Here is a 55,077-nt window from a genome sequence, read left to right as displayed (position 1 = left end):
TCGCGGAGACCGGCGCCGAGCACATCCGCGCGGACACCGACTTCGGGAACGTCCCGATGGCGAAGAGTTTCGAGCGCCTCGGGTACCGGATCTTCGCGATCCGCCGAGTGCTCTCGTTCCCGGAGAACTGACCCGCGAACTCGTGACGTGCGGGGCCTGAATCCCTATGCTCCCTGACATGTCAGGAGGGTTGGGGGCCTGCGATGCGTGACATCGCACTGATCCTGCACGTCTTCGCCGGTTTTGTCGCCGTACCGTTCGGCCCGTTGGCGATCGTGCTCACGCTGCGCCGCCGCGGGCTGAACTGGGCCGGCGAGGTCTACCACTGGGCGATCGCGCTGGTCTGCCTGACCGCGCTCGTGATGGTCCCGTACGACTGGGCCCGGCTCTGGTACTTCTGGCCGATCACGATCGCCTCGTACCTGTTCGTCTACTTCGGCCAACGCGCCGCCGAGGCCCCGGGCGGCCTCTGGTACCGCGGCGTCCTGCGCGGCTACGGCGGCGGTTGGGTAGCCCTCTGGACCGCCATCGCCATCGTCGCGCTCCCCGAAACCCCCTGGACCTGGGCAATCCCGGTAGTCGTCGGCCTGGCCCTCATCGAATGGCTCTGCCTACACCCCGCACCAGGCTGGACCCGCCAAACCCAACCCGACGGCTGAGATCCGGTCGGTGGAGAATGGGTGGGTGGGCGAGTTCGAGAGGTTTGTGCGGGGGTTGCCTGCGGATGAGGTCGAGCGTGGGCGGCGGTTGTTTCGGGCGGTCCGGGTTGAGCGTGGGGAGTTGTTTGTGCGGGCGGGGGACCCGCCGAACCGGGTGGCGTTGGTCGAGCGCGGGTTGTTCCGGCTGTTCGGTACTGATGAGGCAGGGAACGAGCGGACCCTCGCCTTCCGTGCCGAAGGGGAACTGGTGTGCGCGTACAGCGCCGCGCTTCGCCAGGAGCCGTCGCGGATCGCGATCGAGGCGCTGGAGCCCTCCGACCTACTGGTCGCGGAGCGGCCGGCGTACGACGTACTCGTCGCCGAAAGTCCGGGCTGGCGGCAGTTGGTCGCGGACCTGACCGAGGCGCTCTACCTGCGGCTGGACCAGCGGCAGCGCGAACTGCTGCTCGACGACGCGAGCACCCGCTACCAGCGCTTTGTCGCCGACCACGGGGCGCTCGCGTCGCGGCTCACCCAGCGGCACATCGCTGCGTACGTCGGGGTGACACCGGAGGCGCTCAGCCGGATCCGGCGGCGATTGATCTCGATCAACGACAGCGGCTCCGGGCGGATCTACCGTCCTGGACATGACGACGATGCGCGCGATGGCAGCCGACCGGGTGGGGCCCGGAGCAACTCTCCGGCCGCAGGACCTGCAGGTGCGGGAGCCGGGTGACGGCGAGGTCCTGATCAAGGTGAAGGCGGCGGCGGTGAACCCCGCCGACCTCGGCATGCTGGCCGGAAGATACCGCTGGTACGACGAGCTCCGGCTTCCGCTCGTCCCGGGGTACGACGTGGCCGGCGTGGTCGAGGCGGGGGACTGGGAGCCCGGCGCCGCGGTCGTCGCCAGTACCGGGCACTCGCGGACCCAGGTCGGCGGGTACGCCGAGTACGTGACGCTGCCGGCGTCGTACGTCGCTCCCAAGCCGGCCAACCTCGACTGGTCCGAGGCGGCCACTCTTCCGCTCGCGGCGCTCACCGCGCATCAGGCGCTGGAGCTTCTCGATCTGCACCCGGGCCAATCGCTGCTGGTGAACGGCCCACGGGGTGCGGTCGGCCGGTTCGCCGCTGAGCTCGCCCGCGCCGCCGGCATCACCGTGCTCGAACCCGGCGTCCCCGTGGACGGGGCCGGCGTTGTCGGGGTGGGCGGTGACGTGGTTTCGGTGGATGCGGCGTTGGATGTCGTGGGCGGAGAGCGGGCGCGGCAGACGTTCGCGACCGTGCGGGACGGCGGCTCCTATGTCACCGTCGTACCCGAGTTCTGGGTGCCCGGCGGCCAGTTCACCCCGGACCGCGGCATCACCCCGCAGCTGGTTCGTGCCGAGCCGAGCGGTGCCCGGCTGACGACGATCAGCCGGGCGGCCGAAGCCGGTGATCTCACCGCGACGGTCGGCAAGACCCTGCCACTCACCGACGCACAGCAGGCGCTCGACCTGCTCGCCTCCCGTGGTGTCAGCGGCAAGATCGTCCTGCTCCCGTAGGGCCTCAGGCCTGGCTGGCCAGTTCCTCGGGGGTGGCCCTGCGGACGACCAGGCGGGTCCAGGCGCCGACGTAGATGCGGTCGTCCGGGTTCAGCTCCTGGCGTTGGCCGGGGATGATCGGGGTTTCCGGGAGCGGGCCGGCGGCGGAGGCGACGTACGTGCCGTTGGAGGACTGGAGGTCCTCGACCCACCAGCGCTGACCGTCCGTGGTCAGCTGGGCCTGGCGGCGGCTGACGCCGGTGTCGTCACCGCAGTCGACCTCGGGGGAGATGCCGCGGCTGCGCGACGGGCGGCCGATCAGCAGGCTCTTCTCCACCAGCGGGATCACGGCCGGCAGTCCGGGCGACGGACACGGGTCGTCGCTCTGCTGTACGGCGTACCAGTCCGGGTCGACCCATCGTTCAACGACCCACTCCGCGGTCATCGCAGGCGCAGGCGGGGCAGGCGGCGCCGGGGCCGTACCTTGCAGATCCAGCGAAGAGGCCGGCCGCGGCATGGTCCCAGTCGTGAAGTCGTACCCACAGTTCTCACAGAACAACGCGTCCGCCGCTGCCGGCTCCGAACAGTTCGGACACAACTGCCCGGCAGGAGGAGCCGGATCGGGTTGCGGAGCCGGCCCTGGGGCCGGGACGGCGGGAGCCGGCACCGCTGATCCGGCGGGCGTCGCGGCGGCGCCGATCGGGAGGCCGCAGACGTCGCAGTAGTCGGTCGAGGTGGAAGGGTGTCCGCTGGGACAGTTCACGGTCATTTGCGTACCCGGGTCGTCTTGGTGGAGGCCGTGTCGAGTGCCATCTCGTCGGCTTTCTCGACGGTGCGCTTGAGCCGCACCGTACCCGTTTCCTGGTCATCGATGTCGACAACCTTCCGGAGCCGGGTGGTCGCCTCCTCGTTGCCGGTCGCGGCGGCGAGCTGCACCGCGCGGCCGAGCTTGGTCGTCGCGGTCGCCGTGTCACCGGCAGCCTTCGCGGCCAGGCCGTCCTGGATCGCCTGCGCCAGCTCGGTCTGACCGGTGTAGTGCGCGACCTCCGGACTGATCCGCGTGGTGAGCGCATCGTCGGCGGACCACAACGCCTTCACCAGACCCTGCGCGACCGTGTCGTTGCCGAGCACGAGCTGTACCCGCGCGGCCAGCTGCTCCTGCCCGACCGCCTTCGCGGCCAGCCGGATCGCCACGTGGTAGTCCCGGGACTCGTCACCCCACGACCCGGTCGGGTACGACCCGGTCAGCGGGTTGACCGCCGTCCGCCGCGACGTCAGGTCCTCGACCGTCGGCGCGACCTGCCGGACGAACAGCACCTCCGCGCCCTGCGGCGCCCAGACCCGCAGGTCGGCCTGCGCGACACCGCGGCTCATCGCGTTCTGGATGATCTTCGCGAACTCCGCGGCCAGCTGGTCCGGCGCCGGGATGATGTCGACGGTACCGAGCAGCGCCTGCGCGATCCGCCGTACCTCGTCCACCTGCCAGGCCACGCCGACGCCGCGGGTGTCGCACTGGAACTGGCCGGTGACCGACTCGATCGCCTGGGTCAGCGCCTCCGGTGTCTCGTGCTGGTTCTCGCCGTCGGTCAGCAGGATCGCGTGCTTCTGCGACAGCGAAGGCACCGTCGCGAACACCCGCGACGCCAGCCGCAGCCAGGTTCCCATCGCGGTACCGCCGTCGGCGTAGAACCGGGAGACGGCGTCCTTGGCGGCCTGCCGGGTGTACGGGTCCATCTTGACCATCACCGGCTCCGCCGACGGCGGGAACGCGAGCTGCGCGCGGTCGTTGCCGGAGATGACCGCGAACCAGACCCCGTCGAGGATCTGGTCGAGCGCGGTCTGCGCGGCGTACGCGGCGGCCTGGACGCCGTCGCGGCCCATCGAGCCGGAGGTGTCGACGATGATGATCTCGCCCGCATCGCCGCTCCCGGTCTGCCCGGCGGCGCCGGCGCCGGTGCAGGTCACCGTGACGATGGCGTGTACGTCGGTCCCGCCGTCCGGCAGGAACTCGTTCTGGTAGACGGTGGCGGTGAAGTCGGCCATCTCGGGTTCCTCCTCAAACTCGCGCGAGCGCGACGGTGATGTTGTCCTGGCCGCCCTGGGCGTTGGCCCAGTCGACCAGGGCGGAAGCGGTGGCCTTCGGCTCGCCCGCGTGCTCCGCAGCTGTCTGACGTACGAGGTCGGCCAGCGGTGCCGCCTCGGAGCAGTAGTTCCACAGGCCGTCGGAGCAGACCAGGAGCCAGCCCGGGCCGGAGACCTCGAGGGTGGTGGTCCGCGGCGTGTGGTCCGGCGCGTCCTTGCCCAGCCAGCGGGTGATCGCGTGCGCGTGCGGCCCGGACTCGGCCTCGTCGCGGGACACCCCGCTCGCGATCAGCTCGGCGGCCCACGAGTCGTCGGTGGTCAGCGCGAGCGGATCACCCGCGTCCGGGAACCAGTACGCACGGCTGTCACCGACATTGCCCGCGACGAGCAGCCCCTGCTCCAGCACCGCTGCCACGAACGTGCAGGACGCAGGGTTCGGGCTGTCGGGGCTGGTGCTGTCGAGTACGGCGTCACTCGCCGCATCGGCCGCCGCCCGGAGCCGCGCGGCGATCGCCCCGGCCCGGGACGACTCGGTACCGAGCCCCTGCGCGTGACCGGCCGCCAGTACCTCGACCGCCGCCCGGGCGGCCGCCAGCGACGCGACGTCGGAGTCGAGCGAGGAGCTGACGCCGTCGCAGACCACGAGCAGCGCGCGGCTGCCCGGCTCGGCGTCCGCGCCGAGCGCCATCGCGTCCTCGTTGCGGCTGTGCCGGATGCCGCGGTCGCAGACGCCCGCCACCCACGGAGCGGGCTGCTCCACGAAGTGGTCGCGGGGCTTGGCGGCCTTGGTGCCGCAGGTCTCGCAGTACCCGTCGGCGCCAACGGTGCCGCCGCAGGAGGCGCAGGGACCGACGTACTCGGTCTCGGGAGTGCTGACCGCCGTGATCTCCACGGTCGGCTCGGTGTCCGTGTCCAAGGCAGGAGTCGCAGGTGCGGCCGGCTTCAGCGCGGCGCCGCACGCCTCGCAGAACAGGTCGGCCTCGGCCACCGGCCCGCCGCAGCTGGGGCAGGTCGTGTCGGTCGTACTCGTCATCGCAGCGTCCATCCTCGAACCTCGTTGGCCTGGTCGACCAGGGCGATCCGTTCCGGCCGGGTCTGGGCCTGGTCGGCCAGCAACCGGTAGGTGGCCTCGAGCCCGTCCCGCAGGGAGGTCTCGGTGGCTGCCCGTCCGTCGATCCGCAGGGCCTCCTGCGGACCGGTCTGCTGGACCTCGGTCAGCGCGGTCCGGAACACGTTCGCGGCCAGGTTGGCCCGGTCCACCGGGTCGATGGTCAGCGTCGCGATGCTGTTCATCGCCTCGGCGAGCGCGGGAAGGCCACGCCCCGATCCTGCCAGGAGTCCGGCTCGCTGGCGACGAGCACGCACGTACTCGCCGCTGGTTCGCAGTACCAGGTCGAGCGCGGTGAGCGCTCCGTCCAGGTCGTTGCGCTGGGTCCGGATGTTCGCCAGACCGAACGCGGAGGGCGCGATGTAGTTCGCGTCGGTCCGCGCGCAGGACAGATAGAGGCCCTCGGCAACGTCGAACTCGCCGCTGTGCTCACAGGCGATCGCCAGCGCGAGTTTCGGTGCCAGCTCGCCCGGGACCTGGCCGTACACGGCGTTGAAGGCCGACTGCGCGTTGCGGAAGTCGCCGCGGGCGAGAGCGACCAGCCCGGACATCCAGACCGCCCGCCACTCCCACGGATCCGCGCTGAGCAGGTCGTTCACCGCGGTGTCGACCATGTCGTACCGCTCCGGCCCGACCTCCAGCGCGGCCTCGGACACCTCGAGCAGGGTCTGCGCGGACTGCTCGGGCGCGTCGACGAGCAGTTCCAGCCGTTTGGCCGGGTCCGGCACGCTGACGGTCTTCAGCCAGCCGGCCATCTTGTCGCCGTCGTCCGGCGCCAGCGACGGCAACTGCTGCCAAGGCGCGGCCGCGTCACCCAGGCCGGACGCCTTGTCACCCGGAGAACCGAACAGCAACGACGATGCCGAGTGCTGGGCCGCCTTGACGCCCTGCTTGTCCGCCACGACCTCACGCAGTACGCCGAGCAGCTGCACGCGGAACTCGTCCGCCGACTGGAAACGGTCAGCGGGGTCCGGCGCGCACGCCTTCGCCAGCAGCCGGTACACCGAGTCGTACTTCTGGAACAGCGGCACCTCGCTGACCGGCGGCAGCGAGCCGACGTACCGGCTCTGGTACCCGCGGAACTCCATCGCGAGCACGCACAGCGTCCGGCCGAGGGTGTAGATGTCGGACGCGATCGACGGGCCGACCTCGGCGACCTCGGGTGCCTGGAAGCCGACCGTGCCGTAGATCGCCGAGTCCAGGTCGTCGATCCGCCGGACGCCGCCGAGGTCGATCAGCTTCACCGCGTCGCCGACCTGGATGATGTTGTCCGGCTTGAAGTCGCAGTAGACCAGGCCGAGGTCGTGCAGGTACGAGAACGCGGGCAGGATCTCCAGCAGGTACGCGATCGCCTGGTCGATCGGGAGCGCGTTGTACCGGCCGTTGTTCGCGGCCATCCGCTCCTTGAGCAGGGTCTTCAGCGACGTACCGCCGACGTACTCCATCACGATGTAGCCGGCGCCGTCGTGGGTGACGAAGTTGTAGATCTCGACGATCAGCGGGTGCTCGACGCGGGCCAGGAACTGCTGCTCGGCGATCGCGGCGGCGACGGCGTCCGGGTCCTCGGAGTTCAGCAGGCCCTTCAGCACCACCCAGCGGTCCGACACGTTCTTGTCCTGCGCCAGGTAGATCCAGCCGAAACCGCCGTGGGCAAGGCAGCCGCGGACCAGGTACTGCCCGCCGACCAGGTCGCCGTCCTGCAGCTTCGGTGCGAACGAGAACCGGTTGCGGCAGTTCGGGCAGAAGCCCTCGGTCCGGCCGGGCTGCCCGTTGCGGGAGCGACCGACCGCGTGACCGCAGCTCGGGCAGTTCCGGCGGTCCTCCGGGACCATCGGGTTCGCCAGGATCGCCTTGCTCGCGTCGATCGCGGGGATCGACGGTACGTTCGTCAGCCCGGCGCCGAGGCGGGCGCCGCGCAGCCGGGTGGACGACGTACCGAGTTTGCGAGTCAGCTTCGAACCGGCCTGGGCCGCGCGGGCCGAGCCGAGCGGCGTCGACGCCAGCCGGTTGGAGGCGCGGGACACGGTCGACACGGTGCTGATCGGGTCGGGCTCATGGACGACCGGCGGTGCGCCGGTGACCGCGGACGGGGTGCTGATGCCGTCGGGCGCGGGCGAGCCGCAGACGTCGCAGTACCCGTCGACGTACGTGCCGGTGCAGCCTGGTTGGGTGCAGGCGCCCGGTGTGGCGGCGGCCTGGGCCGCGGGGGAGCCGCAGACGTCGCAGTACCCGTCCACGATCGAGCCGGTGCAGCCCGGCTGGGTGCAGGTCGTCATTTCGTTCCCTCCAGGTAGGCCTGGTAGGCCGCTACCAGTGCACCGAGCCGAGCCAGGTCCACCGGCTCGCTGTCGATCACGGCTCGGCCGCGCCGGTACAGCTCGGCGAGATCTTCGTTGCCTGCGGCAACACTTGCCGCCTTCACCTGATAGGCGTCGAGCAGTTGCGCGAGTTCGTCCCGGCGGCCGAGCGCGGCGCCGTACGCCGCCTGTGCCTGGCCGAGGGCCCGTCGTACGGCGTCCAGCCGGGTCAGGTAGTGCGTCAGTTCGGCCGGGGTGTTCGGTACGGGACCGAGTGCGGTCACGTCCGGTACGGCGAGCCGCGGCGCGGGGGTGACCGTTCGGACGGCCTTGTCCGCGAGGGCGCGTACCGCCGTACCTTGGGCTTCGAGTTCACCGCGGAGGGTGCGGGCGCGGGCCACGTCGGCGGCACGTTCCTTGCGGGTGGCGGCGCCGACGATCAGGTCGCGTTCGGTCCTGGCGGCATCGAGTTCGAGCGGACCGATCAGGCCGCCGATGTCCGCGCCGCGTTTGTTGCGGTCGGCAAGGTCTGTCAGCCGGCGGTCGAGGTCGTGGTGCCTGGCGAGCGCGCCGTCGCGTACTCCGGCCGGCTCCTGCTTGACCAGGTCGCTGATCCGCTCCACCTGCGCGCGCAACTGGCGCAGCCGCGCGGCCAGGTCGGCGTCACCCGGCTCCAGCGCCAGTTTCGCCCGCAAACTGGAGGCCAACGCATCCGACAGTTTGCATGCCTCCGGCAACGAAACGGCCAGCGAGCCGCCTGCGCCGCCGGCGTCCAGCCCACCCCAGATCAACGTCGAGATCCGGTCGAGCTCCTGCTGTCCCACCCGACCCGAATCCCAGGTGACCAGGATCAACTCGTACCGATCCGACACGGCCTTCCAGACCGTCATGCTGAGCACGACGTCCGAACTCAGCGCATCCCCGTCCGCCGAGTGCAACGCAGCCTGATCCAACTCGTCAAGCTCAGCCTTCCGCCGATCCCGCCACTCCCCAAGCGCAGTCAGAAACCCAAGCACCTCAGCAGCCGAGACCCCACCCCCCACCCGCCCCGGCACCACCGGAGCCGACACCACCGGCGCACGAACCGTCATCGGCCGTACTCCGCCGTCGGCGGAGCATTCAGCTTGCCGAGGTCCGTGCCGAGCCACGTGTTGTAGGAGACCATCCAGTCGGACGGCTTCCCGTCGGGCTTCGGCTGCTTCATCTGCGCGAGGACGCCGTTCACGAACCGGACGAAGTCGATGTTCTCCTTGTTGATGCCCAGACCGTACGGCTCGTTGCTGATCCGTTCGCTGATCACCTTCGCGTACGGGTCCTGCGCGGCGTCGCCGGCGAGCACGGTGTCGTCGCCGCTGATGCCGTCTGCCTTGCCTTGCTGGAACAGCACCAGGCAACCTGTGTCGGTGTCCGCCGTCACCGGCTTGATCTGCGGGTTCGCCCGCTTGAGATTGTCCAAGCTGGTCGAGCCTGCCGGGGCGCAGATCGTCTTGCCGGACAGCTGCTTGAGGCTGGTTGCTGTCGAGTCCCGCTGGACCAGTGTCTTCTGACCGGAGCGGTAGTACTCGGCCGAGAACGCGATCAGTTTCCAACGGGCGCAGTTGATCGTCATGTTGCGGGCAACGATGTCGACGCTGTTGTTCTGCAGCGACGGAATGCGTTGCGGGCTGGAGATCACCCGCAGCTCGAGATGGTTCTGCCAGCTGCCGAAGATCGCGGTGGCGACGGCCTTGACCATGTCGATGTCGAAGCCTTCGATCTGGCCGTTCAGCGGGTTCCGGGAGCCGAGGTGCAGGCTGTCCGCGGACACCCCGGCGATCAGCCGGCCACGATCCTGGATCTCCTTCATCGTGCTGTCGGCAGGCATCGCACCGGGCGCCGGCAGTGCGCCTTCGGGTGCGTACGACTGCAGCTCCGTGGTCTTGTCGCAGCCCTCGGCGGGGGCCGCGGGGGCTGCAGTCGTGGGCGCCGGCTCCGGTGGGATCTGGGTGGCCGCGTAGTTGCCGGAGCTGCAGGCGGTGAGGAGGAGGGCGGTGGCGACCGCGAGTGGGATCAGTTTTTTCATCGGTATTCCTCCAGGCGCTGCGACATTCCCCAGGCGACCAGCAGCGCGGCCGCGATGCCGATCGGGACGCCGAGCCAGCCGATCGGCGGGAGGCCGTTGCGGGCGTCCTTCAGCTTGGACTGGACCGCGGTGCTCGAGTCCTGCAGTTGCGAATCGGAAGTCTTGTCGAAGGCGGTGAAGGTGCTGACCGAGTTCGGTTCGCCGGCCTTGCCGACTGCGATGCCGACGGCGTCGTCCCACTTGCCGTTTGTGTCGTCCTCGCGGACCTTCTTGTGAACGGTTTGGTACCCCTGCCACGACGAGATGAGGTACGAGTCGTTGCCGTTGAGCTTGCTCAGCTGATCGGTGACCTGGCCGTCCGCCGCGTTGTACGCCTTGTCGAAGCTGTCGCCGGAGCCTCGGGCGATGAGGGTGAGGCTTTCGTTGGAGCGGGCGTCGTAGGCGGCGATGCGGGCGCGGGAGAGGGCCAGCGTGCGTTCGTACTCGGAGTTGCGGGTGTCCTTGGCGGAGCCGGACGCGCTAGCCAGCGCGATGCCTCCGACGGCTGTGGTGAGGAGGACGAGTACGGCACCCGCCGCGATCGGGATGTTCAGGTAGCGGTGCGTACGGCGGGCCAGCCAGCGGAGCGTGAGGAAGAAGACGATCAGCGTCAGCAGACCGCCGACGACGACCCAGATCGTGCCGTAGCTGATGCCGTCGAACTCGGTGTCGACGCGCTTCTCGTTCGCCTCGACGAGCGCCTTCACCAGCGGCAGCGAGTCGTCCTGGAGGACCGAGTTCGCGTCCTTCAGGTACTGCGAGCCGATCGGCAGACCCTGCCGGTTGTTCGCGCGCGCCTGCTCGATCAGACCTTCATAAGTGATCAGCGTCTTGTTGAGCGCGCCGAGTACGTCCCGGTCCGCGGGCTGGGCGGTCGCGGCCTCGGCGATCAGGCCCGCGGCGGCGGCCATCGAGCTGACGAAGTGCGCGCGCTGCTGCGGCGGTTCGAGGCCGCCGACCAGGAACGCGTTGGTGGCGTCGGCGTTCGCGCTGACCAGGTTGGTATGGATCGCCTGGATCCGGACCAGCTGGGCGGCGTTCGCCTGGGCTCGCTCGAGGGCACCGCCGGACTGGCTGAAGCCCTGGGCGGCGGCGAGTCCGAAGACCACGCTCATCGCCGCGGCCAGGATCAGGAACGCGCGCATCCGGCCCGGCGTACCTTCGAACCACTGGGCGATCGCGCCGCGCCTGGTCGGCGCCTGCGCGGCCGGCTGCACGGCCGTACCCGGTGGGGCGGCCGCCAGGGTGGCCGGCGGCGCACTCTGTGTCTGGGTCACGCCTCTTCTCCGTCCTGCTCCTCAGCTGCATCCGAAGCGCTGCTCGGCGCCTCGGACGGCGCGGTCTCCTCGGTCAGGTCCTCGGTCAGATCCTCGGTGAGGTCCGCGGCCAGGATCTGACGCAGTTGGTCGGTGGTCGGTGCCGTCACGTCGCGCAACCGCCACGCCTGCCGGCCGATCGCGGCCTCCAGTACGTTGCGCGCGAACCGCCCGTTGCCGAACGAGCTGTCCCGCACGGTGTCCGCGAGGATCTCGCGGAAGGTGGCGAGCGCGTCCGGCACCAGCTCGTAGTCGGCAGCCTCGGCGAGCCCGGTGAGGATGTCGGTGAGCTCGTCGTCGCTGTAGTTCTCGAACTCGATCGTGGTCCGGAACCGGCTGGCGAGACCGGGGTTCGCGGCGATGAACGCCTGCATGGGTTCGGGGTACCCGGCAACGATCACGACCAGGTCGTCGCGCCGGTCCTCCATCTCCTTGACCAGCGTGTCGACGGCTTCGCGTCCGTACTGGTCGGCGCCGTTGTCGCCGGCGGTCAGGCTGTACGCCTCGTCGATGAACAGCACGCCACCCGCCGCGGACGCGACCACCTCGGCGGTCTTCGTCGCGGTCTGGCCGAGATAACCGGCCACCAGCTCCGACCGGTCCACCTCGATGAGCTGCCCCTTCGAGAGCAAACCGAGCGCCTTGTAGATCCCACTCACCAACCGCGCGACCGTCGTCTTCCCGGTCCCCGGATTCCCGACGAACACCAGGTGCCGAGTAATGGTCGCCTGCTTCAGCCCAGCCTCGGCCCGCAACTTCTCCACCCGCAGCACCGCAACCTGCCGATGCACCTCCCGCTTGACCCGACCCAACCCAGTCAACTCATCAAGCTCCCCCAACAACTCCTCGACCGACTTGACCGGCTCCGCCGGCACAACAACAGATGCGGTCGCAGCAGCCCCCGCCGCGCCGGCGGCGCCCGGTCCAGCCCCCAGCCCGTCGGCCGTCGGCTTCGCCGACGCTGCGTGCGCCTCGCGTCCCACCTGCAACGTCCGCGCCCCCGCAGCCTGCAGCTGCGCAGCAGCTGCCACTGAGGCGTTTCCGATGACTCGCATGGTTGGTTCGCCCAATGTGCAGGCGGCTGATGCCAGCTCGGCGAGGGCTTCGGCGTACGCCACCTTCTCCGGGGAGTTGCTGGCGATCAGTTCGGTGAGTACGGCGGTTGGTGCGCCGCGCCAACGCCGGCCGCGAACGGCTGCGTCGAAGAAGTCCTGGGTTGTTCCGCCCGGGACTGCTTTGTTCCAGTCGGCCGGTGCGCCAGGTGCGGACTCAGCCAAGGCTGCCGCCAGCGAGAGTGCCTCGGCCCGGGCGGTGTCCTCGGCGATGCCCGCGCGAGTGGCGACGACGAGCAGCGCCGACAGCGCCTCCGGAAGTCCCCCCGTGCCGCTCATGACCCTCCTCGTCCAGCTGGTGGTGTAAGTGGTCCCGAAGCGTCGGGTGGCGGGGTTGATTCGGTGGGACCGAGGGCGAGGGCTCCGCCGGTGGAGCCGGTGCCGAACTTCTCCTGCAGGAATCTGCCATGGGTGATCAGCGCCGCCGCGTCGGCCCGGTTCACCGCGTCGAACACCTTGTCCATCGTCGCGGCCAAGAGGTCCAACTGGTCGATCAGGATCATCAGCGACGTCTTGCCGCGATCCACCGGCCGGGTGTCCGCCCATTGCCGCGGCAACCGCAGGTACCCACCGATCGCATCCGGCAGGTAGTCCGTCGCGGTGGCCATCACGGAGTACGCCTGCGCGCTCCCGCCGAGGTTCCCGAGCCGCGGAATCGTCTCCCGGACGACGCGAACCACCCGCGCGACCCGCGACGCGACCACGGCCGGTACGGCGCCACCCGCCACCAGCTGCTCGACCCGTACGAGCGCCGCGAGCAGGTCCTCGTTCGTCGGCGGGCCAGGCACCGGGGCAGGCTCGGGCTCCTCCTTGCGACCGGTCAGCCGCGCAAAGAAGTCACCGAGCGCCATGCAGTCCCCCGTCTCCGGATGTAGATCAGCGACCCAGGTTCAGGTCGAGGCTGCCGTGCACGACCTGCTGGTTCTGCTGGGCGACGCGGTCCAGGTACGAGCGGGACTTGGTCACCTCGTTCTCCAGCGTGCCGATCGTGGCGGCCATGTTGTCCAGGGCCTCGCCCTTGAACGTGTCGATCGCGTCCATCGTCGCGTAGATGTTCGCGAACGCGGCCTGCAGCTGCGGCAGGCCGATCGTCGCGGACGCGGCCTGCTGCTGGATCGCGACCGAGTTGTCCTTGAGCATCTGCGAGGTGCGCTCGATCATCCCGCTGGTCGTGGTGTTCAGCGCGGTGATCTGGTCCAGCACGAGCTTCTGGTTGCCGAGCGCCTGCGCGACGATGACCGCCGTACGCAGCGCCGACACCGTGGTCGTCGAGGCCCGGTCGACGCCCTTGATCAGCTCGATGTTGTTCTTGATCACGATGTCGATCGCCAGGTAGTTCTGGATCGACACGGCCAGCTGGGTGAGCAGGTCCTGGTGCTTCTGCCGTACGTAGAACAGCACGTCCTCGCGGAAGGCCTTCGCCTTCTCCGGGTTGGTCGCCTCGAGCTCGGCGATCGCCGCGGACAGCCGGGCGTCGAGGCGCTCAGCGACGTACACGTACTGGTTCAGCCGCGTCATCGCGTCCCAGAGCTGCTGCTTCTCCAGGTTCAGCGCGGCGTTGTCCTTGCCGAGCTCGTCCTGGCCGTTGCGCAGGCTGTGCAGGATGCCTTCGAGGTGACTCTGCGCGCTCTGGTACTTGCGGAAGTAGTCCTCGATCTTGTCGCCGAACGGGATCATCCCGAGCAGCTTCTTCGGCCCGGTCGCTTCCTTCGGGTCCAGGTCCTCGACCGTACGGCGCAGTTCGAGCAGTGTCTTGCCGACCGTCGAACCCTCCGACAGGCCACCGCTCTGCAGCGCCTTCACCGGCGACTGCAGCAGCCGGTTCGAGCTCTCGGCGGCGGCGCGGATGTCGCCGTCACCCATGCTGCGGACGTCGTTCGCCCGGGTGGCGAACTCCGGCGAGCGCGGCTCGGCCGCCATCAGCGCGGTCAGGAACGTGTCCACCTTGCTGTCCAGCCCCGGCAGCGCGGCCGGGTCGACGGCCGGCGCCATACTCGGCGCGGCGGTCTCGGCCACCGGCTGTGACGGCGGCGGCGCGGTCAGTATCAGTCCCGGCGCGGTAGCCGTCGGCGGCTGCAACGGCGCCGCGGCAGCAGGCTGAGCAGCGGTGTTGTCGGCTTCAGTCATCGTGTTCCCCTCCGAGAGACGCCCCCTGGTACCACCGTGACGCGCGCCCAATCTAGTCGGTTCCAGGTCCCTGCGGTGAGCCTGTTGCCTACTCGTTGTTAGCTGCGGCGGTAACTAACGAAGTCGAAGCCGTCGTGGGGCTCGCGGGCCGTTTCGGTCCAGTCTGCCCGGTCGATGGTGGGAAACGTGACGTCGCCGGTGGGGGACTGGTGGACCTCGGTGAGTTCGAGGGTGTCGGCGTACGGGAGCGCCTGGCGGTAGATCTCGCCGCCGCCGGCGACGTACAGGGTGCCGTCGTACTTCAAAGCGTCCTCGAGGGTGTGGACCACCTCGACGCCGTCCGCGGACCAGTCGGGCCGGCGGGTGACGACGACCGTACGGCGGCCCGGGAGCGGGCGGCCGATCGAGTCGTACGTCTTGCGGCCCATCACGAGCGTGTGGCCGAGCGTCAGCTGCTTGAAGTGCTGCAGATCCTCACGGATCCGCCACGGCAGGTCGTTGTCCCGCCCGATCACACCGTTCCGACCGACCGCGGCGATCAGGATGACACTCATACCGCGATGGGCGCCTTGATCCCGGGGTGCGGGTCGTACCCGACCAGCTCGACGTCGGCGATCTCGTAGCCGTCGATCGAGTCGCGCCTGGTAAGGTTGAGGGTCGGCAGCGGACGTGGCTCGCGGGTCAGTTGCAGGCGGGCCTGGTCGAGGTGGTTCAGGTACAGGTGCGCGTCGCCGAGCGTGTGCACGAAGTCGCCGACCTCGAGCCCGGTCTGCTGCGCGACCATGTGGGTGAGCAGCGCGTACGACGCGATGTTGAACGGCACGCCCAGGAAGATGTCGGCGGACCGCTGGTAGAGCTGGCAGGACAGCCGGCCGTCCGCGACGTAGAACTGGAACATGGTGTGACACGGCGGCAACGCCATGTCGTCCACGTCCGCGACGTTCCACGCGCTGACGATGTGCCGGCGCGAGTCCGGGTTCTTCTTGATCGCCTCGATCAGCTTCGCGATCTGGTCGACGTGCCGGCCGTCCGGGGTCGGCCACGAGCGCCACTGGTACCCGTACACCGGGCCGAGTTCGCCGTCCGCGTCGGCCCATTCGTCCCAGATCGAGATGTTGTTCTCGTGCAGCCACTTGACGTTGGTCGACCCGCTGAGGAACCAGATCAGCTCCCCGATCACCGACCGCAGGTGCAGTTTCTTCGTCGTCACCGCCGGGAACCCCTGGCGCAGGTCGTACCTCGACTGGTACCCGAAAACACTCAGCGTGCCGGTCCCGGTACGGTCGCCCTTCTCCGCCCCGTTGTCCAGCACATGCCTCAGAAGATCCAGGTACTGCTGCATGCCGCCCAACCTACAACTTGTACGTAGACGTCACCGAGTCAGACTCGCCTGCGCCTCCTCGATCAGCCACCGGAGCTCGGCCTGCTCGCCGAACCGCAGCGCGAGCTCGTACGCCGACGTGTCCGCTTTAGGTCGCCCACCTGCAGTGCGACCCCGCCGAGATGACCCGCCAGGTCCGGCGACACCGCGAGCACCTCCTGGAACGCGGCCTCCGCCTTGGCGGTCTTCCCGCGGACGACGTACCGCCCGCACTCGGCGGCTGCCCGCGCGTCACCGTCGACGCCCTTCCAGACCTTCTCGCCGTCTTTGACGTTGCCGCCGTTCACCAGCCGGCACCCGAACATGAACCACGCCCGCGGCGTCAGCTCCGGCCGGCCGATCTGGTCGAGCCGCCCGATCGCCGCCTCCGCACCCGGCATGCCCTGCACCTGGTGGAACGCCGCCGCGACCCAGGCGGCGCCCTCCGGCGCGTGGATCGCGTGACCGGTGTCCATCGCCTTCTCGAACGCGCGGAGCGCGGACTGCAGGTCCGACTCGCCGAGGAACCGTTCGCCGGCGTGGATCGCGCTGCCGCCGACCAGGTCCGGGTCGTTCAGGTCGAGCTGCTGGGCGCGGGCATGGACCTCGTCCAACTCGCCGAGTTCGGCCAGTTGCGTCAGCAGACGGTTGCCCTTGGCAACGTCATCCGGATCGCCGATCTCGACCGCCAGTTGGTACGCCGCGTGCGCACCGCGGACGTCCATCTGTTTGGCGAGTACCAAGCCGAGGTTGACGGCGGCCTGGCCACTCACGCCCGGCTGCCGCAGGTCGGTCGCGGTCGCGTACGCCGCTTGTGCTCCGGCCAGGTCGCCGTCGTCCTCGAGCAGGTTGCCGAGTTCGAAGGCTGCGGCCGCGGCGATGCCGGGGAGCGGGCATTCGGTGGCCTGCTGCAGGGCGTCGACCGCCGCGTCGGCGTCGTTCTCGGCGTTGAGCAGGAGGCCGCGGGCGATCGCCGTACGTCCGACGACCTCTTCGAGGGTGGCCGGTTCGGTGCGGGCCGGTACCTCGTGCTGGGCGAGGACCGTGAGGTTCTCCGCGGCGAAGCGGGCGACGTCACCGATGCCGTTGTCGGCGGCGTACCGGAGTGCGGCCTGGGCGGTTTGCAGGTCGTAGTCGACGAGCAGGCCGGCGATCCGGAGCGCGGCGTGCGGCCCGAGTTCGGGTTCGCCGCCTTCGACGATGCGCGAGAACCACTCGAGCGCGTCGGCCGGGTGGCCGTGCGCCGCCAGGTCCTCCGCGCACTCCGCCATCATCTCCGCGGAGTTGCGGTCGCCGGGCAGATCGGCCGCCATCGCCAGGAGCGCCAGGTTGACGCCGCACTCCGGCGACAGTTCCGGAACTCTCATGATCTTTCGCGTCATCGTCTTACCGCTGCCTCACTGTTCGAACGTTCGTTTCGCCGAGGTCGGTCACCGTAGTGCATCAGGGGTCCTGGCAGACTCGCCCGCGTGGAACAGGTGCTGACGCTTGTCGTCCGGGTCGAGAAGAACGCGCGGCCGTCGCAGACGGATGCGCTGGAGACGGCGGCCCGGGCGGTGCTGGCGATCCTCGCGGACGAACGTTCGTACGGCGAAGGTGAGTGGGCGGACGCGATGGCCGCCTGGCAGGACAACCGCATCCGCAAGATCACCAAACGCGCCCGCGGCGCCGAGTGGCGCCGAGCCGAGGCGCTCCCAGGCATCACCGTCACCGGCACAGGAGCCGGAGCGGCCGCGGGCGGAGCCGCAGCGCCTGCCGCGGGAGCCACGGCCGCGGGTGCTGGGGACGGGGGTGTGCCGGCTGCTCCGGCTGAGGTTCGGGTGTTTCCGCCGACCGGGGTGGACGAAGTACCGGTGGATCTGTTCAAGCTCCAGGTCAGCGGCACCGACTTCGAGGACACCGCGGACCTACCACCGCTCGAACCCGGCGTACCGGTGCTGTGGATCAACCCGGCGCTGGAGATGTCGAGCGGCAAGGCGATGGCCCAATGCGGTCACGCGGCGCAGCTGGCCTGGTGGGCACTGCCGGACGACGCCCGCAAGGAATGGCAGTCAACCAACTTCGCCTTGGCCGTCCGAACCGCTACCCCGGCCAACTGGGCCCGCCTCCTCAAATCCGATCTCCCCGTGGTCCAGGACGCCGGCTTCACCGAAATCGCCCCCGGCTCCAAGACCGTCGTCGCCGATCACCCTTTGCTGACGCGATAGTGCAGGTGGGTGACGCGGTCGCCCTCTACTACGCGCGGGTTGTCGAGCAGGATCTCCGGGCCGACGTAGTCGCCGAAGAACTTCTTCCCGGTGCCGAGCAGGATCGGGACCAGGTTGTAGGCGATCTCGTCGACGAGGCCCGCGGCGACCGCCTGGCCGGTGAGGTTGCCGCCGGTGAGGCTGACGTCGGCGTCACCCGCGTACGCCCGCGCCTGGGCGACGGCGTCCTCGAGGTTGTCGACGAAGGTGAACGGCGCGTCGGGGAATGGCCAGTCCGTCGGCGGCTTGTGGGTGACGACAAAGACGTGTTCGCCGACCGGCGGTACGCCGTTCCACCCGTTGGTGATGTCGAAAAGGTGCCGCCCGACCACGTTCGCGCGAACGTTCGGCCAGGTCGACCGGAGGTAGTCCGCACTCGCCTGGCTGACGTGGAACGCGCGGTCCGGGTCGGTGCCGTACACCTCGACCGGACCGTTGTTGTACCAGTCGAACAGCGGACCGACCTGGTCCTCGAGGTCCGCGACGAAACCGTCCAGCGAGACCGCCGCGGTCGCGATGACGTTGCCCATGGCTACTTCACCACCCGGTACGTCAGGTGTTGCGCCGCCGGCGTCGACACGGAATCGACCAGCTCCACCGCGAACCCCGTCGACGGTTCGGTCGGCCACAGCGGCGTACCGGAGCCGAGTACGACGGACGCGACATGCAGCCGCAGTACGTCGGCCAGCCCTGCCGCGAGGACCGCGTGGCAGATCTGCCCACCGCCCATCACCACCACGTCCTTGCCATCGGCAACTTCCAGCGCCTGGGCGACCGCCTCGGCCGGACTGCCCACGAAGCGGAAGCGGTCACCGAGCCGGGTCTGCGACGGCGGAGTATGCGTGACGACGAAGATCGGCGGATTGACCTCGCCGGTCGGCTTCGCGCCGTACCCCATCTCCTCGCTCCACCCATCTGGGCCGTCGATCACGTCGAACAGGTTCCGGCCCTGGACGACCGCGCCGGTCGCGTCGAACGCGGAGTCCAGGACCGCGCGGTCCGCGTCGTTTCCCTTGAAGACCCAGTCGTGTACGGCCTCGCCGCCGTCGCCGAGCCCGTTGCCGGGGCCGGCGCTCGGTCCGGTGACGTAGCCGTCCAGCGACACCGAGATGTCCACGACGACCTGGCTCATGATCAGGCTTCCTTCGCGAGCAGCTCCGCCAGGCGGTCCATCGAGTCGTTGATGCCGTCGGACATCCCGTACTCGATCGACTGGTCGCGGGCCTCGACCGACGGGAACACCGACCGCTGGCGCAGCCGGACACCCTTCTCGGTCGGCTCCAGCGTCATCTTCTCGATGCAGACCTCGCCGGGCGCGCCTTCCCACTCGAACGTCTGGATGACCAGCTTGTCCGGCTCCACGGTGTGGAAGACGCCGCGGAACGCGTACTCGCTGGAGCCGTCGCTGTGGATGTAGCGGTACTTGCCGCCGGTGCGTACGTCGTACTCCTCGATGGTCGCCTGCAGGTCCCGCGGGCCGAGCCACTGCGCGACCAGGTCGCGCTCGGACATGATCCGGAACAACTGCGCCGGGGTGGCGTCGAACTCCCGCGTCACCTCGACGAACGGGGTCCCGGCCGGGGTGTTGATGCTGGTGCCAGTCATTTCGTCTGCTCCTTCAACAGTGCTTCCATCCGGCGGAAGCGGCGTTCGGTTTCGAGCCGGTACTCGTCGATCCAGCTCGTCAGTGCCTCGAGGGCGGCCGGCACCAGGTGGCACGGGCGGCGCTGGCCGTCCCGGGTCCGGGTGATCAGCCCGGCGGCCTCGAGCACCTGGATGTGCCGCGACACCGCCTGCTTGGTGATCGGGAACGGCTCGGCCAGCTCGTTGACCGTGGCCGGACCGCGCGACAGTTGCGCGATCATCGCCCGCCGGACCGGATCGGCCAGCGCCGCGAACGACCGGTCGAGCTGATCGTCGTCAACCGTCATCTTTATCAACCATTCCCTTGATCAACCGATGTGTTGACTATAGGAACAGGTTGCGGCCCTCGTCAAGGAGCGATTTCAGACTGTTTCGAAGCCCGCCATCATCGCCATGTCCTCGTGCTCGAGGTTGTGGCAGTGGATCAGGTACTTGCCCTTGTGCGCGCTGAACCGGACCAGCACCTCGACCACTTCGGCCGGCCGGATGTCCACGGTGTCCTTCCAGCCGTGGTCGTAGTCGGACAGTTTGCTGCGCCCGCCACGGCTGAGTACCTGGAACGGCGCGAGGTGGACGTGGACGGGATGGTGTACGTCGGTGACGAACGTCCAGATCTCGTACTGGCCGAGCGGCACCTGCGCCTGCATCACCTTCGGGTCGAATGCCTTCCCGTTGATCGTCCAGCCCCGGTGGTCGCCGGCGTTCCCGCGCCGGAACCGCCACTCCCGCCGGACGGCACCGCTCGGCCGCGGCGTCACGGCGTACGACGAGAGCTTCTCGGGGATGTGCGTGTCGTCGGCGGCCTTGCGGGCGATCTTGAACCGCATGACGTTGGCGTTGCCATCAAGTTTGTTCACCAGCGTGACCTCGTCGCCGGGCTGGTACTGCGCGAAGTCCACGATCACGTCGAACCGTTCCGCCGGTGCGATGACGAGTGTCGGGTGCTCGATCGGCTTGTCGAGCAGGCCGCCGTCGCTGCCGATCTGGACGAACTTCGCGGGACCGTTGTCGAAGGCAAGCTCGTACCGGCGGGCGTTCGCGGCGTTCAGGATGCGGAAGCGGTACCGGACCGCGTCGACCTCGTGTATCGGCCAGGGTGCGCCGTTGACGAGCGTGACGTCCGCGATCACGCCTTCCATGTACGCCGACTCGACGCCGGGGCCGGTTGGTAGTGCGGGATAGCGGAACGAGCCGTCTTCGTTGAACGCACGGTCTGCGATGACGAGCGGGAGCTCCCGATCGCCTTTCGGGAGCGGGAGGTTGTCCTCCTCGTCGTCGCGGATGATGTGCAGTCCGAAGAGGCCGCGGTACACCTGTGGTGCGGTGTAATCCATGGTGTGGTCGTGGTACCAGAGCGTCGCGGCGCGCTGGGTGTTCGGGTACGTGTACGTACGTTTGCCCATCGCCATGTCGCCGTCGCCCATCATGTGGTGACCGCTCGTTGTCTGGTGGTCGCCGTTCGCGGGCATGATCAGGTCGAGCGGCCAGCCGTCGCTCGGGGCGGGCGTGTGGCCGCCGTGCAGGTGTACGACGGTGGACACGTCGAGCTGGTTGATCTGCTCGACGATCGTGGTGCGGCCGCTGCGGACGTCGAAGGTCGGTCCGGGGAGCAGGCCGTCGTACCCCATGATCTCGGTCTTGAGACCGGGCAGGATCTCCAGGCTCGCCTTGCGTTGGACGACCTGGTAATAGTCGGCCTTCGCGTCGGATCTGAGCGGCTTCTTGGTGGGTGGGATCGGGAGTCTGGTTTGGAACGGTGGTGGGAGTTTTGCCTTGCTGCGTAGGAGTTCGCCGGCTTGGGCGGGCTTGGCTTCCTGACCACAGCTGGTCATTGTCAGAGCGGCGCCGGTGGCTCCGGTTGCGGCCAGGAAACCGCGGCGGGACATCTTCATCTCTTCGCCTCCCGGCGGTTGTCGTGTGCGGAGCTGCGGAACGACCAGACGGTCATCCAGAGGACGGTGCCGACGATCGCGGTGCCGAGCGGGACGTGTACGGCGAAGTTCTGCAGGTAGCCGAAGGTGAGCTGGACGAATTCGGCGACCACGAGGACAGCCGAGAGGACGGCCGGCCAGACGCGGCCGCCGCCGACGATCGTGTAGCAGGTGGCGACGATCGTCTGCAGGAACGCGACCATCCAGACCGAACCGCCGATCGTGGCGTGGATGTCGTTCATCGCGTCGACGTTGCCGGAGAGGAAGTAGCCGGCCGCAATCGGTTGGGCGACGATGAGAATCGCGTGCAGGACAAGGGTTGTACGGAGCGCCTGCAGGCTGACGCGCGGGCGCCGTACCGTGCGCTGTTCCTCGAGGGTGATCATGCGGTCCTCCGGTTGACCCAGATCGCGAACGCGACGGCGCTCGCGACCAGGGCGACGCCCAGTGGGATGTGGATCGCAAGCTGCCGGCTGTAGCCCATCGAAACCTGCACGACCTCGCCGACGACGATCAGCAGGCCGGCCGCCGCTGCCGTCCAGCGTCCGCCCCTCCGCCACCAGAACGTTGCCGCCAGCAACTGAATGGCTCCGAGCGCGACGAGTACCAGCCCGGTCGGCTCGTGCATCCGCATACCCGCCGGGGAGCCGTCCAGGTAAACCCCGGCCAACACCGGCTGCAGACAAACAGCCACCGCATGCAACCCGGCCACCACCCGAAGTACGTAGAGAACCTTCATGTAGCCAGACAATAGTAGCCTGCCTACATGTAGATCAATCAGGTATCCCCCGGAGGCGGTACGTAGGGTTGCCCCCGCGCGCTACGTGCCCGCTAGCTCGTCGCTCCGCTCCTCGGACGCGGCCACTCCGCGCGCTCCCACCCGCCCCCCGCTTAGCGCGGTTGTATCCGTTTCCGGCTGCCGCCGGTTGTTGTCGGCGACCGCCGACGCTTTGCGAGCTGCCGCTCGCGAGCGACGACGGCATGTCCGGCCAGGCGGCATGCCCCGTCCGGGCAGCTGTCAACGCCCCGACTCCGCACACTCCTCCGTCGCGCGCTCCGCCGGTGCTGACGAGGGAAAACAAACCGCGTGCTAGATGCCCCCTCCACCGGAGCTCGCGAAGGGGTCGAGCCCGCTGCATGCTTCGCGTCCGCCAGCTCCGTCGCTGCGCTCCTTAGACGCGGCCACTCCGCGTGCGCTCACCCGGCCCCTGCTTAGCGGTCGCTTCTATTTCCGGCTTGAGCCGGTGGTTGTCGGCTGCCGCCGACGAGGTACTTGCTGGCGCTCGCAGGCGTTGACGGGCATGTATCGCGAGGCGGCATGTCCGTCCGAGCAGCTGGTCAAGTCTCGGCTCCGGGAGCTCGTCGGTTGCGCGCCGCACTGGTGTTCGTTGGACAGGATCACGCGCCGCGGTGGTGGCGGGTGAACGTCGAGCCTCTCACCGGGTCGTACTGTGCCGCTGGTGGAACGCTGGTTAGAGGGGTTGGGAGCTGGTGGTCGAGGGAGACTAGGTCAGCTGGCCTAATGGGGCGACGGTGATGCCGGCTCGTTCGCAGACCCAGTGGGGGTTGGGGCCCAGTTCGGGTTCGATGCGGAGTTCGTGGTCGTGGAGGTCGTCGCAGGCTGTACAGCGGGGCCAGCGGATTCTGTTGTCTACGAGGCGGTCCTGGACGTCTTGCGCTACCAGGCCCGCGATGTGTTCGGCGCCGTCGGGCCATTGGTCCAGCCACCACTGGCGCTCGGCGATGGCGTCCTCGAGCAAGGACACCATCGCCGCGTCGTTGAAGCCCCGCGCAGCGAGGTCGTGGAGCACCATCGCCCGCGCGGTCAGCAACACCCCTGGCTCGTTCATCGCCCTACAGAGTGCCAGACCCCACCGACAAAACAAGCTTGAACCGTTAGCCGGCGGAGCAAGCGGGGGTGGGGTCGATGCGGTTGGCCAGGCGGGACTCGCGTTCGGCGGCGGCGCGGAGGAGGGCGCCGACTCGGGCGCGGACGCCGGCGCGGGGAGCCTCGTACGGTTCCTGGGGAGCGTTGGGGAGGGCCGACTGGCTCAGGCTGCGGGCGTTGTCTACCGCGGTGTTGCCTGCGATGAAGTACGTCATGGTGCTGCTCCCTCCTGAGAGCGTGGTTGATCGACCCGGGTGCCGAATGCATCCGGGCAAGCGTGTTTGGGTTGTCAGGGCCGAGGCGCCGGCCCGCTGCTGGAGCGGACGATCAGCTGGGTCGGCATGAGTTGCTGGCGTACGGTCGTGGCCGGATCGAGCAGGATCCGTCCGACCGCGCGTCCTTTGTCCTTGATCGGTTGCCGTACGGTCGTCAGCCCGGCAGCGGCCGCGGCCGGGATGTCGTCGAAGCCGGCGAGCGACAGGTCGCGACCGGGGGTCAGCCCCCGGACTTTCATCGCCTCCAGTGCGCCGAGCGCCTGGACGTCGCTGAGCCCGACGATCGCGGTCGGCCGGTCCTGCGAGTCCAGCACGTACTCCGCCCCGCGCAGCCCGGAGGCGATCGCGTTGTGCCCGCCCGAGACGATCCGGAGCCGGGCATCGGGCATCGCCTTCTGCAGGCCCTGGATGCGCAGTTCGCAGTCGGTGTAGCCGACCTCGTCGATGGTCAGCTCGACCGGTCGCCCGCCGGCGGCCTGGGCGTTGTCGACGAGTACGACGACCTCGCGGTGCCCGAGCCGGGCCAGGTGCTCGCCGAGTTGAGCGGCCGCCTCGACCTCGTCGATCGCGACCCAGGACAGGTCGGGATGGTCGCCGCGGTCCGTGGACACCGCGGGGATGCCGCGGTTGGCGAGGATCTCCAGCGCCGGGTGGCCGCCCGGTACGCAGAAGATCGCTGCCGCGTCGATCGCGGCCTGCTGTACGGCGTTGCTGCCGCCGGCGATGTCGGTGGAACTGAGCGGCATCAGCAGCAGGCTGGTCGAGAACTCCTCGGCGACCTCCGCGAGTCCGGCCAGGAAGCCGACCGCGTACGGGTCCGAGAAGGCGTAGGCCAGCTTGTCGGTGAACAGCACTCCGACGGCGCCGGCCTTCCCGCTCCGCAGGGCGCGGGCGGATGCGTCCGGTCCGGCGTACCCGAGCTCCTGGGCGGTTGCCAGGATGCGTTCGCGTAGCGCGGTGGAGAGCTGGTCGGGCTTGTTGTAGGCGTTCGAGACCGTCGACGGGGACACGCCCACGGCCTTCGCCACGGTCTTCAGCGTCACGCCGGCCATCTCTCTCACACCTCTTCTGGATCGTTCTTCTAAATCGTTCTAGAAAAACGATACAGAAGCCTCCCGATGAGTGCAACCCGAATTGGCTGCGGACCGACGAACGGGTAATGGTCAGCTGCACAACAGCCCGCACCGCCGCGCGGCGGGGGCGGCTGCGGGGGGAGCGGCCGGATCCGACCACCACTACCCGTCCTTCGGTACGGCACCGCCGCCGGCGGGTGGGGCGGCGCCCGGGTGAGGATGCGCGGGGGCGTTCGGCACCAGCGGGTGCGGGGGGGCGGCGGCCGGGTAGGGGTGCACGGGCGGTTCGACGCCGGCGGGGTTGCGGGGAGGGCGGCGCCCGGTCGGGGGGTGTGGGGCGGTCCTGCACCGGCGGGGTGTGTGGGGCGGTCCTGCACCGGCGGGGTGCGTGGGCGGCGCCCGGTGGGCGGGCGGTTCCACGCCGGCGAGTTGTGGGAGCTCGGGGCCGGTCGGGGTGCGGGGGCGGGTCGACGCTGGTGAGTGCAACCCGAATTGGCGGCGTGCCGACGAACGGGTAGTGGTCACCCACCCAACCCCCCCGCACCGCCGGGCGCAGGCGGGGGCCGACGGGGGGAGCAGCCGGATCCGACCACCACTACCCGTCCTTCGGCACGGCACGGCACGGCAGCGTGCTGGTGGTGTGGTGCGGCGTGCCGGTGGGGTGTGGGGCGGGTCGGGGGCGGTGGGTTTGGAGGTGGGTGCGAGAGGATGTGGGTATGGGTTCGTTGCTGGAGGTTATTGCGTTGCATCCGGCGGATGCGGAGGCGGCTCAGGAAGGTGGGGCGGACCGGCTCGAGTTGTGTGCCGCGATGGAGGCGGACGGGTTGTGCCCGTCGGTGTCGACGGTCAGCGCGATCCGCCGGGTCACCGATCTGCCGCTGCGGGTGATGCTGCGGCTGGAGAACTCGTTCACCACGAACGGCGCCGACCTCAACCGGCTGACCGCGATGGCCCAGTCGTTCCTGGCCGCGGGCGCCGACGGGTTCGTCCTCGGGTTCCTCACCCCGGACAACCAGGTCGACGCCGAGTCGGTCAACCAGCTCGTAAGCACCTTCGCCGGTACGCCGTGGACGTTCCACCGCGCGATCGACGCCGTACTCGAGCAGCAGCCCGCCTGGCGCGCACTCCGTACCCTTCCGGGCCTCGACTGCGTACTCACCGCGGGCTCGTCCATCGGCGTCAGCCACGGCCTCGACGACCTGTGCAAGCTTGCGAAGGACGACCCCGCGGTGGCGAGCGTGATGATGGCCGGCGGCGGACTGCAGCCGGAGCACATCCCCTGGCTGTACCAGAGCGGCGTACGCCGGTTCCACGTCGGCTCGTCGGTCCGCCAGGACGGCTCGTGGACGAAGGCGTACGTGAACTCGCGCTTCGTCCGTTCATGGCGCAACCTGCTGGACGCCCAGGACGCCCGCGAATGATCCTCATCGATCCGCCCGCGTGGCCGGCCTGGAACAGGATCTGGTCGCACCTGGTCAGCGACGAGTCGTACGAGGAGCTGCACGCCTTCGCGAAGGCCGCCGGCATCCCCGCCCGCGGCTTCGACCGCGACCACTACGACGTACCCAGCGACCGCTACGACGACCTCGTCGAAGCCGGCGCCGTCCCCGTCTCCAGCCGCGAACTGGTCGAGCGGCTGATCGCGTCCGGCCTCAGACACCGGAAACGGCCCTCAACGAGTTGAGGGCCGTTCCTGGTCAGTCGAGCAGTTCGGTCACGGTGCCGGCGGCGACCGTGTGGCCGCCTTCGCGGACCGCGAAGCCGAGGCCGACCTCGATCGCGATCGGCTTCTCCAGCTCCACCCCGAGCTCGATCGTGTCGCCGGGCATCACCAGGGCGATGTCACCCAGGTCGATCCCGCCGGACACGTCCGTGGTGCGGAAGTAGAACTGCGGCCGGTAGTCCGCGGCGAACGGCGTGTGCCGGCCGCCCTCGGCAGTGGTCAGCGCGTGCAGGTTCGCCCGGAACTTCCGGTGCGGCCGTACGCTGCCCGGCAACGCCACCACCTGGCCGCGACGGACCTCGTCGCGCTTCACGCCACGCAGCAGCACTGCCGCGTTGTCGCCCGCGTCCGCGGACTCCAGCGACTTGCCGAACGTCTCCATCCCGATCGCCGTACTCGTCACCGTCGGGCCGAGGCCGACCACCTCGACCGCGTCGCCGAGCTTCAGCGAACCGCGCTCGACGGCGCCCGTGACCACCGTGCCGCGGCCGCTGATCGTGAGCACGTTCTCGATCGGCATCAGGAACGGCTCGCCGAGCTCACGGTCCGGTACCGGCACGTAGTCGTCGATCGCGTCCAGCAGTTCGCCGATCGCGGCGGTCCACTGCGGGTCGCCCTGGAGCGCCTTCAGGCCGGACACCCGTACGACCGGTACGTCGTCGCCGGGGAAGCCGTACTCCGCGAGGAGTTCACGGACCTCCAGCTCGACCAGGTCGAGCAGCTCCGGGTCGTCGACGGTGTCGGACTTGTTCAAGGCGACCACGAGGTACGGCACACCGACGCGGCGCGCGAGCAGTACGTGCTCCCGCGTCTGCGGCATCGCGCCGTCCTGCGCGGAGACGACCAGGATCGCGGCGTCCACCTGGGCGGCGCCGGTGATCATGTTCTTCACGTAGTCGGCGTGCCCGGGCATGTCGACGTGCGCGTAGTGCCGGGTGGCGGTCTCGTACTCGACGTGCGAGATGTTGATCGTGATCCCGCGCTGCATCTCCTCCGGGGCGCGGTCGATGCCGTCGAAGGCGACGAAGCGGTTCACGTTCGGGTCGCGCTCGGCGAGCACCTTGGTGATCGCGGCGGTCAGGGTCGTCTTGCCGTGGTCGACGTGACCCATCGTGCCGATGTTGAGGTGCGGCTTGGTCCGCACGAACTGGCTCTTGGCCATGAGTTTTCCTTTGCCTGTCAGAAGATTCGGTACGAGCCAGGACCCTCCGGCAAGCCCTCACAGCGCTGTCACCGCGTGGAGGGGGCCGGTTCGGGCCACCCTCCTCCGCGGGTCCTGCGAGGCAGGAGGAGGGTCAGCTTCGAGTGCCGGTGCAATCGACTGACGGTGCCCACGTGGGAGCGCCCATCAGGCTCTTGCCTGACAGGTCGTGCTCGAAGAAAACCACGCGGAACATGCGGATCACGATAAGTAGGAACCGAGGCCGGGGCAACAGAATTCCCGGGGGGTCAGTTGAGGGCGAAGAGGCGGGATCCGTCGGAGAAGATCGGGCGGGCGGCGGCCACGGTGACGGCCGGCTTGTCGCAGGTGACGGACTCGGACTTGGCCACGGTCTGGGCGGTCCCGCCGGACAGGATCGGCCGCGCCTGGATCCCGGTGGACCCGATCAGCACCGGCGAGCAGCTGCCGTCGGTCTGCGGCATCAGCGTGACGATCCGCCCGTCCGGCAGCAGCCCGAACCCGTCCCGCGGGTACTCCGGGTGCTGCAGCTTCGGCGGTACCTGCAGCAGGTGGTGCCACTGCGGCGTACCGTCCGCAGGGCTCGACGAGGAGACGTCGTACGTCTGCGGCTGTCCGGAGTCGTTCCCGGTGCGGCAGGTGATCAGTACGAGCGACGCATGCGTGGCGGCGAGCTGTGCGTCGCAGGAGGACGAGCCGAGCCGTGGCCGTGGTGTGCCGGGCAAGGGTGTCGTCCAGAGGAGGTTGCCCGTGCTTGTGTCCAGCGACCACTGGTAGAGCGTGCCGCCCGCTGCGCCCGTCCAGATCAGCCCCGATACCTCACGGGTGTCCGGTACGGCGACCAGTTCGCCGACCCACGTCGACGGGTCCAGCTCGGCGCTGAGGTCGATCTTCGCGCCCAGATCGACCTCCCACTTCTGGGCGCCGGTCTTGAGGTCCAGGCCTCGTACGACGGCGCTGTTGCCGGCACAGGCGTCCACGACCACAGCCTGGTCGCCGACGAGCTGGCCCTGGGTGACGTTGCAGCGCACCTGGGTCCGCCAGTGGGTGGGGCTGCTCACGCCGTGGGAGACGACGTAGTTGCCTTCAGCCACGAGCAGCTGGTCGGAGTCGACGGCCAGCGCGGTGCCGTCGGTGTCGACCTCTGTCAGTACCTGTCCGGACACCGCGTTCAGTACGGCGTACGTCGGCAGCCTGATGCCCGCGGGCTCGCGGTACTCGGACCGGGGGAGGTGTGCGGCGAGGATCTGGCCGTCCGACGACACCACCAGGCCACGGGAGCCACTGGCGGCGGCGTCCTGTACGTCGGCACGCGAGTACCGCCAGCGGATCTGGCCCGTGGCCGCGTCGGACATCACCACGCCGTCCGAGCGCAGTTCCGCGACGCCACCCGCCGTCCCGGTGATAGCGCCCATCGCCGGGACCTCACGGCTCCAGGCGAGCGTTCCGTCGAGCTGCACCGGCTGCTGCGTCGGCTGGATCGTCGTCGTCGTACTGACCGTGTTGGCCGTCTCCAGCCTGGCCTGTACGAACGGCTCACCGGCAGAGACCACGATCCACGCGAGCAGGGCTCCGCAAACAGCCGTAGCGCCAACGCCCACCCAACGCGGTGGAGCCTGCGCGTACGGCGGTGCGAGTCGCAGCCGCCTGGCCAGCGCCAGCAATGCACCGGCAAGTACCAGCGCGACCGAAGCGAGCAGGAGGTACGGCCAGCGCTCTGACATGGCTGCACCGGGCTGCGCGGCCGGCCAGCGCCACCAGCACACACCGATCGCGATGAGGCCGATGGCAGCGAAGGCGATCGCGGGAACGGTGACGAGCCGCTGCTGCGACCTGCGGAACCAGGCGCACGTGAGCGCCGCCGCGATCGCGGTACCGGCGATCGGAGCCCACACCGGGAAGCCCCCGATGTCCGACGGGTCGGCCGGCCACTTGGCGGCGGCGCCGAGGCCGCGGCCGAGCAGGACCGACGACGCGACGACCGCGCCGACGGAGGCTCCGAAGTAGATGACCGGGATCAGCCCGCCGATCTTCCGGGCGGCCCTAGGGCCCAGCGACGCGACCTCCCGGGTCAGGTTGTCCCGCGCGGGTCTCTCCCACTCCTCATGACCCCTGGGCGTGGCGTACAACCGCGTCTCGCTCAGCGACTGCAGGAACGACATCCGCCCACGGGCGAAGTCCCGCTCGGCGACGTGCCCGTACTCCTGCCGGATGCCGGCCGCGTACTCGTCGTACCGGCCCTGCGGCAGGCTGAGAATCCGCAGGTCGGCGTCGCACAGCACCGCGCCGTTTCGGTCGTCCTCGGCGCAGTCGTGCTTGGCGGTCAGCCGGACCAGCCGCCCGATCTCCGCGACCCGGTCGGCGTCCACGCCGTACGCGGCGAGCTCGAGCTCGGCCAGCTGGGCCGAGACCTCCTCGTTCTCGCCGGGGTCTGCCTGCGGGTCGTAGATCGCGTCGTGGAACCACGCCGCCAGCCGGACGGTGTCCGCGTCCTCGGCGTACTCGGCCAGCTCGTCGACCGTCGTCAGCACCTCGGTGAGGTGTTGCTGGTCGTGATAATGGCGATGTTGCTCTGCGTAACGAGCCAGCAGGTCCTCGCCCAACGGCTGCGCGTGCGGCAGCAGGCGATTCCACTGGTCGCGCAGGTCCATGGCTATGGAGTCTGGCACCCGTTGGGAGCCCGGAACGACCGATCCGGCATTCCCGGATCGGTCCGTGGCCAAAGGGTTATCGGCTCGTCACCTGACTGCCAGGACCGGTGCGTTCCGCAACGAATTGCACCCGTGCAATTGCGGTCCACGTCACACTCCGGCGTCAGCGCACCGACCCTTGCCATCCCACGACTACAGGGCGTCACTAGCGGAGGGCGATCACCGTACCGGGGCCGGAGGTGAGGACCAGGTTGCCGACGGCGCGCGGGTCGCGGCCGCAGACGATGCCGGTCGGGATCCGGACCTGCCGGAACCCGGTGCTGCTGATCACGTTCACGGCGCAGCCGTTGGCGGCCTCGCCGAGTGAGACGACCCGGCCGTCAGCCGTCACCGTGACCTTCATCCGTGGGCTGACCGGCGCCACGGTCTGCCAGGCGGTCAGTCCGGTGTTCGCGTCGATCGCAGTGACCACGGTCTTGCGGCTCTCCACACTGCTCGGCCCTGGGCAGTCCACGACGATCAGGTACTTCCCGGCCGCGTTGAGCAGCGTGCGGCACGCCCAGGATGGTGGCACCTTCCAGGTCCAGCGGATGTCGCCCGTACGCGGCTCGATCGCGGTTAGTGCTGCTGGTACGTCGGAGTCGCCGCCTGGCTCCGCCACGACGACCAGACCGGCTACGACGACCGGACGGCGGTAGCTAGTCGTGGAGGTCCTGGTCCACAGCTTCTTGCCGGTCTGGACGTCCAGCGCGGTCAGCTCGTCCGGCTGCTCGTCACAGGTGTGCGTGACGAAGGCGAGCACGGTCTCGGCCGTGGCGATCGCGTTCAGGTCGGTGCAGTCGCCGGACTCGTACGTCCAGCGCTCGTGGCCGCTCGGGTCGACACCGTGCAGCTTGCCGTCGCGTTCACCGGTCAGCAGCGGCATGGACTGCTGGACGAAGCGGTCTCGTGTGTGACTCGGCCAGGCGGCCTTGCGCCGGCCTGTGTTCGCGTCGAGCAGCAGGTAGCCGACGTCGGCGAACAGAGCCAGTACGTACTCGCCGCCGCCGGTCGCCGTGATCACCGGCTTCTCGTCGGAGTCGGAGCGGCTGTAGCGCCACCGCAGCGCGCCCGTGGCCGCGTCGAGCATCTCCACGACACCGTCCGGGCGTGGAAGCGCGATGCCGTACGCCGTACCGATCGCTTCCTCTGCACCGCTCCCGACGATCGAGTCGCTCACCCAGGCGACCGTGCCGTCAAGAACCGACGGACTGGCCCGGCCGGCAGTACGAGGCGAGCCCTCGATGCGTTCGTTGGAGGAGAGTACGTAGCCGCGTGAAAGCGGCTGGACTATCAAGAGGAGAGCTAGAGCGATCGCCACCGGCGCTGCAAGCCATGCGAGCTGCTGGCCCAGGTTGCGTGCTGGGAGGAAGCGGGCGGTCCTGGTACGCAGCAGAGATGCCACGAGGGCAGCTGCGCTGGCTATGAGCAGCAGGATCAAAGCGGAGATCAGCAGCGGTACCCGGAGGCCTACGCCGACCGCTTCGTTCGTCTTGGGGGTTTGAGCCCAAGCGACGAGCAGTCCGGTGACAGCAATGGCCAGGACAGTTCCAGCGATCAAGCGAGCGCGCTGGCTGGCGCTGCGGGCGCAGCGGAACAGCACTGGTGCGCTCAAGAACGAGACGACCGCGAGCGCGACAGTCGGCCAGCCGACTTCGTCCTGTGCGGTTGGGATCTGCCAGGACGCGCCGGACGCGGCAATAGCCACAACGGCGGCCGAGATGGCACCGAACGTCGCCGTCGCGGTCAGGCCGGCCTGCTGCCAGCCCCGCCACGGTGCGGGGAGTTCGCTGTCCAGCCCGGCGAGCTCGGACTCCAGGTTGAGCCGTGCGACCTGGCCGAGCCGTTGACGCGCCAGCTGGGTGCGGTACAGGTGGCCGTCGAGCAGGTCGCCGACCTCGTCGTACCGGTGCTCGAGGGCGGCCTTCCGTTCGCCGGCGTCCCGTCGCACCTCCGCCGTGTGGACGGCGTACCGGGTGGGATCGGAGGCGAGGATCGCGTTCACGGCGTCGAGCAGTACGTCGCCGTTCGCGTCGCGGCGGGGTGGTGCGTACGAGTCGGGTGGCGGCGCGGCGAGGTCGCCAGTCAGGCGGATCAGCCGCGCGACCTCGGCGACCCGGATCGACGGTACGCCGTACTGCGGGAGCAGCTCCTCCGCCAGCCGGGCCGAGGCCTCGGCGTCCTCCGGTGGGGTGCCGCCGGGCTCATGCACGGCGCGGTGGAACCAGGCCGCCAGCCGGACGCTGGTCGGGTCGGTGGACAGCTGGATCAGCGAGTCCAGCGCGGTCAGGACGATGTTCAGGTACTGGTCGCGGTACGCGCGCCGATTGCGGTCGACATACCGGCCGACCAGGTCGTCGGCCAGCGAGGCAGACCCGGGCAGCAGGTCATCCCAACGCGCCCGGAGTTCCACCACTGCTTCAGTCTGCCAGCCGCACTACTGCAACCAGCCCACGATCACCCCACCGCCACTTTGCGGTTGGCTACTGCTTGGCCGACAGGACCCCGGTGAGCAGGCCCGGGTAGAGGTCCTCCAGGTCGTCACGGCGGAGCAGGCTGACCCGGCGGGTGCCGTCGGTGTGGGTGGAGATCACCCCGGCCTCGCGGAGGATCTTCAGGTGGTGCGCCCGGGTGGACGCGGTGACGGGCAGCTCGATCTCGCCGCAGCAGACGCCGGCCGGGTGGTCGGCGAGCGCCCGGACGATGATCAGCCGGACCGGCTCGCCCAACGCCTGCAGAACCGCGTCGACACGGATCTCGTCCCGCTCCGGCTGCGGGAGAACCTTGGTGGCCATGACCCCATAGTACGACGCTTGTCGAAGTTCGATGAACTTCGTAGTACGATATCCGTCGAATTAGTCCTCTTCGGAAGGTCCACAGATGTCCGCACGGATCTACCTGCTCGGCGCCGGCGCGTTCGCGGTCGGCACCAGCGCGTACGTCGTGTCCGGGGTACTGCCCGACGTCAGCTCCGAGCTGCACGTCTCGCTGACGGCCGCGGGCCAGCTCGCGACCGCGTTCTCGCTGTCGTACGCGATCGGTGCGCCGATCCTGTCCACGCTGACCGGCCGGTGGGAGCGCCGTACCCTCCTGATCGCCGCACTGCTCCTGGCCGCGCTCGGCAACCTGATCGCCGCGCTGGCCGTCAACTACCCGATCCTGATCGCCGGCCGCGTCGTGGCCGCGTTCGGCGCTGCCGTGTACACGCCGGCCGCCACCTTGTTCGCCACGAGTCTCCTGCCGCCCGAGGAACGCGGTAGGGCAGTAGCCATCGTCTTCGGCGGCCTCACGTTCGCCCTGGTGCTCGGTGTACCCGCAGGCACGCTGCTCGGCCCGACCCTCGGTTACAAGGGCGTCTTCGCACTCATCACCGCGGTAGCCGTGCTTGTCGCTGTAGCCGAGCGGGCCGCACTGCCGAAGGCTGACGCACCTCCTGTGGTCAGCTTGCGCGAGCGCTTCGCCGGGGTGACGGACAGGCGCGTACAGATCGTGCTGGCCATGACCGTGCTGGCCGTGCTCGCCGCGTTCAGCGTGTACATCTACATCGTCCCGCTGCTCAAGCACACCGCGGGTCTGACCGGTAGCGTCACCGGCCTGCTGCTGTTGCTGTACGGCGTCGGTGCCGTCATCGGTAACTTCCTCGGTGGTCGCATCACCGATCGGTTCGGCAGTCTGCGCACGCTGGTCGTACTGATGCTCGGCATCACGGCGGTCGTGGGCACGCTCGACCTGACCCTCACCACGACTGCGGGTGCCGGCGTCGCGCTGGTGGTCTGGGGGATGCTGACGTGGGCTTTCAATCCACCGATCCAGAACCTGTTGCTCGAGCTGGGTGGTGGTTTGCTGATCTCGTTGAACGCCTCTGCGATCTACCTGGGAGCCGGACTGTCCGCGGTGGTGGGCGGATTGGTCATCCAGACGCTAGGCGTCGGTTACCTACCGATGTTGGCTTCGGTGCTTTCGCTGGTTGTGTTGGGCCTGGTGTACGTGCTGTGGCGCGACCCGTCACTCCAGCGGGCCGAGGAGCTCGACGAGGACGTCTACGTCATGGCTGACTGAGGACCGCGGGCAGGTCTTCGCTGTGCAGCACGACCAGTGACGTGACAGCACGCGTCAGACACACGTACAAGCGGCGGAGCCCGGTCCGCTCGTCGGCCTCACCGGCCACGATCCCGGCGGGCTCCACCAGCACCACGTGGTCGAACTCGAGACCCTTGGCCAGAGACGCCGGTACGACGTCCACGTGAGCGTCGACGTCGTCCTCGTCGCCCAGTACCGAGAAAGCCATGCCCTGCAAGGCCTTGCGAGTTGCTGGTACCAGTGCGTCCGGGACGATCAGCCCGATCGACCCGAGGCGCTCGGACACCTCCTGGACGGCCGTGACCGCGGCGGCGAGGCTGTCCGGTACGCGGGTGATGGTCAGCTCACCACGTGCCCGTCGTACCGCTGTCGGCGGCTTGAGGTGCGGGGCGATCGACGGGAGCAGCCGGGCTGCGTACTCGATGACCTGACCAGGGACGCGGAAGCCCGCGGTCAGCTCCTCGGTGTGGGCGCTGGTCTTGCCCAGGTGCTTCAGGGCCTCGTCCCAGGACGGCGTGGCCCACGGTGTGGTGCCCTGGGCGATGTCACCGAGCACGGTCATCGATCCTGTGGAGCAGCGTCGTCCCACAGCGCGCAGCTGCATCGCAGACAGGTCCTGTGCTTCGTCCAGCACCACGTGTCCCAGTGAAGGCGTACGGTCGACCAGGTCGGCGATCTCGTCGATCAGCGTGGCGTCGGCCACGGACCACTTGGCGGCGCCCGCGGACCGCGGCACCTTCTCCCAGATCAGCAGCTCTTGCTCTTCGGCAGTCAGGATCCCGTCGGCGTGCTGCGCCAGCAGTTCGGGCTCGGTGAAGAGACGGAACAGCAGCTTGGCCGGGTCAACGCCCGGCCACAGCGCCTCCGCGTACTGCTTGACCGGGCGGCTCCGCGCCACCGAGTCCTGCACGCGGTCGTCCGGCGAATCACCGGCCGCCTCCATCCGCAGGAGGACCGCGTGGGCCAGTCGCTGCGGCAGCATCGCCCGGCCGGCGCCGTACCGGATGCCACGTGTCCGCAGCTCGTTGACGAGCTCTTCGGCCTGGTACGTCGGCACTCGCCAGCGGTGCGCGCCCCGCGGTACGACGAGAGCGTCGTCGGGCTGCCGTACGTGCGCCCACACGGCCCGGTGCAGTACCTCGGCCATCCGCGCGTCGCCCTTGAGTACGTCGACCGGCGCGGGCCCCGGCCCGGCGATCTTGACCCGCCCGACGAGCTCCTCGACCGTGGTCTGCTTCGCCTCGATCTCACCGAGCGCCGGGAGGACGTCGCCGATGTACCGCAGGAAGCTGGCGTTCGGACCGACCACGAGTACGCCGGCCCGGCTCAGCTGGTCGCGGTACGCGTACAGCAGGTACGCCGCGCGGTGCAGCCCGACCGCGGTCTTACCGGTACCGGGCGCACCCTGGACGCAGATCGTCTCGTCGACGCCGGCCCGGACGATCACGTCCTGCTCCGGCTGGATGGTGGCCACGATGTCCCGCATCGGGCCGGAACGAGGGCGCTCGATCTCCGCGTCCAGGATGTCGCTGTGCTGCTCGACGGCGCCTGTTGCGGTCAGGTCCTCGTCCTCGAAGGCGGTCATCTCGCCGTGCGTGAACCCGAACCGGCGGCGCACCCCGACGCCCATCGGTTCGGTCTTGCTGGCCCGGTAGAACGGCACCGAGATGTCTGCTCGCCAGTCCACCACCAAGGGCTCGCCCAGCGCGTCGTTGACGTGCCGGCGGCCGATGTGGAACGTCTCGTCGGTCGGCTCGAGGTAGTCCAGCCGGCCGAAGAACAGCGGTACGTCCGGGTCGTCCTCCAGCTCCTTCATCCGCTGGAAGATCGCGGCCTGCAAGAACTCCTGGTTGACCCGGTCCGCGCTGTGGATCTCCAGCGACCCGGTCTTCTCCCGCATCAGCGCCAGCGCAGCCCGGGAGGTCTTCAGGTAGTCCTTCTCGGCCTGGAGAGTGTCGGACGTGTCTGAGGGCATGCTGAAACCTCCGGCGAGTGTGGGGAGCCCAGCTACGTTACTTGACCACTCTGCCCGGTGGAACCGAATTATCAGCCCTTCACCGCGCCGGTCAGGACCCCCTTCGCGAAGTGCCGTTGCAGGAACGGGTAGACGATCAGGATGGGGACGATCGACACCACCAGGATCGCCATCTGGATCGATGCCTGCGGCGGCAGCAACTCGGTCCCGAGCTCGGCGCTGCCCAGTTGCGTGTCGTTGATGACGTACGTCCGCAGTACCAGCTGCAACGGCCACAGCTTCGAGTCGTTCAGGTAGAGCAGCGCGGAGAAGAACGCGTTCCAGTACGCCACCGCGTAGAACAGGCCGATCACCGACAGCACCGCCTTCGACAGCGGCAGCACGATGTACGCGAACGTCATCAGCTCACCCGCTCCGTCGATCCGGGCGCTCTCGGTGATCTCGTTCGGCAGGTTCATGAAGAACGTCCGTAGCACGACGACGTTGAACGCGCTGACCATCGTCGGCACGATCAGCGCCCAGATGCTGTCCAGCAGCCCGACGCCCTTCACCGTGAGGTACAGCGGGATGATGCCGGGGGAGAACAGCATGCTGAACAGCACCACCAGCAGGATCGGCCGGCCCGCCGAGAACCCGGGACGCGACAGCGCGTACGCGAGCAGACACGACACGGTCAGGCTGAGCAGCGTACCGACGACCGTGACGAAGACGCTGACGAACAGCGCCCGGGTCACCACGCCGCCCGCGAACAGCGACTCGTACGCCCGGAAGTTGATCGACTTCGGCAACAACACCAGCCCACCGGACTCGTTGATCTGCTTGTTCGGCGCGAGGCTGGTCGAGATCACGCCGACGAACGGGACGATCACGACCGCGCAGAACACCAGCAGTACGAGCCCTTTGAACACCCGCATCGGCCAGCCGGGCATCGGCACGCCTTGAACGATCTTGCGACTCATCGCTGGTACACCCCCTGCTCGCCGAAGATGTGGGCGACCTTGTTCGCGGTGAGTACGAGGACGACGCCGACGATGCCCTTCACCAGACCGACCGCGGCCGCGACACCCCAGGCGCCGCCGAGTACGCCGTTGTTGTAGACGTAGGTGTCGAGTACTTCGCTGACGTCCCGCCCGACGGCCTGCTGCTGCAGGATGATCTGCTCGAACCCGACAGTCAGCGAATCGCCCAGGCGCAGGATGAACAGCAGGATGATGATCCCGCGCAGCCCCGGCAGCGTGACGTGCCAGAGTTGCCGCATCCGGGTCGCGCCGTCCACGCTCGCCGCCTCGTACAACTGCGCGTCGATCTGGGACAGCGCCGCCAGGAACAGGATCGTCGCCCAGCCGGTGTCCTTCCAGATGATCTGCGACGTCAGCAGTACGTGGAACAACTCGGAGTTCCCGATGATGTTGATCGTCGACAGGTCGTGGGAACGCAGGTAGTTGTTCAGCAGGCCGCTGCCGCCGAGCATCTGCTGGAACAACGCGACCACGATCACCCAGGACATGAAGTGCGGCAGGTACAGGATGCTCTGCGCGATCCGCTTGATCCGCTCGGAGAACAACGAGTTCAGTAGCAGTGCGAGCAGGATCGGCGCAGGGAACACGAAGACCGACTGCAGGCTGGTGAGGATCAGCGTGTTCTTCAACGCCCGCAGGAACGCCGGGTCCCCGTTGAAGATCACACTGAAGTTCTCCCACCCCGACCAGTCGCTCCCACCGATCCCGAGGAACGGCTGGTAGTCCTTGAACGCGATGAGGTTGCCCAGCAACGGCACATAGTGGAACGCGATGATCAACGCGGTCCCCGGCAACGCGAACAACAACAGCACGCGATCCCGCAACAGCCGCCGCCGAAGGCTCAACCGCTGCTGCGGCCGCTTCGCCGATCGCTGCAGCATTACTTCGCGCCCGCCGTCGCGAAAGCGTCCTGCAGCTCGCCGCGGATCTTCTCACCGCCCGACGACAAGAACGTCTTGACCGCCGACGCCCACTCCGAGACAGGCTTCTTGCCCTGCAGGATCTGGTTCTCCGTGTCGGTCAGTGCGTCGGTCAGCTGCGACCACTTCTTCGACCCGGTGTCGGAGTACAGACCGTACGACGCGTCGTACAGCAGCCGGTCCGCGACCTTCTCCTGGATCTTGTGCTGGTTCTGCGGCACGTCAGGCTTACCAGCCCAGTACAGGGCCAGCGTCGAGTCGGAGATGTACTGCAGACCGATGCCTGTCTCCACCACACCGGTCTTGGTCGGTACGGGGTCGGTGCCCTGCAGCGTGTAGTGCCGGCCCTGCACGCCGTACTTGCGGAACAGGTACTCCTCGGTGCCGAACGGTGCGGCCATCCAGTTGGCGATCTTCAGCAACGTCTCGGCCGAGTGGCTGCTGCCCTTGTTGAACGCGGTCACGTTGTTCAGTGCCGCGCCCATCCAGGGGGTGCCTTCGCCTCCGTCGAAGCCCGGTACGTCGAGCATGTTCACGGCGAACGCGTCACCGGCGGTGTTGTCCGAGTAGTACTGGTTCCACGCGACGAAGCTGTCGTAGTCGAACGCGGCGATTCCGCCGTTGAACCACTGTTTGCGCTGCGCGGCCTTGGCGCTGAACGTGTCCGGGTTGACGACGCCCGCGGCAACCAGCTTCCGGCCGGCTTCGAGCGCGTCCTGGTTGCCGTCCGCCTCGTACACCGAGGTGAACTTGCCGCCCTCTTCCTTCCAGTTGTTGGGCATCCCAAGCATCATCCGCAGGTACGACGTCGGCACCCGGGTCCATGCCCAGCGGTTCTCCTTCGCCGCGGTCAGCTCCTTGCAGAGATCGAAGAACTCCTCGAAGTTCTTCGGCGCCGGGTCCCTGATGCCCTTGGCGGCAAGCAGGTCGGCGCGATACAGCGGCAGGGACGTACGGGACATGCCGCGCGGGACGGGGACTCCGTAGATCGCGCCGTTGAAGACGCAGCCCTTCCAGTACAGGGTCGGGATGTTGGCCAGGAACGGGTACTTCTTGACCGCGTCACCGGACAGGTGCTCGGTGAGGTCCATCGCTTTGGCCTTCAGCAGCCCGGGGACCTGCGGCGTGCCGGACGGGATGTTCATGATGTCGGGCAGGTCGTTGCCGGCCACCCGGGTCGCGAACTTGTCCTTGTACTCGTCGTTGGACGCCATGCTGATCTGCAGGTCGGAGCCCAGCCGTTTGTTGAGTTCCTGCCAGAACTGGTTCTTGTCGGCGGCGGGCGGGATCGCGCCAGGGATGTTGGTCATGAACGTGATCGGCTTGCCGTCGCCGGGCGCTTCGGTGATCGCCCTGACCGGGTTCGCCGGGTACTTCAGGAAGCCGTCCAGCACCACGTCGGTGCCGGGCAGATCGGGTTTGATCTCGCCGTACTTCGTGTACGTCGGCAGCTTGACGGCCGCGTTCGCCGCGGCGGTGTTCTTCTTGTCGGACGCGCACCCCGCCAGCAGCGGCGTACCCGTGACCGCGACAGCGGCGGCGGCCAGACCGCCACCGAGGAATTTCCTTCTGCTGACCGGCATGAGGCCTCACTTCCGTCGGAAGGCCACACCATGACATAGTACGTCCTATGTCATCAAGGGTTGGCGCGCTCTTCGATCCGGCGGGCAGCGGGTACCACACGTTCCGCATCCCGGCGGTGCTGGCTCGTGGCTCGTCGGTGTTCGCGTTCTGCGAGGGCCGGCTGCACGGGGCCGGTGACGCGGGCGAGATCGAGGTCGTCCTGCGGCGTTCGCTCGACGGCGGGCGGACCTGGCTGCCGTTGCAGGTGGTGTCCGCGGCGCCGGGCAAGACCTGCGGGAACCCGGTGCCGGTGACCGATCCGGATTCGGGCGACCTCGTGCTCGTGACCGTGCAGAACGGCGCGGACGCGGTCGAGCTGTCGCTTGCCCGCGGCATCGATCCGGTCGACGGGCGGCGGGTGTTCGTACAGCGTTCTTCGGACGACGGGGCATCGTGGTCGGCGGCGGTCGAGATCACGGCGCAGGTGAAGCCGGACGACTGGGGGTGGTACGCGACCGGTCCCTGTCACGGGATCACGTTGCGCTCGGGGCGTCTTGTCATACCGGCCAATCACTCGTTCGTGCCCGCGGCGGGTCTCAATGGTGGGCACTGCATCTACAGCGATGACGGTGGCGTCTCGTGGTCCGTTGGTTTCGTGGACCGCAACGACGGCGCCGAGATCAACGCGAACGAGACCACGGTCGCGGAGCTGCCGGACGGCCGGTTGTACTTCAACGCCCGCAACCACCAGGGCACCGGACCGGCCCGCGTACACGCATGGTCCTCCGACGGCGGCGAGACGCTCGATGCGCCGTACGTCGGGATCCCTGAGATCACCGCCCCGGGTATCCAGGGCAGCGTGCTCTGCTTGCCGGACGGGCGGTTGCTGCTGTCGACGCCGGTGAACCCGACGTCGCGCCGGGAGCTGACCGTCTTCGTGTCGTCGGACTCGGGTACGTCGTGGAAGCCGGCGCACGTGGTGCACGAGGGCATGGCCGGGTACTCCGATCTCGTGCTGCTGGCCGACGGTTCGGTAGGCATCTTCTACGAGGCCGGTGAGACCTCATCGTTCGCGACCCTGCGCTTCCAGCGGTTGGCGCTGGACCACACCGGATTACACTGAGCGGTTCCAACCAAGGGAGGCCGGCAGTGACAACGGGTGGGCTCAGCCGGGCACGCGGTGCGGCGGGGAACCAGTCCTTCATCCGCGACGCGATGAAGTCGTACATCCTCGAACGCGGACTGAAGGCGGGCGACCCCCTGCCGAACGAGCAGGAGCTGATGGCTCAGCTGGGCGTCGGGAGACACCCGCTCCGCGAGGCGATGAAGGCGCTGCAAGCAGTGGGCATCATCGAGATCCGCCACGGCTACGGCACGTACGTCGGTGAGGTCAACCTCCAGTCCCTCGAAGACGGCCTGGCGTTCCGCATGTCCCAGTCGATGGCAGGCGACCTCCGCGACGTACAGAACGTGCTGGAGGTCCGCCAGGCCATCGAGGTGGGCCTGGCGGAGGACGTGGTCGAACACTTCAAGTCCCACGGCTACGACGCGCTGGAACCCATCGTCGAACGGATGGAATCCAAAGCCGCCGAAGGCAACTACTTTCCCGAAGAAGACTGGGCCTTCCACCAGGCCCTCTACGAACCCCTCGGCAACGCTCTGGTCATCGACCTGCTCTCAGTCTTCTGGCGCACCTTCGCCCAGGTAGACGCAAGACTCCCCGGCGCCCGCTACACCCCCGCCGACGCCGCCAAATGGCACCGAGACCTCCTGATAGCCCTGGAGTCAGCCAACCCCACCACCTACGCCACCTCCATGAAGTCCCACTTCAACGGCATCCACACCCGCCTCGGCGAATAGTGCGCGTGCAAGCTCGACAGGACGTATCCACCCAGGCGCACGAGCTGGGCACTCAGCTGAGCGTGCGTTCCCTGCTCGAGCTCGGACACGTCCTGTCGAGATTGCACGCCTGTGGACAAGCCACGCCACTGCTCGGCTGCTTTGGGGCACCATCGCGGGATGGAATCGGTCGGCGCGGTGCTCGAGCGCCACGGCGGTTGGGCGACCCGGCCCCAACTGATCGGAGCGACGTCCCGTCGCGCCGTCGATGCCGCGCTCAAGCGCGGTGAGGTAGAACGGATCGCCCTCGGGATCTACGCGTTGCCCGGACTTCCGGCCGAAGAGAAGGCCGTGCTCGCGTACGACGGAGTTCTGTCGCACACAAGTGCCGCACAGGCGCTCCGGCTTCCACTTCTCGTGGCGCCCGAGAAACCGCACATCACCCTGCCTCCCGACCGCCATCCACGGCCGGGTCCTCCCGCCGTACTGCATTGGGCCGGCACCACCTCCGGCGAACGCCGGGAACGGATCACGTCATTGCTGCGGACAGTCGTGGATTGCTCTCGCACGCTTCCGTTCAGCGAGTCCTTGGCCGTCGCGGACGCGGCCCTCGCGACCGGCCGGCTCAGCCAGGACGAACTGCTGGCCGCGACTGCCACGATCCGTGGCTACGGCTGCCCGAACGCTCGCAGAACAGCCGCGGCCGCCAGTGGCCTGTCCGCGAGCTTTCTCGAGTCCGTCCTCCGGGCGCTTCTCATCGGAGCGGGCATCGAGGGCTTCGAACCACAACTGCTGGTGACCCATGGATGGTTTCGGGCCAGGGTCGACCTCGGACACCGGACCGCTCGGCTGGCGCTTGAGGCAGAAGGCTTCGAGTTTCACGGTTCCCGGCGCGACTTCGCCGCCGACTGCCACCGATACGACGAGCTGGTGGCCGCAGGTTGGCTCGTACTCCGCTTCACCTACGAGCAGGTGATCGGTGACCCGGCCTGGGTCGTGGCGACCGTCAGGGCCGCGCTGGCTCAGCGGCTCGCTGGCTGACGCTGTGCAATCTCGACAGGACAAGTCGCTCGGATCTCGCCTGGTACCGCTCGGCTGAGCGCGGACCGGACGGTCCAGCTCGACACGTCCTGTCGAGCTTGCCCGTTGTTCAGGCGAAGAGGTTTTCGGCGTCGACGATGGTGTAGGCGTAGCCCTGTTCGGCGAGGAAGCGTTGGCGGTGGGCGGCGAATTCGGCGTCGATGGTGTCTCGGGCGACGATCGAGTAGAAGCGGGCGGTGCGGCCGTCGCCCTTGGGGCGGAGGACGCGGCCCAGGCGCTGGGCTTCTTCCTGGCGGGAGCCGAAGGTGCCGGAGACCTGGATGGCGACCGACGCCTCGGGGAGGTCGATGGAGAAGTTGGCGACCTTGCTGACCACCAGGCGGTTGATCTCGCCGTGCCGGAACGCGTCGAAGAGGCGCTGGCGTTCGCGGACCGTGGTTTCGCCCTTGATCACCGGGCATTCGAGGCGTTCGCCCAGTTCGTCGAGCTGGTCGATGTACTGGCCGATGACGAGCAGCGGTTCGTCGGCGTGGTGCTCGGCGATCCGGCGTACCAGCTTGGACTTCGCCGGCGTGGACGCGGCCAGCCGGTAGCGGTCCTCGGGTTCGGCGGTCGCGTACACGAACCGCTCGGTCTGCTCCAGGTCGACCCGGACCTCGACGCAGTCCGCCGGGGCGATCCAGCCTTGGGCCTCGATGTCCTTCCACGGGGCGTCGTACCGCTTCGGCCCGATCAGCGAGAACACGTCGCCCTCGCGGCCGTCCTCGCGGACCAGCGTCGCGGTCAGCCCGAGCCGCCTCCGCGTCTGCAGGTCCGCGGTCATCCGGAAGATCGGCGCCGGCAGCAGGTGCACCTCGTCGTACACGATCAGGCCCCAGTCGCGCGCGTCGAACAGCTCCAGGTGCGTGTACACACCCTTCCGTCGCGTCGTCATCACCTGGTACGTCGCGATCGTCACGGGCCGGATCTCCTTGCGCGCACCGGAGTACTCGCCGATCTCGTCCTCGGTCAACGTCGTCCGCCGGAGCAGTTCGTCCTTCCACTGCCGGGCGGAAACCGTGTTCGTGACCAGGATCAGCGTGGTCGCGGACGCTTGCGCCATCGCGGCAGCGCCGACGATCGTCTTGCCGGCGCCACAGGGGAGTACGACGACACCGGAGCCGCCGTGCCAGAACGAGTCGGTCGCCTGCTCCTGGTACGGCCGCAGGTCCCAGCCGTCCTTGACCAGGTCGATCTGGTGCGCCTCACCGTCGACGTACCCGGCCAGGTCCTCAGCGGGCCAGCCCAGCTTCAGCAGGGTCTGCTTGAGGTGTCCGCGCTCGGAGGGGTGTACGAGAACCGTGTCGTCGTCGAGCCGTGCGCCCAGCATCGGCTTGACCTTGTTGCTGCGCAGTACCTCCTCCAGCACCGGCCGGTCGGTCGTCACGAGGACCAGGCCGTGCTGCGGGTGCTTCTCGAGCCGCAGCCTCCCGTACCGATCCAGGGTCTCGGCGATGTCGACCAGCAGCGAGTGGGGGACCGGGTAGCGGCTGTAGCGCAGCAGTACGTCGATCACCTGCTCCGCGTCATGCCCGGCAGCCCGTGCGTTCCACAGGCCCAGCGGTGTCAGCCGGTACGTATGCACATGCTCCGGCGCCCGCTCCAACTCAGCGAACGGCGCAATGGCCTTCCGGCACTCGTTGGCGTCAGCATGCGCCGTCTCCAACAACAAGGTCTTATCCGACTGCACGATCAAAGGACCGTCTGTCACGTATAGCTCCTAAACCTCGCCCCGACCTTCCATTGTGCCTGAGCGGTCAATCCACGGGGCGGGCGGCTGAGATTCGGTGGAGGGCGTAGGTTCGGGGGGTTTCGGTGGTGTCGTCGTAGGCGGTCAGCCAGCCGTCGGCTACTCGGGCTGGTTCTACTATGCGTTCGGACGAGTGGCCGTTGTGGTCGACGTAGGCGATCCAGGTGCGGGTGTGCGCCTCGGCCGCGTTGGTGAGTACGGCGATGGTTTCGGCGGGGGCGGCTGGTTCGACCAGGGCCTCGTCGCCGGGGCGTTCGGCGGCAATGCGGTCGCCGGTGCGGACCTTTTCGATGACGGCCTTGACCTGGTCGTCGGTGAGGTCGAACGCGCTCTCGTTGAAGTCACGGCTGGTACGACGACGTGGCGCCTCACCCCGGCGCGGCGTGCCCGTCACGTGCAGCGCTCCGTCGAACGTCTCGGCCAGCGGCGCCAGCCCGGCGTCCCGTAGGCGGCTGAGCACCATATCCGGCGGAGACGGCGACACCACGACGGTCGGCGCCAGCCGGCGGAAGCGCACACCGGGCAGGTTCGAGCTCAGGAGCTGGGTCAGTACGTCCTCGTCGTCACACCGCAGGTACGTCGACGCCGTACCGAGCCGCAGTACGCCGTGCCGCCGCGCCACGTCGTCCACCAGGTACGCGAGCGGCTGCGGTACGGGAGTACGCGAGTGCTCCGCCAACCACGCGTGCAACTGTTCCGCCGTACGCCCCAGGTCGAACGCACGCCGTACCGAGTTCTCGCTGAACCTGTAGACCCCAGCACCACCGTCCGACTCCACGTCGGCCATCGCAGACAGCTCGTCCTGCACCGAACGCACCAGCGGACCAGGAGCAACAGCCGTGAGGTCAGCCTGCAACATGACCTCAGACACCGGTTCTGGCATCAGCGGGCTGATCGCCTCGGCCAGCTCATCCGCAGTCGGCTCAGCGCCGAGCAACGGCTGCGCGTGCTTCGCCAACGCACCAAGACCGGTCAGCCCGAGCAGGGCCGCCTCTGACACGCTCCACTCGACCAGGTCGTCCCGGAACTGCCCGCCACGCCGCGGTCGATGCCACGCCACCCACGTCACCACGGTCTCCGGAGCAGGCGCAGTACCGGTCCCGGCTTCAGCAAGCGCCTGTAAGGCCAGCAGCCGGATCTCCGGCGCAAGCAACCGCTCCAGGTCCGGCGCCAACGCGTTGATCAGCCGCTCGCGCGCGGCCGCCGTACTGCCCGTGCTGTCACGCCGGCCGATCAGCCCGATCGCCCTGAGCCCGGAGAACCACGCCATGACGAGCTGGGCCCACCGGTGCGCAAGATCAAGCTCCAGCCAGTCGTCGTACGCGCTGGTCGGCAGCCACAGCTCACTGGTACCAACCTCGACCGCAGCAACCAGCCCGGCCGCATAAGCCATCTCCAGTACAGCCGCGGCGGTCTGCTCCTCCGCACCGATCTTCCCGGCGAGGCTACGCATTTCGCGCACACCAACGCCGCCAGTACGCAGTACAGGCGGAGGCTCCGTCCCCAGCTGCTCCAGAGCACGGTCCACGAGCCGCACCACGTCCAGCGCTGCACCAGCCGCGGCCCGATCCGCGATGGTCGCGGACACCTTCTTGCCGTCCATCGGCGGTGGTACCGGCCGCGTCGACGCCAGTACGCGCCCGCCGCGTAGATGCAGGCCGATCTGCCGTGGGAGTACTACGGTGTTGGCGTCCTTCGGAACGACGAGCCCGCGCGCGAGCAGCCGCTCCACCGGAGTACGTGCCGACGCGATCGTGACCGGTCGGTCCGCCTTCTCCACGGACCCAGTCGGCGGACCCCAGGTCAGCTTGTCGAGTACGGCGCGCGCGTCCGGACCGGCCTCGTCGATCAGCTTGTCCAGATCGCCGAAGTGCCGAGTCGTACTCGGACCGAGCCCGGCCGGTGTCGGACCGAGCAGCTCGTGTACCGCGCGGATCAGCCGGAGGTCGTCCTCGGTACCCCACACGAGAGCGAGCTCCAGCAGCTCGGCAACGCGCGGCTGCACCACGTCTGGCGGCTGCCCCACGCCTTCCGCCAGCGCGTCGAGATCGACCGGCTCGGGCAAGGCGGACAGGGCCTCCAGGAGGTCGACGCCGAACTCGTCCAAGCGATTGATGGCACGTGCCGCCGACGCGTTGCTCGTCGCACGGGCCGCCAACTGCCCGGTGTCGGCCGGGATCGGCAGCGCCAGATCGGGCCGTCGGCGGAGCAACTCACCGAGCGCGGCGTCACCCCAGCCCCGCAACGCCTCAGCGAGCGTACGGGGGCGGATCGGCTCGGACGTGCTCATCCCTCCAACGGTACGTGATCCCGCCCAAGGTCACACATGATCCGCCCCACCGTCTCGCCCAACGCACTATCCAGTCCAATGACGGTCTGCTCGACGCCGTGCAGGAGATCGCCCGCCCGGTACCACTCCTGCATCGCTTCCGGCCCGAAGGAATTCCGTAGCTCTCGGCTCTCATGCCGTACGACGGTCTCCGCGAACGGGATGTCGAAGTAGTAGTGCAGCGTCGTCCCGCGGTGCTCGGCCGTCAGCCGCCGGAGCATGTCTCCGTACCGCTGCGCGTCCAAGATGCCCTCCAGGATCACGTCGTACCCGTGGTCCAGGGCATAGCGGACGTTCAGGTCGATGAGGCCGATGTTCGCGCCGCCCGCGAGGTCGTGCTCGCGCAGGAGGATACGGCGCACGTAGTCCTGCTCGATCCACGCCGTGCCGCGGCCGAGCCGTTCGCGGAGAGTGCGGGCGGTGGTTGATTTGCCGGAGCCCGAGTTTCCTCTTAGTACTACGAGGTGGGTGCTCGGGCTCCCGGTCACTCTGCTGCTCCGGCGCTTCCGATTCTGTGGAAGCCGACGCGTTCGTAGACCGCGGCGACGGCGTCGGACTCGGCGGAGAGCAGTACGAGGTCCACGCCGTTGTCCAGCGCGTGCTGTACGAGTGCCGACGTCACCGCGGCGCCAAGACCGCGCCGGCGCATCGCGGGCAACGTGCCGACGCCGACGATCTCTGTAGCTGAGTCAACCGGCTGGTGAGTACCGCCCGCGACCACACCGTCCTCCGTGAACGCACCGGCGTTCACGGACACTCCTCGGCGCATGCGGTCCAACAGGGTCTCCACCAGGGCGTCACCCAGCTCAGCAGCCGCAGCGTCTCTCTCAGCGGGGCCGGCGTTACCAACAGCCGTACCGCCCTCACCGAACGCCAGGTTGACGGCAGCGCGCATCTGCCGGATCACGGCCTCGTCAGCAGGGAGGATCTCGCAGCGTGCATCAGTCACAACAGGACGGAAGTCGGCCGCCTCGAGCACGAGCAGCGGGTGCTCGACCACGGAAAGCCCTGCGGCCGCAGCAGCCGGACCCAGCGACGGGCAGGTCTCCACGACCCACTCGAAGCTCAGCGGGATCTCCAGCTCCGCGCAGCGCTTCCGTACGAGCTCTACGTCGCTCGGCTCGATCGTGGCTCCCGCTCCGGGCACGGGACGCGCGTAGTACGGCCAGATCGTCGTACTGCGGAACAACGTGAACGGACCGACCTGTTCAGCTACCGCACCGGACAGCGGCACGCTGTGGAGGTAGTCGTCGACTCTAGTAATCATCGCGAAGCAGTGAACCACCCGGACGGGTCGTCAGCCAGCGGTTACGTCGAAGTAAGGCAATCGGCTCCGACGTACCGTCCGACAGCAGCAACCAGCAAGGAGTCTCAGATGGAGAAAGTGACGTCCGCGGACGGTACGACGATCGCCTACGACCGCCTGGGCAGCGGACCGTCGGTGATCCTGGTCGGGGGAGCACTGTGCGACCGCAACTCGTTCCGCCCGCTGGCTGAAGCCCTGGCGGACCAGTACGACGTGATCACGTACGACCGGCGCGGCCGCGGTGACTCCGGCGACACAGCTCCGTACAGCGTCCAGCACGAGGTGGAGGACATCGCCGCGCTGCTGAACGCACTAGGGGGTACGTCGGCCATCTACGGCCACTCCTCCGGTGCAGGTCTCGCGGCCATCGCCTGCAACGCGCTGCCGTTCACCAAGGTGGTGCTGCACGAGCCCCCGTACGGACCGGATGACGTGGACCCGTCCGACGACGGCGAGCAGGTGCTCGAGCGGATCCGTGAGGGGAAGGACCAGGAGGCGGTCGAGCTGTTCCTGCTGATGACGGGCATGCCGAAGCGGGAAGCGCTGCAGGTCGCCGCGATCCCCGGGCTCGCGAACCTGGCGCCCACGCTTGCCTACGACTTCGCGGTGATGGAACACGGCGTCGATCAGGGCGCCACGCCCACAGCGCTCCTCAGCACCATCAACGCACCGACCCTGGTCCTGGCCGGCACCGCCACCGCGCCGTTCATGATCGACGCCGCGCACCGCGTCGTGAAGATCCTGCCCGACGCGACCTTCACCGAGCTCCCCGACCAGCACCACGCCGTACCACCCGAGGTGCTGGCCCCAGTTGTCGCCGAGTTTCTCAGGCGATGATCTCGATCGTCACCTTGTCCGGGTAGAAGGCGACGTGGTCGCGGATGTCTGCGACCGCGTCGTAGGGCTGCTCGTACGTCCAGACGGCGTTCTCCGCGTCGGGGAGCAGCGTGTAGTAGGAGGCGTCGCCCTTGTACGGGCAGTACGTCTGGTGATCGGTGCGCTCGAGCTGCGTGAGGTCGACGTCCTCGCGCGGGATGTACTGCACCGCGGGGTAGTTCGCCTCCTGCAGCGACAGCGCGTCCCGGGTGTCCGCAATGACCCGGTCGCCAACCTTCACGACGACCCGATCCGGATTCTTCTGCACAGTGATGGGGTGGTCCGGCCCAGGAATCTTCACAGTCTTCTCCGCCATAACTCGTGACAACCGCACCGGCCCCAAGAGCATTCCCTCAGTCCACGAACGTTCCGCCGGCAGCTTCGGCGACCTCGGGCCCGAGCGCACACGCCGGCGTGAAAGCACCACGCCGGCCTTCGCCACGCGCGAGCCGCACCGCGACCTCGGCGGCAGCGCCGGTGGTGAAGTCCATCGCGTCCCCGGTCCGCAGCCACGCCTCCCGCGTCGTACCGTCCGGCCAGGTCACGACGGCGTGGCCCCACGAGTGCTCCCGCGGTCGCGGGTACGGCTTCAGCTCGGTCGCCGCAAGCCGCCGTACGGCGAACCGCCCGAGCGGCGGAACCCGAAGCGCGGCACCCAGCACGGGCAGCACCGCCCGTACGATCGGCGACGCCGGCAGCAGCCCGGACGTCGCGACGACGTACGGCGCCCCGCTCGCCAACTGTGCCGCGAGCAGCTCACCGGTCGGACCGCTCGCGGACGTCGCGGTCTGACCGTCCGGCAGCGCATGCGTCCGCGGATCGGCGGCGATCCGCGCGGGAACCATCCGGCCGTCCTCGAACCGCCGCCCGCCGGTCGTCAGCCCGGACACGATCGACCGGGCCAGCGCCTCGCCCAACTGTCCGCCCTCGCTCGCCACCGACGGCAACGCGTCGACCCGTACCTCCCGCGGCACCGACCGGTCCGCGCACAGGTGGGCAACCACCGCCTCGGTGGCCAGCACCCCGAACCCGGCGCCGGTGACGAGCGTGGTGCCCGCGGCGCGCGCCTCGTCGTCCAGGGCCAGCAATCGGGGCATCGCGACCAGATCGTTGGCCAGGTCAACGTAATGCCCGCCGGGCAGGCAGGCGCGCGCGAACGGTACGGCGGTCTCGGCGTACCCACCGATCGTGTTCACCACCACAGCCGGCCGCCGCTCGGCGATCGCCGCCGCCAGATCAGCGGTCGCGACAACTTCGGCGTCGCCGAGACCGAGGTCCGCGGCCGCCTTCCGGAGCCGCTCCGCGCTGCGCCCCACCAGCACCGGCGTACCCCCGCGGGCCGCCACCTGACGCGCGATCTCCCGCCCGGTCCGACCGGTCGCACCCAGTATCCAGATCATCCGAAGCTCCTCATGTCTCACAGTGTCATCACTCACGATAACACTCTGAGACGTCACTCTTGTTAGACTGCGGGCATGGCGCGATGGGACCCCGGAGCCGAGCAGCGGCTGCGCAAGGCCGCGCTCGAGCTGTACGCTGCGCACGGGTACGACGCGGTCACCGTCAACCAGATCGCCGAGCACGCAGGCCTGACCCGGCGCTCGTACTTCCGCTACTTCCCGGACAAGCGTGAGGTCCTGTTCGCCGGCTCCGAGCGGCTCCCGGCCGCGGTCACCGAGGCGATCCGCGCAGTCGACGCCGCCGTCGCGCCCTGGCCGGCGGTGCTCCTGGTCCTCGCCGACATCGGTGAGCGGCTCGCCGAGGTCGCCGAGGACACCGACGTACGGCGGGCCGTGATCGCCGCGAGCCCCGAACTGCAGGAGCGCGAGCGGACCAAGGCGGCCGCCGTCACCGCGGCGCTCCGCGACGGACTCGCGGAGCGTGGGGTGCCGCCGCGGGACGCGGAGCTGGTCGCGCAGGTCGGGGCGGCCGCGCTCCAGAACGCGTTCAGCCGGTGGATCGACGGCGGCGGGCAGGAGCCGTTCCGGTCCTGCCTCGACTCCGTCGTCGCGTCACTGGGCCGACAGCTCGACGACTAGGCAGGGGCCGCCGTCGAAGGCGCCGCCGTCGATGCCGAGGACCAGGCCGTCGGCATACAGGTGCGGGCCGGTCAGGAACTGCGGGTCGATGTGCAGCTGGTCGGCGATGATGCTGTGGCCATGGACGATCCGCCGGCCGCCGAGGTGCTGGAGCATGATCCGGGCGACCTCGGGGCCGCTGTCGCCGCGGAACGCGTACCGCGACGTCGTCCGGCGCCAGATCTCCCACCACACCTCGATGTCGTCGGTGTGCAGCTCGGCCCGCGCCGCCGTGTTGATCTGGTCGAGCGTGTCGCCCCACTCGACGTACTCCGCGGTGTCGGAGTGCATCAGCAACTGCTCGGCGTCCAGCGCGAGCAGCGGCTGGTCCAGCAGCCAGGCCACCTCGTCGTCGGTGAGCAGTTCCTGGTCGCGGTCCTGGCCGCCGTTCAGCGCCCACGACCGCTCGAAGCTGCGCAGCGTGATGCCGTCGTGCGGTACGAACGTGTCGCCGAACTTGTACATCCCGAGCGCGAGGATCTCGTGGTTGCCGAGCAGCATCCGGATCGCCCCGTCCGGTGCCTGCTCGATCAGCTTCCGGACGTACCGCAGGACGCCGATGCCGTCCGGACCGCGGTCGAAGAAGTCGCCGAGGAACCACAACCGGGCGTCCGTACCCGCCCAGTTGCCGTCGGCATCGGTGAGACCGGCCGCGTGCAGGGCCGGTACGAGCTTCTCCAGGTGGCCGTGGATGTCGCTCACGGCGTACACCCGGGTCACGTCATCCCCGAACGGTCAGCACGATCAGTACGACGTTGAGGGCCGTGACGGCGGTCGCTACCAGGCATGCGGTGAGAGTAGTCGCCCGGCGGTTGACGAAGTCGCCCATGACGCGCCGGGATGCGGTCAATCTCACCAGCGGCCAGAGCGCACACGGGATCCCGAAGCTCAGCACCACCTGCGAGATCACCAGCGCGCGGCTCGGGTCGACGCCGATCGCCAGCACCAGCAGGGCGGGCGCCAGCGTGACGAGCCGGCGGACCGCGAGCGGTACGCGCCGCTGCCAGAACCCGTCCAGGATGACGGATCCGGCGTACGTCCCGACCGAGGACGACGCGAAACCGCTGGCCAGCAGGGCGAGCGCGAACAGCAGCGCCGGGAGGTGGCCGAGCCGGTCGCCGATCGCGAGGTGCGCCGCGTCGAGCGAGTCGGCACCTGTGCCCTTCAGGGCAGCCGCGGCCAGTACGACCATGGCCAGGTTGACCGCGCCGGCGAGCGCCATCGCGACGGCGACGTCCAGGCGGGTGGCTCGTAGGACCCGGGACTTGCCGCCTTCGGAACGGATCGTCTTCCAGTGCCGGTCGGTGACCAGGGCGCCGTGCAGCCAGATCGCGTGCGGCATGACGGTGGCGCCGAGCATGCCGGCCGCGAGTACGAGCGACTGGGTGCCGTCGAGACGCGGTACGAGGCCGCCGAGGACGGCGGTCCCGGACGGGTCGGACTTGGCGGTGGAGACGACGAAGCCGATCAGTACGACCGCGAGCAGGCCGATGATCGCCGCCTCGAACGGCCGCTGGCCGCGCTTGGACTGGTAGATCAGCAGCCCGAACGAGACCGCGCCGGTGATCGCGCCGCCGAGCAGCAGCGGTACGTGGAACAACAGGTTCAGCGCGATCGCACCACCGACCACCTCGGCCAGGTCGGTCGCGATCGCCACCACCTCGGCCTGCGCCCACAGCCCAGTGGAGGTCGAGCGCTTGAAGTGGTCACGGCACAGCTGCGGCAGCGTCCGCCCGGTCGCGATACTCGCCTTGGCCGCCAGGTACTGCACCAGGACCGCCATCAGGTTGGCGCCGACCACCACCCAGCACAGCAGGTAGCCGTACGTGGCGCCGGCCGCGATGTTGGTCGCGAAGTTGCCCGGATCGACGTACGCGACCGCCGCAACGAAGGCCGGTCCGAGCAGTAACAGCCCAGACCGGTTCAGTTGCCGCCGCAGCGGTGCCGGTGCGTACATGAGAGAAGTCTCTCTGCCTGTACCCACCGCGCAACCCCTGTGCAAGATTTGAGACGCGCATTACGCCCAGGCAAAATGCACCTCGAGCGACACTTCCAGACTTGTGTCACCGGGCGTGATGTGGATTTCCGAGTCGAAGGCGGCTTTGGACGCCAGTGCGACGCCGCGTGCGGGGTGGTGACTGTACGTCGCGGAGACCGAGGTGACCGCACCGAGCGAGTAGCCGGCCAGTGCGGCGAGTTCCGCAGCCTTCTCGCGCGCCTGCTGGAAGGCGAGCTGCCGCGCCAGGGTCAGCAACGCAGCCTTGTCCTCGACGTCGAAGCGGATCGCATGCAGATTCAGGCCGTTGCCCGCAGCATCCACCGCCGCGTTCAGCAGCGGGCCGAACCCGGTCAGGTCCCGCGTCGTCACCGTCAGCAGGTGCGCGCCCCGGAACGCCCGTGGCTGCCCGGGCTCGCGGTACTCCTGCGAGACCTCCACCTCGGTGGTTCTGATCGCGGCCGTGTCGACCCCCTGCGCTCGCAGCGCTGCCATCACCGCGTCTGTCAACTCCGCTACCCGCGCGACAGCCGCGGCAACGTCCGGCGCCGAGTGTTCGACCGCCAACGACATCCGCAACACATCCGGCTCCGCGCTGGCCTGCCCGGACCCCACAACACGCACACCAGTCTCCATGAGCGCCAGTCTGGCATTCCGGTCAACTTGCGCGGGGGATTATGCGGGCGGGGATGTTGTGGAGGTGGCAGAGGGAGAGGAGGGCGGTGCCGTCTATCAGTTGGAGGGGTTTGCCGTTGGCGAACTGGTAGCTGGTGGGGCCGAAGCCGGAGGTGGTGATGAGGATGCCTTTGGTGGCGCCGGCGTCGACGACGGTGCCGAAGAGGTCGCGGACGGCGCTGGGTGGGACTGTGCGGGTCCAGAGCTTCGCCTGGACGACGAACTTGCCGCCGGTGATCGGGCGGGGGTCGTAGGCGACGCAGTCGATGCCGCCGTCGGTGCCGCGGCGGAACAGGCGGGTTTCCAGACCCATCCGGGTCAGCAGGTTGTGCACCAGGTGTTCGAAGGACTCGGGGCTGAGGTCCAGCAGGTTCGGGCGGGCGTCGATCTCGCTGATGACGTCGACGGCCTCGACGATGCGCGGATCGGTCAGGTCGAACTCGAGAACCGGCTCCACCGGCTGCAACTCCTCCGGGTGCCGTGAGACCTCAGCCGCGAAGTAGTGCCGTACGCAGGCCACCGGGTCGAGCTGGTCCAGCACCAGCGCCTGGTACTGCTCGCGGGTCGCCCGCAGTGTGATCAGACACGGCCGTACGGTCTGACCGGTCGTCAGGTCCACCGACTCCACCATGCCGTTGAACACGACCGTTTCGACCACGCCGTACCTGTCGCTGCCGAAGACGAGGTGCAGCGCCCGGAGCGCGAGCTGGGCAACCAACTGCTGGTACAGCCGCCGCAACTCCAGCGGGTCCCGCGGCACGGCCTGTACGGCGTCCAGCGAGCGGTCGTACCGGTACGAGGCCTCAGCAGGTACGACGCTGACGTCCGGCAGGTCCCACTCGAGCGCGAGCAACGTCGACTCCGGTACGTACCCGACCTTGTGCCGCCGGGGGAAGTCGAGCGGCTCCGGGAACCGGTCCAGCGCCTTCGTGAAGTAGCGCGTCACGGCCGCCCGGTCGCGGTTCTCCACCGCCCGTTCGTACGCGTCGATCCGCGCGTGCTGTTCCGCGGTCGCCTCGTCGAGCCGGCGCTGTCGCTCGACCTGCTCCCGCAGCGCCTTGGCCACCCGCTCACGGCGGGTCTCCTCGGCGGCCCGGTGCCGTTCGATCGCCTCCGCGAACCGGTCCTCCGCGTCGGCGAGCCGCCGCGCGTACCGGCGCTGCGCACCCCACCAGCGGAACGGCGGGTGGGGCACGAACGCATCCCAGACGGGTCCGGGATGCGCCTCGAGATCGGCCGGCGACACCGTCGGCGGAGCCCGCCGCGGCGCCCGCTTCAGG

At 69.0% G+C, this 55,077-nt stretch carries 54 protein-coding genes (2 of these 54 cut by a window edge); 13 read left to right on the top strand and 41 right to left on the bottom strand.

Going from position 1 to position 55,077, the window contains the following annotated elements; genetic code table 11:
• From ACFYRU_RS04915 to ACFYRU_RS04900, 4 genes are all read left to right on the top strand, one after another.
• Positions 1-131 carry the 3' portion of a GNAT family N-acetyltransferase gene (locus ACFYRU_RS04915; RefSeq protein ID WP_387653036.1) on the top strand. It extends 799 nt beyond the left edge of the window, so only the last 131 of its 930 coding nucleotides appear in the window; the start codon falls outside the window, past its left edge; its stop codon occupies positions 129-131.
• 72 nt (positions 132-203) lie between these two features.
• The gene (locus ACFYRU_RS04910) at positions 204-659 is read left to right on the top strand and encodes a hypothetical protein (protein WP_387653035.1); all 456 of its coding nucleotides are present in this window, start codon (positions 204-206) and stop codon (positions 657-659) included.
• 25 nt (positions 660-684) lie between these two features.
• On the top strand, positions 685-1,374 hold the full coding sequence (locus tag ACFYRU_RS04905; protein WP_387653033.1) for a Crp/Fnr family transcriptional regulator: 690 nt from the start codon (positions 685-687) through the stop codon (positions 1,372-1,374).
• Positions 1,286-2,179 (top strand): NADP-dependent oxidoreductase, encoded by an 894-nt coding sequence (locus ACFYRU_RS04900; protein WP_387653031.1) that lies wholly within the window; start codon positions 1,286-1,288, stop codon positions 2,177-2,179. Before ACFYRU_RS04905 ends, ACFYRU_RS04900 begins: the two co-directional genes overlap by 89 nt.
• A gap of 4 nt (positions 2,180-2,183) precedes the next feature.
• Here ACFYRU_RS04900 and ACFYRU_RS04895 read toward each other — a convergent pair whose 3' ends face one another.
• From ACFYRU_RS04895 to ACFYRU_RS04835, 13 genes are all read right to left on the bottom strand, one after another.
• Positions 2,184-2,603, bottom strand: coding sequence for an FHA domain-containing protein (locus ACFYRU_RS04895; RefSeq protein WP_387653029.1), 420 nt, complete (start codon positions 2,601-2,603; stop codon positions 2,184-2,186).
• A 320-nt stretch (positions 2,604-2,923) separates the two neighbouring features.
• The gene (locus ACFYRU_RS04890; RefSeq protein ID WP_387653027.1) at positions 2,924-4,201 is read right to left on the bottom strand and encodes a VWA domain-containing protein; all 1,278 of its coding nucleotides are present in this window, start codon (positions 4,199-4,201) and stop codon (positions 2,924-2,926) included.
• 13 nt (positions 4,202-4,214) lie between these two features.
• On the bottom strand, positions 4,215-5,285 hold the full coding sequence (locus tag ACFYRU_RS04885; RefSeq protein ID WP_387653025.1) for a protein phosphatase 2C domain-containing protein: 1,071 nt from the start codon (positions 5,283-5,285) through the stop codon (positions 4,215-4,217).
• On the bottom strand, positions 5,270-7,624 hold the full coding sequence (locus ACFYRU_RS04880) for a tetratricopeptide repeat protein (protein WP_387653023.1): 2,355 nt from the start codon (positions 7,622-7,624) through the stop codon (positions 5,270-5,272). The genes ACFYRU_RS04885 and ACFYRU_RS04880 overlap by 16 nt, the downstream gene beginning before the upstream one ends.
• On the bottom strand, positions 7,621-8,736 hold the full coding sequence (locus ACFYRU_RS04875) for a hypothetical protein (protein WP_387653022.1): 1,116 nt from the start codon (positions 8,734-8,736) through the stop codon (positions 7,621-7,623). Before ACFYRU_RS04875 ends, ACFYRU_RS04880 begins: the two co-directional genes overlap by 4 nt.
• Positions 8,733-9,707 (bottom strand): glutamate ABC transporter substrate-binding protein, encoded by a 975-nt coding sequence (locus tag ACFYRU_RS04870; RefSeq protein WP_387653020.1) that lies wholly within the window; start codon positions 9,705-9,707, stop codon positions 8,733-8,735. The genes ACFYRU_RS04875 and ACFYRU_RS04870 overlap by 4 nt, the downstream gene beginning before the upstream one ends.
• Positions 9,704-11,023 (bottom strand): hypothetical protein, encoded by a 1,320-nt coding sequence (locus tag ACFYRU_RS04865; protein ID WP_387653018.1) that lies wholly within the window; start codon positions 11,021-11,023, stop codon positions 9,704-9,706. Before ACFYRU_RS04865 ends, ACFYRU_RS04870 begins: the two co-directional genes overlap by 4 nt.
• The gene (locus ACFYRU_RS04860; RefSeq protein ID WP_387653016.1) at positions 11,020-12,453 is read right to left on the bottom strand and encodes an AAA family ATPase; all 1,434 of its coding nucleotides are present in this window, start codon (positions 12,451-12,453) and stop codon (positions 11,020-11,022) included. Before ACFYRU_RS04860 ends, ACFYRU_RS04865 begins: the two co-directional genes overlap by 4 nt.
• Positions 12,450-13,025: a hypothetical protein gene (locus tag ACFYRU_RS04855; protein ID WP_387653014.1), complete on the bottom strand. Its 576-nt coding sequence runs from the start codon at positions 13,023-13,025 to the stop codon at positions 12,450-12,452. Before ACFYRU_RS04855 ends, ACFYRU_RS04860 begins: the two co-directional genes overlap by 4 nt.
• A gap of 25 nt (positions 13,026-13,050) precedes the next feature.
• Complete coding sequence (locus tag ACFYRU_RS04850) at positions 13,051-14,301, bottom strand: toxic anion resistance protein (RefSeq protein ID WP_387653012.1); 1,251 nt, start codon at positions 14,299-14,301, stop codon at positions 13,051-13,053.
• Between the two features lie 98 nt (positions 14,302-14,399).
• Positions 14,400-14,855: a dihydrofolate reductase gene (locus tag ACFYRU_RS04845; RefSeq protein WP_387653010.1), complete on the bottom strand. Its 456-nt coding sequence runs from the start codon at positions 14,853-14,855 to the stop codon at positions 14,400-14,402.
• A complete protein-coding gene (locus ACFYRU_RS04840) occupies positions 14,852-15,643 on the bottom strand; it encodes a thymidylate synthase (RefSeq protein WP_387653008.1) in 792 nt (263 codons plus the stop codon). Before ACFYRU_RS04840 ends, ACFYRU_RS04845 begins: the two co-directional genes overlap by 4 nt.
• A gap of 62 nt (positions 15,644-15,705) precedes the next feature.
• Positions 15,706-17,043, bottom strand: coding sequence for a hypothetical protein (locus tag ACFYRU_RS04835; RefSeq protein ID WP_387653006.1), 1,338 nt, complete (start codon positions 17,041-17,043; stop codon positions 15,706-15,708).
• Positions 17,044-17,130: 87 nt separating this feature from the next.
• Between ACFYRU_RS04835 and ACFYRU_RS04830 the strand changes: the two genes are divergently transcribed.
• Positions 17,131-17,868 (top strand): peptidyl-tRNA hydrolase, encoded by a 738-nt coding sequence (locus tag ACFYRU_RS04830; protein WP_387653004.1) that lies wholly within the window; start codon positions 17,131-17,133, stop codon positions 17,866-17,868.
• Here ACFYRU_RS04830 and ACFYRU_RS04825 read toward each other — a convergent pair.
• The 10 genes from ACFYRU_RS04825 to ACFYRU_RS04780 all read right to left on the bottom strand — a co-directional run bounded on the left by ACFYRU_RS04825 (position 17,847) and on the right by ACFYRU_RS04780 (position 24,697).
• On the bottom strand, positions 17,847-18,437 hold the full coding sequence (locus ACFYRU_RS04825) for a dihydrofolate reductase family protein (protein WP_387653002.1): 591 nt from the start codon (positions 18,435-18,437) through the stop codon (positions 17,847-17,849). The genes ACFYRU_RS04830 and ACFYRU_RS04825 overlap by 22 nt on opposite strands.
• 2 nt (positions 18,438-18,439) lie before the next feature.
• Positions 18,440-19,039 (bottom strand): dihydrofolate reductase family protein, encoded by a 600-nt coding sequence (locus ACFYRU_RS04820; protein ID WP_387653001.1) that lies wholly within the window; start codon positions 19,037-19,039, stop codon positions 18,440-18,442.
• Between the two features lie 2 nt (positions 19,040-19,041).
• Positions 19,042-19,512 carry an SRPBCC domain-containing protein gene (locus tag ACFYRU_RS04815; protein ID WP_387652999.1) on the bottom strand — a complete coding sequence of 157 codons (471 nt, stop codon included), beginning with the start codon at positions 19,510-19,512 and terminating at the stop codon, positions 19,042-19,044.
• Positions 19,509-19,838, bottom strand: a complete 330-nt coding sequence (locus ACFYRU_RS04810; RefSeq protein WP_387652997.1) for an ArsR/SmtB family transcription factor — start codon at positions 19,836-19,838, stop codon at positions 19,509-19,511. Before ACFYRU_RS04810 ends, ACFYRU_RS04815 begins: the two co-directional genes overlap by 4 nt.
• A gap of 75 nt (positions 19,839-19,913) precedes the next feature.
• The gene (locus ACFYRU_RS04805) at positions 19,914-21,443 is read right to left on the bottom strand and encodes a multicopper oxidase family protein (protein WP_387652995.1); all 1,530 of its coding nucleotides are present in this window, start codon (positions 21,441-21,443) and stop codon (positions 19,914-19,916) included.
• The gene (locus ACFYRU_RS04800) at positions 21,440-21,868 is read right to left on the bottom strand and encodes a hypothetical protein (protein WP_387652993.1); all 429 of its coding nucleotides are present in this window, start codon (positions 21,866-21,868) and stop codon (positions 21,440-21,442) included. The genes ACFYRU_RS04805 and ACFYRU_RS04800 overlap by 4 nt, the downstream gene beginning before the upstream one ends.
• Positions 21,865-22,221, bottom strand: coding sequence for a hypothetical protein (locus ACFYRU_RS04795; protein ID WP_387652992.1), 357 nt, complete (start codon positions 22,219-22,221; stop codon positions 21,865-21,867). The genes ACFYRU_RS04800 and ACFYRU_RS04795 overlap by 4 nt, the downstream gene beginning before the upstream one ends.
• 766 nt (positions 22,222-22,987) lie before the next feature.
• The gene (locus ACFYRU_RS04790; protein ID WP_387652990.1) at positions 22,988-23,332 is read right to left on the bottom strand and encodes a hypothetical protein; all 345 of its coding nucleotides are present in this window, start codon (positions 23,330-23,332) and stop codon (positions 22,988-22,990) included.
• A 46-nt stretch (positions 23,333-23,378) separates the two neighbouring features.
• Positions 23,379-23,585: a hypothetical protein gene (locus ACFYRU_RS04785; RefSeq protein WP_387652988.1), complete on the bottom strand. Its 207-nt coding sequence runs from the start codon at positions 23,583-23,585 to the stop codon at positions 23,379-23,381.
• A gap of 74 nt (positions 23,586-23,659) precedes the next feature.
• The gene (locus ACFYRU_RS04780; RefSeq protein WP_387652986.1) at positions 23,660-24,697 is read right to left on the bottom strand and encodes a LacI family DNA-binding transcriptional regulator; all 1,038 of its coding nucleotides are present in this window, start codon (positions 24,695-24,697) and stop codon (positions 23,660-23,662) included.
• 737 nt (positions 24,698-25,434) lie between these two features.
• Between ACFYRU_RS04780 and ACFYRU_RS04775 the strand changes: the two genes are divergently transcribed.
• Complete coding sequence (locus ACFYRU_RS04775) at positions 25,435-26,139, top strand: copper homeostasis protein CutC (protein ID WP_387652984.1); 705 nt, start codon at positions 25,435-25,437, stop codon at positions 26,137-26,139.
• A complete protein-coding gene (locus ACFYRU_RS04770) occupies positions 26,136-26,402 on the top strand; it encodes a DUF4031 domain-containing protein (RefSeq protein ID WP_387652982.1) in 267 nt (88 codons plus the stop codon). Before ACFYRU_RS04775 ends, ACFYRU_RS04770 begins: the two co-directional genes overlap by 4 nt.
• A gap of 13 nt (positions 26,403-26,415) precedes the next feature.
• Here the strand turns inward: ACFYRU_RS04770 and tuf are convergent, their stop codons facing one another.
• The 4 genes from tuf to ACFYRU_RS04750 form a co-directional block, all read right to left on the bottom strand.
• Entirely contained in the window at positions 26,416-27,603 is a 1,188-nt protein-coding gene (gene tuf, locus ACFYRU_RS04765) for an elongation factor Tu (RefSeq protein WP_387652980.1), read from the bottom strand.
• 287 nt (positions 27,604-27,890) lie between these two features.
• A complete protein-coding gene (locus tag ACFYRU_RS04760; RefSeq protein WP_387652978.1) occupies positions 27,891-30,272 on the bottom strand; it encodes a PQQ-binding-like beta-propeller repeat protein in 2,382 nt (793 codons plus the stop codon).
• A 205-nt stretch (positions 30,273-30,477) separates the two neighbouring features.
• Positions 30,478-32,727, bottom strand: coding sequence for a PQQ-binding-like beta-propeller repeat protein (locus tag ACFYRU_RS04755; RefSeq protein ID WP_387652976.1), 2,250 nt, complete (start codon positions 32,725-32,727; stop codon positions 30,478-30,480).
• 67 nt (positions 32,728-32,794) lie between these two features.
• Positions 32,795-33,106, bottom strand: coding sequence for an ArsR/SmtB family transcription factor (locus tag ACFYRU_RS04750; protein WP_387652974.1), 312 nt, complete (start codon positions 33,104-33,106; stop codon positions 32,795-32,797).
• An 85-nt stretch (positions 33,107-33,191) separates the two neighbouring features.
• Between ACFYRU_RS04750 and ACFYRU_RS04745 the strand changes: the two genes are divergently transcribed.
• Positions 33,192-34,370 (top strand): MFS transporter, encoded by a 1,179-nt coding sequence (locus ACFYRU_RS04745; RefSeq protein ID WP_387652972.1) that lies wholly within the window; start codon positions 33,192-33,194, stop codon positions 34,368-34,370.
• On the opposite strand, the gene ACFYRU_RS04740 is transcribed toward ACFYRU_RS04745, so the two are convergent.
• The 4 genes from ACFYRU_RS04740 to ACFYRU_RS04725 all read right to left on the bottom strand — a co-directional run bounded on the left by ACFYRU_RS04740 (position 34,357) and on the right by ACFYRU_RS04725 (position 39,888).
• Positions 34,357-36,366 (bottom strand): HelD family protein, encoded by a 2,010-nt coding sequence (locus ACFYRU_RS04740; protein ID WP_387652970.1) that lies wholly within the window; start codon positions 36,364-36,366, stop codon positions 34,357-34,359. The two genes, ACFYRU_RS04745 and ACFYRU_RS04740, sit on opposite strands and share 14 nt — an antisense overlap.
• A gap of 71 nt (positions 36,367-36,437) precedes the next feature.
• Positions 36,438-37,325, bottom strand: coding sequence for a carbohydrate ABC transporter permease (locus ACFYRU_RS04735; RefSeq protein WP_387652968.1), 888 nt, complete (start codon positions 37,323-37,325; stop codon positions 36,438-36,440).
• Complete coding sequence (locus ACFYRU_RS04730) at positions 37,322-38,266, bottom strand: ABC transporter permease (RefSeq protein ID WP_387652967.1); 945 nt, start codon at positions 38,264-38,266, stop codon at positions 37,322-37,324. The genes ACFYRU_RS04735 and ACFYRU_RS04730 overlap by 4 nt, the downstream gene beginning before the upstream one ends.
• Positions 38,266-39,888, bottom strand: coding sequence for an ABC transporter substrate-binding protein (locus ACFYRU_RS04725; RefSeq protein WP_387652965.1), 1,623 nt, complete (start codon positions 39,886-39,888; stop codon positions 38,266-38,268). The genes ACFYRU_RS04730 and ACFYRU_RS04725 overlap by 1 nt, the downstream gene beginning before the upstream one ends.
• A 47-nt stretch (positions 39,889-39,935) precedes the next feature.
• Between ACFYRU_RS04725 and ACFYRU_RS04720 the strand changes: the two genes are divergently transcribed.
• The 3 genes from ACFYRU_RS04720 to ACFYRU_RS04710 all read left to right on the top strand — a co-directional run bounded on the left by ACFYRU_RS04720 (position 39,936) and on the right by ACFYRU_RS04710 (position 42,748).
• On the top strand, positions 39,936-40,991 hold the full coding sequence (locus tag ACFYRU_RS04720) for an exo-alpha-sialidase (protein ID WP_387652963.1): 1,056 nt from the start codon (positions 39,936-39,938) through the stop codon (positions 40,989-40,991).
• A 26-nt stretch (positions 40,992-41,017) separates the two neighbouring features.
• Positions 41,018-41,728 (top strand): FadR/GntR family transcriptional regulator, encoded by a 711-nt coding sequence (locus ACFYRU_RS04715; protein ID WP_387652961.1) that lies wholly within the window; start codon positions 41,018-41,020, stop codon positions 41,726-41,728.
• A 159-nt stretch (positions 41,729-41,887) separates the two neighbouring features.
• Complete coding sequence (locus ACFYRU_RS04710) at positions 41,888-42,748, top strand: DUF559 domain-containing protein (RefSeq protein ID WP_387652959.1); 861 nt, start codon at positions 41,888-41,890, stop codon at positions 42,746-42,748.
• A 109-nt stretch (positions 42,749-42,857) separates the two neighbouring features.
• Here the strand turns inward: ACFYRU_RS04710 and ACFYRU_RS04705 are convergent, their stop codons facing one another.
• From ACFYRU_RS04705 to ACFYRU_RS04690, 4 genes are read right to left on the bottom strand one after another with little or no spacing between them, the layout of a single operon-like run.
• On the bottom strand, positions 42,858-44,498 hold the full coding sequence (locus ACFYRU_RS04705) for a DNA repair helicase XPB (RefSeq protein ID WP_387652957.1): 1,641 nt from the start codon (positions 44,496-44,498) through the stop codon (positions 42,858-42,860).
• A gap of 46 nt (positions 44,499-44,544) precedes the next feature.
• Complete coding sequence (locus ACFYRU_RS04700; RefSeq protein ID WP_387652955.1) at positions 44,545-46,827, bottom strand: helicase-associated domain-containing protein; 2,283 nt, start codon at positions 46,825-46,827, stop codon at positions 44,545-44,547.
• Positions 46,824-47,354: an AAA family ATPase gene (locus tag ACFYRU_RS04695; protein WP_387652953.1), complete on the bottom strand. Its 531-nt coding sequence runs from the start codon at positions 47,352-47,354 to the stop codon at positions 46,824-46,826. The genes ACFYRU_RS04700 and ACFYRU_RS04695 overlap by 4 nt, the downstream gene beginning before the upstream one ends.
• Positions 47,351-48,133 (bottom strand): GNAT family N-acetyltransferase, encoded by a 783-nt coding sequence (locus ACFYRU_RS04690; protein ID WP_387652951.1) that lies wholly within the window; start codon positions 48,131-48,133, stop codon positions 47,351-47,353. The genes ACFYRU_RS04695 and ACFYRU_RS04690 overlap by 4 nt, the downstream gene beginning before the upstream one ends.
• A gap of 108 nt (positions 48,134-48,241) precedes the next feature.
• Between ACFYRU_RS04690 and ACFYRU_RS04685 the strand changes: the two genes are divergently transcribed.
• Positions 48,242-49,009, top strand: coding sequence for an alpha/beta fold hydrolase (locus ACFYRU_RS04685; RefSeq protein WP_387652949.1), 768 nt, complete (start codon positions 48,242-48,244; stop codon positions 49,007-49,009).
• Here ACFYRU_RS04685 and ACFYRU_RS04680 read toward each other — a convergent pair.
• Complete coding sequence (locus ACFYRU_RS04680; protein ID WP_387652947.1) at positions 48,999-49,349, bottom strand: DUF427 domain-containing protein; 351 nt, start codon at positions 49,347-49,349, stop codon at positions 48,999-49,001. The genes ACFYRU_RS04685 and ACFYRU_RS04680 overlap by 11 nt on opposite strands.
• Positions 49,350-49,401: 52 nt before the next feature.
• A complete protein-coding gene (locus tag ACFYRU_RS04675) occupies positions 49,402-50,448 on the bottom strand; it encodes a saccharopine dehydrogenase NADP-binding domain-containing protein (protein ID WP_387652945.1) in 1,047 nt (348 codons plus the stop codon).
• A 75-nt stretch (positions 50,449-50,523) separates the two neighbouring features.
• On the opposite strand from ACFYRU_RS04675, the gene ACFYRU_RS04670 reads away from it, so the two are divergent.
• Positions 50,524-51,087, top strand: coding sequence for a TetR/AcrR family transcriptional regulator (locus ACFYRU_RS04670; RefSeq protein ID WP_387652943.1), 564 nt, complete (start codon positions 50,524-50,526; stop codon positions 51,085-51,087).
• On the opposite strand, the gene ACFYRU_RS04665 is transcribed toward ACFYRU_RS04670, so the two are convergent.
• The 4 genes in view from ACFYRU_RS04665 to ACFYRU_RS04650 are tightly spaced (at most 60 nt apart) and all read right to left on the bottom strand, a layout consistent with a single transcriptional unit that may run on beyond the window.
• Positions 51,061-51,828, bottom strand: a complete 768-nt coding sequence (locus ACFYRU_RS04665) for a metallophosphoesterase (protein ID WP_387652941.1) — start codon at positions 51,826-51,828, stop codon at positions 51,061-51,063. The genes ACFYRU_RS04670 and ACFYRU_RS04665 overlap by 27 nt on opposite strands.
• Before the next feature lie 19 nt (positions 51,829-51,847).
• Positions 51,848-53,083: an Nramp family divalent metal transporter gene (locus tag ACFYRU_RS04660; protein ID WP_387652939.1), complete on the bottom strand. Its 1,236-nt coding sequence runs from the start codon at positions 53,081-53,083 to the stop codon at positions 51,848-51,850.
• Between the two features lie 60 nt (positions 53,084-53,143).
• Positions 53,144-53,758 carry an SIMPL domain-containing protein gene (locus tag ACFYRU_RS04655; RefSeq protein WP_387652937.1) on the bottom strand — a complete coding sequence of 205 codons (615 nt, stop codon included), beginning with the start codon at positions 53,756-53,758 and terminating at the stop codon, positions 53,144-53,146.
• Between the two features lie 22 nt (positions 53,759-53,780).
• Positions 53,781-55,077: the 3' portion of a restriction endonuclease gene (locus tag ACFYRU_RS04650; RefSeq protein WP_387652935.1), read on the bottom strand. It continues 161 nt past the right edge of the window; the window shows 1,297 of its 1,458 coding nt (coding positions 162-1,458); the start codon falls outside the window, past its right edge; it ends in the stop codon at positions 53,781-53,783.

It is taken from the genome of Kribbella sp. NPDC004536, from assembly GCF_042873835.1.
Lineage (GTDB): Bacteria > Actinomycetota > Actinomycetes > Propionibacteriales > Kribbellaceae > Kribbella.
Note: the sequence above shows the minus strand (reverse complement) of the source record. Positions and strands in the feature narration are given on the sequence as shown.

Excerpts from the sequence above, each read along its gene's own strand:
- ACFYRU_RS04910 (WP_387653035.1), top strand. The coding sequence starts at position 204 with ATGCGTGACATCGCACTGATCCTGCACGTCTTCGCCGGTTTTGTCGCC.
- ACFYRU_RS04900 (WP_387653031.1), top strand. The coding sequence starts at position 1,286 with ATGACGACGATGCGCGCGATGGCAGCCGACCGGGTGGGGCCCGGAGCA.
- ACFYRU_RS04895 (WP_387653029.1), bottom strand. The coding sequence starts at position 2,603 with ATGACCGCGGAGTGGGTCGTTGAACGATGGGTCGACCCGGACTGGTAC.
- ACFYRU_RS04890 (WP_387653027.1), bottom strand. The coding sequence starts at position 4,201 with ATGGCCGACTTCACCGCCACCGTCTACCAGAACGAGTTCCTGCCGGAC.
- ACFYRU_RS04885 (WP_387653025.1), bottom strand. The coding sequence starts at position 5,285 with ATGGACGCTGCGATGACGAGTACGACCGACACGACCTGCCCCAGCTGC.
- ACFYRU_RS04880 (WP_387653023.1), bottom strand. The coding sequence starts at position 7,624 with ATGACGACCTGCACCCAGCCGGGCTGCACCGGCTCGATCGTGGACGGG.
- ACFYRU_RS04875 (WP_387653022.1), bottom strand. The coding sequence starts at position 8,736 with ATGACGGTTCGTGCGCCGGTGGTGTCGGCTCCGGTGGTGCCGGGGCGG.
- ACFYRU_RS04870 (WP_387653020.1), bottom strand. The coding sequence starts at position 9,707 with ATGAAAAAACTGATCCCACTCGCGGTCGCCACCGCCCTCCTCCTCACC.
- ACFYRU_RS04860 (WP_387653016.1), bottom strand. The coding sequence starts at position 12,453 with ATGAGCGGCACGGGGGGACTTCCGGAGGCGCTGTCGGCGCTGCTCGTC.
- ACFYRU_RS04855 (WP_387653014.1), bottom strand. The coding sequence starts at position 13,025 with ATGGCGCTCGGTGACTTCTTTGCGCGGCTGACCGGTCGCAAGGAGGAG.
- ACFYRU_RS04850 (WP_387653012.1), bottom strand. The coding sequence starts at position 14,301 with ATGACTGAAGCCGACAACACCGCTGCTCAGCCTGCTGCCGCGGCGCCG.
- ACFYRU_RS04845 (WP_387653010.1), bottom strand. The coding sequence starts at position 14,855 with ATGAGTGTCATCCTGATCGCCGCGGTCGGTCGGAACGGTGTGATCGGG.
- ACFYRU_RS04840 (WP_387653008.1), bottom strand. The coding sequence starts at position 15,643 with ATGCAGCAGTACCTGGATCTTCTGAGGCATGTGCTGGACAACGGGGCG.
- ACFYRU_RS04835 (WP_387653006.1), bottom strand. The coding sequence starts at position 17,043 with ATGACGCGAAAGATCATGAGAGTTCCGGAACTGTCGCCGGAGTGCGGC.
- ACFYRU_RS04825 (WP_387653002.1), bottom strand. The coding sequence starts at position 18,437 with ATGGGCAACGTCATCGCGACCGCGGCGGTCTCGCTGGACGGTTTCGTC.
- ACFYRU_RS04820 (WP_387653001.1), bottom strand. The coding sequence starts at position 19,039 with ATGAGCCAGGTCGTCGTGGACATCTCGGTGTCGCTGGACGGCTACGTC.
- ACFYRU_RS04815 (WP_387652999.1), bottom strand. The coding sequence starts at position 19,512 with ATGACTGGCACCAGCATCAACACCCCGGCCGGGACCCCGTTCGTCGAG.
- ACFYRU_RS04810 (WP_387652997.1), bottom strand. The coding sequence starts at position 19,838 with ATGACGGTTGACGACGATCAGCTCGACCGGTCGTTCGCGGCGCTGGCC.
- ACFYRU_RS04805 (WP_387652995.1), bottom strand. The coding sequence starts at position 21,443 with ATGAAGATGTCCCGCCGCGGTTTCCTGGCCGCAACCGGAGCCACCGGC.
- ACFYRU_RS04800 (WP_387652993.1), bottom strand. The coding sequence starts at position 21,868 with ATGATCACCCTCGAGGAACAGCGCACGGTACGGCGCCCGCGCGTCAGC.
- ACFYRU_RS04795 (WP_387652992.1), bottom strand. The coding sequence starts at position 22,221 with ATGAAGGTTCTCTACGTACTTCGGGTGGTGGCCGGGTTGCATGCGGTG.
- ACFYRU_RS04790 (WP_387652990.1), bottom strand. The coding sequence starts at position 23,332 with ATGAACGAGCCAGGGGTGTTGCTGACCGCGCGGGCGATGGTGCTCCAC.
- ACFYRU_RS04785 (WP_387652988.1), bottom strand. The coding sequence starts at position 23,585 with ATGACGTACTTCATCGCAGGCAACACCGCGGTAGACAACGCCCGCAGC.
- ACFYRU_RS04780 (WP_387652986.1), bottom strand. The coding sequence starts at position 24,697 with ATGGCCGGCGTGACGCTGAAGACCGTGGCGAAGGCCGTGGGCGTGTCC.
- ACFYRU_RS04775 (WP_387652984.1), top strand. The coding sequence starts at position 25,435 with ATGGGTTCGTTGCTGGAGGTTATTGCGTTGCATCCGGCGGATGCGGAG.
- ACFYRU_RS04770 (WP_387652982.1), top strand. The coding sequence starts at position 26,136 with ATGATCCTCATCGATCCGCCCGCGTGGCCGGCCTGGAACAGGATCTGG.
- tuf (WP_387652980.1), bottom strand. The coding sequence starts at position 27,603 with ATGGCCAAGAGCCAGTTCGTGCGGACCAAGCCGCACCTCAACATCGGC.
- ACFYRU_RS04760 (WP_387652978.1), bottom strand. The coding sequence starts at position 30,272 with ATGGACCTGCGCGACCAGTGGAATCGCCTGCTGCCGCACGCGCAGCCG.
- ACFYRU_RS04750 (WP_387652974.1), bottom strand. The coding sequence starts at position 33,106 with ATGGCCACCAAGGTTCTCCCGCAGCCGGAGCGGGACGAGATCCGTGTC.
- ACFYRU_RS04745 (WP_387652972.1), top strand. The coding sequence starts at position 33,192 with ATGTCCGCACGGATCTACCTGCTCGGCGCCGGCGCGTTCGCGGTCGGC.
- ACFYRU_RS04740 (WP_387652970.1), bottom strand. The coding sequence starts at position 36,366 with ATGCCCTCAGACACGTCCGACACTCTCCAGGCCGAGAAGGACTACCTG.
- ACFYRU_RS04735 (WP_387652968.1), bottom strand. The coding sequence starts at position 37,325 with ATGAGTCGCAAGATCGTTCAAGGCGTGCCGATGCCCGGCTGGCCGATG.
- ACFYRU_RS04730 (WP_387652967.1), bottom strand. The coding sequence starts at position 38,266 with ATGCTGCAGCGATCGGCGAAGCGGCCGCAGCAGCGGTTGAGCCTTCGG.
- ACFYRU_RS04725 (WP_387652965.1), bottom strand. The coding sequence starts at position 39,888 with ATGCCGGTCAGCAGAAGGAAATTCCTCGGTGGCGGTCTGGCCGCCGCC.
- ACFYRU_RS04720 (WP_387652963.1), top strand. The coding sequence starts at position 39,936 with ATGTCATCAAGGGTTGGCGCGCTCTTCGATCCGGCGGGCAGCGGGTAC.
- ACFYRU_RS04710 (WP_387652959.1), top strand. The coding sequence starts at position 41,888 with ATGGAATCGGTCGGCGCGGTGCTCGAGCGCCACGGCGGTTGGGCGACC.
- ACFYRU_RS04700 (WP_387652955.1), bottom strand. The coding sequence starts at position 46,827 with ATGAGCACGTCCGAGCCGATCCGCCCCCGTACGCTCGCTGAGGCGTTG.
- ACFYRU_RS04690 (WP_387652951.1), bottom strand. The coding sequence starts at position 48,133 with ATGATTACTAGAGTCGACGACTACCTCCACAGCGTGCCGCTGTCCGGT.
- ACFYRU_RS04685 (WP_387652949.1), top strand. The coding sequence starts at position 48,242 with ATGGAGAAAGTGACGTCCGCGGACGGTACGACGATCGCCTACGACCGC.
- ACFYRU_RS04675 (WP_387652945.1), bottom strand. The coding sequence starts at position 50,448 with ATGATCTGGATACTGGGTGCGACCGGTCGGACCGGGCGGGAGATCGCG.
- ACFYRU_RS04670 (WP_387652943.1), top strand. The coding sequence starts at position 50,524 with ATGGCGCGATGGGACCCCGGAGCCGAGCAGCGGCTGCGCAAGGCCGCG.
- ACFYRU_RS04660 (WP_387652939.1), bottom strand. The coding sequence starts at position 53,083 with ATGTACGCACCGGCACCGCTGCGGCGGCAACTGAACCGGTCTGGGCTG.
- ACFYRU_RS04655 (WP_387652937.1), bottom strand. The coding sequence starts at position 53,758 with ATGGAGACTGGTGTGCGTGTTGTGGGGTCCGGGCAGGCCAGCGCGGAG.